The organism is Vreelandella venusta, assembly GCF_007989605.1.
Classification (GTDB): domain Bacteria; phylum Pseudomonadota; class Gammaproteobacteria; order Pseudomonadales; family Halomonadaceae; genus Vreelandella; species Vreelandella venusta.
The window spans coordinates 115,073-172,317 of record NZ_BJUL01000002.1 but is presented as its reverse complement, the minus strand read 5'-3'; the positions used below and the strand labels follow the sequence as shown (position 1 = coordinate 172,317).

General features: G+C 53.0%; 56 protein-coding genes (2 of these 56 running past the window's edge). 24 read left to right on the top strand and 32 right to left on the bottom strand.

Going from position 1 to position 57,245, the window contains the following annotated elements:
- From lysA to HVE01_RS02985, 4 genes are all read right to left on the bottom strand, one after another.
- On the bottom strand, positions 1-688 hold the 5' portion of the coding sequence (gene lysA, locus HVE01_RS03000) for a diaminopimelate decarboxylase (protein WP_146942289.1). It extends 584 nt beyond the left edge of the window; only the first 688 of its 1,272 coding nucleotides appear in the window; its start codon is at positions 686-688; its stop codon lies beyond the left edge, outside the window.
- Positions 688-819, bottom strand: coding sequence for an LPS translocon maturation chaperone LptM (gene lptM / locus HVE01_RS02995; protein WP_125753029.1), 132 nt, complete (start codon positions 817-819; stop codon positions 688-690). The genes lysA and lptM overlap by 1 nt, the downstream gene beginning before the upstream one ends.
- Positions 816-2,219, bottom strand: a complete 1,404-nt coding sequence (gene argH, locus HVE01_RS02990; RefSeq protein WP_125753032.1) for an argininosuccinate lyase — start codon at positions 2,217-2,219, stop codon at positions 816-818. Before argH ends, lptM begins: the two co-directional genes overlap by 4 nt.
- Positions 2,220-2,332: 113 nt before the next feature.
- Positions 2,333-4,783 (bottom strand): sensor domain-containing protein, encoded by a 2,451-nt coding sequence (locus tag HVE01_RS02985; protein ID WP_146942287.1) that lies wholly within the window; start codon positions 4,781-4,783, stop codon positions 2,333-2,335.
- A gap of 137 nt (positions 4,784-4,920) precedes the next feature.
- Here HVE01_RS02985 and hemC point away from each other — a divergent pair, with 137 nt between their 5' ends.
- The 4 genes from hemC to HVE01_RS02965 are packed head-to-tail and all read left to right on the top strand — an operon-like array spanning position 4,921 to position 9,422.
- Complete coding sequence (gene hemC / locus HVE01_RS02980; RefSeq protein ID WP_125753039.1) at positions 4,921-5,865, top strand: hydroxymethylbilane synthase; 945 nt, start codon at positions 4,921-4,923, stop codon at positions 5,863-5,865.
- Positions 5,862-6,641: a uroporphyrinogen-III synthase gene (locus HVE01_RS02975; RefSeq protein WP_146942285.1), complete on the top strand. Its 780-nt coding sequence runs from the start codon at positions 5,862-5,864 to the stop codon at positions 6,639-6,641. Before hemC ends, HVE01_RS02975 begins: the two co-directional genes overlap by 4 nt.
- Before the next feature lie 16 nt (positions 6,642-6,657).
- The gene (locus HVE01_RS02970; RefSeq protein WP_186808795.1) at positions 6,658-8,160 is read left to right on the top strand and encodes a uroporphyrinogen-III C-methyltransferase; all 1,503 of its coding nucleotides are present in this window, start codon (positions 6,658-6,660) and stop codon (positions 8,158-8,160) included.
- Positions 8,157-9,422, top strand: a complete 1,266-nt coding sequence (locus tag HVE01_RS02965; protein WP_120386041.1) for a heme biosynthesis HemY N-terminal domain-containing protein — start codon at positions 8,157-8,159, stop codon at positions 9,420-9,422. Before HVE01_RS02970 ends, HVE01_RS02965 begins: the two co-directional genes overlap by 4 nt.
- Positions 9,423-9,532: 110 nt before the next feature.
- On the opposite strand, the gene HVE01_RS02960 is transcribed toward HVE01_RS02965, so the two are convergent.
- The gene (locus HVE01_RS02960) at positions 9,533-10,765 is read right to left on the bottom strand and encodes a dienelactone hydrolase family protein (RefSeq protein WP_146942283.1); all 1,233 of its coding nucleotides are present in this window, start codon (positions 10,763-10,765) and stop codon (positions 9,533-9,535) included.
- A 218-nt stretch (positions 10,766-10,983) separates the two neighbouring features.
- On the opposite strand from HVE01_RS02960, the gene HVE01_RS02955 reads away from it, so the two are divergent.
- The gene (locus tag HVE01_RS02955) at positions 10,984-12,045 is read left to right on the top strand and encodes an AraC family transcriptional regulator (protein ID WP_125753051.1); all 1,062 of its coding nucleotides are present in this window, start codon (positions 10,984-10,986) and stop codon (positions 12,043-12,045) included.
- Positions 12,046-12,207: 162 nt separating this feature from the next.
- Positions 12,208-13,191: an AraC family transcriptional regulator gene (locus tag HVE01_RS02950; protein ID WP_164517127.1), complete on the top strand. Its 984-nt coding sequence runs from the start codon at positions 12,208-12,210 to the stop codon at positions 13,189-13,191.
- A 60-nt stretch (positions 13,192-13,251) separates the two neighbouring features.
- Here HVE01_RS02950 and HVE01_RS02945 read toward each other — a convergent pair whose 3' ends face one another.
- The 4 genes from HVE01_RS02945 to kynU form a co-directional block, all read right to left on the bottom strand.
- Positions 13,252-14,466, bottom strand: a complete 1,215-nt coding sequence (locus HVE01_RS02945; RefSeq protein ID WP_146942281.1) for an aromatic amino acid transporter — start codon at positions 14,464-14,466, stop codon at positions 13,252-13,254.
- Positions 14,467-14,634: 168 nt separating this feature from the next.
- Complete coding sequence (gene kynA / locus HVE01_RS02940) at positions 14,635-15,495, bottom strand: tryptophan 2,3-dioxygenase (protein WP_146942279.1); 861 nt, start codon at positions 15,493-15,495, stop codon at positions 14,635-14,637.
- A gap of 67 nt (positions 15,496-15,562) precedes the next feature.
- Positions 15,563-16,372 (bottom strand): alpha/beta hydrolase, encoded by an 810-nt coding sequence (locus HVE01_RS02935; protein WP_146942278.1) that lies wholly within the window; start codon positions 16,370-16,372, stop codon positions 15,563-15,565.
- A 1-nt stretch (position 16,373) separates the two neighbouring features.
- Positions 16,374-17,606, bottom strand: coding sequence for a kynureninase (kynU, locus tag HVE01_RS02930; RefSeq protein WP_146942276.1), 1,233 nt, complete (start codon positions 17,604-17,606; stop codon positions 16,374-16,376).
- Positions 17,607-17,737: 131 nt separating this feature from the next.
- Here kynU and HVE01_RS02925 point away from each other — a divergent pair, with 131 nt between their 5' ends.
- A complete protein-coding gene (locus HVE01_RS02925; protein WP_186808794.1) occupies positions 17,738-18,205 on the top strand; it encodes an Lrp/AsnC family transcriptional regulator in 468 nt (155 codons plus the stop codon).
- Positions 18,206-18,241: 36 nt separating this feature from the next.
- Here HVE01_RS02925 and HVE01_RS02920 read toward each other — a convergent pair whose 3' ends face one another.
- From HVE01_RS02920 to antA, 9 genes are all read right to left on the bottom strand, one after another.
- Positions 18,242-19,501, bottom strand: coding sequence for a TRAP transporter large permease (locus HVE01_RS02920; protein ID WP_125753060.1), 1,260 nt, complete (start codon positions 19,499-19,501; stop codon positions 18,242-18,244).
- Positions 19,498-20,064, bottom strand: a complete 567-nt coding sequence (locus HVE01_RS02915) for a TRAP transporter small permease (protein ID WP_125753888.1) — start codon at positions 20,062-20,064, stop codon at positions 19,498-19,500. Before HVE01_RS02915 ends, HVE01_RS02920 begins: the two co-directional genes overlap by 4 nt.
- 10 nt (positions 20,065-20,074) lie before the next feature.
- Entirely contained in the window at positions 20,075-21,058 is a 984-nt protein-coding gene (locus HVE01_RS02910) for a TRAP transporter substrate-binding protein (RefSeq protein WP_125753064.1), read from the bottom strand.
- A gap of 42 nt (positions 21,059-21,100) precedes the next feature.
- Positions 21,101-22,075 carry a catechol 1,2-dioxygenase gene (gene catA / locus HVE01_RS02905; protein WP_125753067.1) on the bottom strand — a complete coding sequence of 325 codons (975 nt, stop codon included), beginning with the start codon at positions 22,073-22,075 and terminating at the stop codon, positions 21,101-21,103.
- A 65-nt stretch (positions 22,076-22,140) separates the two neighbouring features.
- The gene (gene catC, locus HVE01_RS02900) at positions 22,141-22,431 is read right to left on the bottom strand and encodes a muconolactone Delta-isomerase (RefSeq protein WP_089040225.1); all 291 of its coding nucleotides are present in this window, start codon (positions 22,429-22,431) and stop codon (positions 22,141-22,143) included.
- A 28-nt stretch (positions 22,432-22,459) separates the two neighbouring features.
- On the bottom strand, positions 22,460-23,599 hold the full coding sequence (locus HVE01_RS02895; protein WP_146942272.1) for a muconate/chloromuconate family cycloisomerase: 1,140 nt from the start codon (positions 23,597-23,599) through the stop codon (positions 22,460-22,462).
- A 7-nt stretch (positions 23,600-23,606) separates the two neighbouring features.
- Positions 23,607-24,623 (bottom strand): anthranilate 1,2-dioxygenase electron transfer component AntC, encoded by a 1,017-nt coding sequence (gene antC / locus HVE01_RS02890; RefSeq protein ID WP_125753076.1) that lies wholly within the window; start codon positions 24,621-24,623, stop codon positions 23,607-23,609.
- A gap of 19 nt (positions 24,624-24,642) precedes the next feature.
- Complete coding sequence (gene antB, locus HVE01_RS02885) at positions 24,643-25,128, bottom strand: anthranilate 1,2-dioxygenase small subunit (protein WP_125753079.1); 486 nt, start codon at positions 25,126-25,128, stop codon at positions 24,643-24,645.
- Between the two features lie 3 nt (positions 25,129-25,131).
- Positions 25,132-26,520 (bottom strand): anthranilate 1,2-dioxygenase large subunit, encoded by a 1,389-nt coding sequence (gene antA / locus HVE01_RS02880; protein WP_146942270.1) that lies wholly within the window; start codon positions 26,518-26,520, stop codon positions 25,132-25,134.
- 321 nt (positions 26,521-26,841) lie between these two features.
- Between antA and HVE01_RS02875 the strand changes: the two genes are divergently transcribed.
- Complete coding sequence (locus HVE01_RS02875) at positions 26,842-27,696, top strand: DUF72 domain-containing protein (RefSeq protein ID WP_146942268.1); 855 nt, start codon at positions 26,842-26,844, stop codon at positions 27,694-27,696.
- A gap of 153 nt (positions 27,697-27,849) precedes the next feature.
- Positions 27,850-29,193: a sodium-dependent transporter gene (locus HVE01_RS02870; protein WP_125753088.1), complete on the top strand. Its 1,344-nt coding sequence runs from the start codon at positions 27,850-27,852 to the stop codon at positions 29,191-29,193.
- Between the two features lie 133 nt (positions 29,194-29,326).
- Here HVE01_RS02870 and HVE01_RS02865 read toward each other — a convergent pair whose 3' ends face one another.
- Positions 29,327-29,539 (bottom strand): PA3496 family putative envelope integrity protein, encoded by a 213-nt coding sequence (locus HVE01_RS02865; RefSeq protein ID WP_125753091.1) that lies wholly within the window; start codon positions 29,537-29,539, stop codon positions 29,327-29,329.
- A 280-nt stretch (positions 29,540-29,819) separates the two neighbouring features.
- On the opposite strand from HVE01_RS02865, the gene hexR reads away from it, so the two are divergent.
- The 3 genes from hexR to HVE01_RS02850 all read left to right on the top strand — a co-directional run bounded on the left by hexR (position 29,820) and on the right by HVE01_RS02850 (position 34,178).
- Positions 29,820-30,674: a transcriptional regulator HexR gene (gene hexR / locus HVE01_RS02860; RefSeq protein ID WP_125753094.1), complete on the top strand. Its 855-nt coding sequence runs from the start codon at positions 29,820-29,822 to the stop codon at positions 30,672-30,674.
- 81 nt (positions 30,675-30,755) lie between these two features.
- On the top strand, positions 30,756-32,954 hold the full coding sequence (uvrD, locus tag HVE01_RS02855; RefSeq protein WP_146942266.1) for a DNA helicase II: 2,199 nt from the start codon (positions 30,756-30,758) through the stop codon (positions 32,952-32,954).
- A gap of 135 nt (positions 32,955-33,089) precedes the next feature.
- A complete protein-coding gene (locus tag HVE01_RS02850) occupies positions 33,090-34,178 on the top strand; it encodes a TRAP transporter substrate-binding protein (protein ID WP_125753101.1) in 1,089 nt (362 codons plus the stop codon).
- Between the two features lie 79 nt (positions 34,179-34,257).
- Here HVE01_RS02850 and HVE01_RS02845 read toward each other — a convergent pair whose 3' ends face one another.
- Entirely contained in the window at positions 34,258-34,671 is a 414-nt protein-coding gene (locus HVE01_RS02845; RefSeq protein WP_125753104.1) for an acyl-CoA thioesterase, read from the bottom strand.
- Positions 34,672-34,755: 84 nt separating this feature from the next.
- Between HVE01_RS02845 and HVE01_RS02840 the strand changes: the two genes are divergently transcribed.
- From HVE01_RS02840 to HVE01_RS02810, 7 genes are all read left to right on the top strand, one after another.
- A complete protein-coding gene (locus HVE01_RS02840; RefSeq protein ID WP_146942264.1) occupies positions 34,756-35,709 on the top strand; it encodes a PstS family phosphate ABC transporter substrate-binding protein in 954 nt (317 codons plus the stop codon).
- Positions 35,710-35,805: 96 nt separating this feature from the next.
- Positions 35,806-36,924 carry an ABC transporter permease subunit gene (locus tag HVE01_RS02835; protein WP_125753110.1) on the top strand — a complete coding sequence of 373 codons (1,119 nt, stop codon included), beginning with the start codon at positions 35,806-35,808 and terminating at the stop codon, positions 36,922-36,924.
- Positions 36,924-38,345 (top strand): phosphate ABC transporter permease PstA, encoded by a 1,422-nt coding sequence (gene pstA, locus HVE01_RS02830; protein ID WP_146942262.1) that lies wholly within the window; start codon positions 36,924-36,926, stop codon positions 38,343-38,345. Before HVE01_RS02835 ends, pstA begins: the two co-directional genes overlap by 1 nt.
- A complete protein-coding gene (pstB, locus tag HVE01_RS02825) occupies positions 38,339-39,154 on the top strand; it encodes a phosphate ABC transporter ATP-binding protein PstB (RefSeq protein ID WP_125753116.1) in 816 nt (271 codons plus the stop codon). Before pstA ends, pstB begins: the two co-directional genes overlap by 7 nt.
- A 30-nt stretch (positions 39,155-39,184) precedes the next feature.
- Positions 39,185-39,910, top strand: a complete 726-nt coding sequence (gene phoU, locus HVE01_RS02820) for a phosphate signaling complex protein PhoU (RefSeq protein WP_125753119.1) — start codon at positions 39,185-39,187, stop codon at positions 39,908-39,910.
- A 69-nt stretch (positions 39,911-39,979) separates the two neighbouring features.
- The gene (cysZ, locus tag HVE01_RS02815) at positions 39,980-40,714 is read left to right on the top strand and encodes a sulfate transporter CysZ (RefSeq protein WP_125753122.1); all 735 of its coding nucleotides are present in this window, start codon (positions 39,980-39,982) and stop codon (positions 40,712-40,714) included.
- A gap of 125 nt (positions 40,715-40,839) precedes the next feature.
- Positions 40,840-41,319, top strand: coding sequence for a copper chaperone PCu(A)C (locus HVE01_RS02810; protein ID WP_125753125.1), 480 nt, complete (start codon positions 40,840-40,842; stop codon positions 41,317-41,319).
- A 69-nt stretch (positions 41,320-41,388) separates the two neighbouring features.
- On the opposite strand, the gene HVE01_RS02805 is transcribed toward HVE01_RS02810, so the two are convergent.
- The 6 genes from HVE01_RS02805 to HVE01_RS02780 form a co-directional block, all read right to left on the bottom strand.
- Positions 41,389-41,700: a hypothetical protein gene (locus HVE01_RS02805; RefSeq protein ID WP_125753128.1), complete on the bottom strand. Its 312-nt coding sequence runs from the start codon at positions 41,698-41,700 to the stop codon at positions 41,389-41,391.
- 469 nt (positions 41,701-42,169) lie between these two features.
- Positions 42,170-42,472 carry a hypothetical protein gene (locus HVE01_RS02800; protein ID WP_125753131.1) on the bottom strand — a complete coding sequence of 101 codons (303 nt, stop codon included), beginning with the start codon at positions 42,470-42,472 and terminating at the stop codon, positions 42,170-42,172.
- 300 nt (positions 42,473-42,772) lie between these two features.
- Positions 42,773-44,089, bottom strand: coding sequence for a phosphate regulon sensor histidine kinase PhoR (gene phoR / locus HVE01_RS02795; RefSeq protein WP_146942260.1), 1,317 nt, complete (start codon positions 44,087-44,089; stop codon positions 42,773-42,775).
- Positions 44,090-44,091: 2 nt separating this feature from the next.
- Positions 44,092-44,781 (bottom strand): phosphate regulon transcriptional regulator PhoB, encoded by a 690-nt coding sequence (gene phoB / locus HVE01_RS02790; protein WP_009723274.1) that lies wholly within the window; start codon positions 44,779-44,781, stop codon positions 44,092-44,094.
- A 119-nt stretch (positions 44,782-44,900) separates the two neighbouring features.
- A complete protein-coding gene (ubiA, locus tag HVE01_RS02785) occupies positions 44,901-45,791 on the bottom strand; it encodes a 4-hydroxybenzoate octaprenyltransferase (RefSeq protein WP_125753137.1) in 891 nt (296 codons plus the stop codon).
- 34 nt (positions 45,792-45,825) lie between these two features.
- Entirely contained in the window at positions 45,826-46,407 is a 582-nt protein-coding gene (locus HVE01_RS02780) for a chorismate--pyruvate lyase family protein (RefSeq protein ID WP_244973770.1), read from the bottom strand.
- A gap of 87 nt (positions 46,408-46,494) precedes the next feature.
- Between HVE01_RS02780 and HVE01_RS02775 the strand changes: the two genes are divergently transcribed.
- The 4 genes from HVE01_RS02775 (at position 46,495) to HVE01_RS02760 (ending at position 49,457) form a co-directional block, all read left to right on the top strand.
- Positions 46,495-47,685, top strand: a complete 1,191-nt coding sequence (locus HVE01_RS02775; protein ID WP_146942258.1) for an NAD(P)/FAD-dependent oxidoreductase — start codon at positions 46,495-46,497, stop codon at positions 47,683-47,685.
- A 104-nt stretch (positions 47,686-47,789) separates the two neighbouring features.
- On the top strand, positions 47,790-48,062 hold the full coding sequence (locus HVE01_RS02770) for an HU family DNA-binding protein (protein ID WP_009723279.1): 273 nt from the start codon (positions 47,790-47,792) through the stop codon (positions 48,060-48,062).
- Complete coding sequence (locus HVE01_RS02765; RefSeq protein ID WP_125753143.1) at positions 48,062-48,418, top strand: hypothetical protein; 357 nt, start codon at positions 48,062-48,064, stop codon at positions 48,416-48,418. Before HVE01_RS02770 ends, HVE01_RS02765 begins: the two co-directional genes overlap by 1 nt.
- 91 nt (positions 48,419-48,509) lie before the next feature.
- Positions 48,510-49,457 carry a LysR family transcriptional regulator gene (locus tag HVE01_RS02760; RefSeq protein WP_146942256.1) on the top strand — a complete coding sequence of 316 codons (948 nt, stop codon included), beginning with the start codon at positions 48,510-48,512 and terminating at the stop codon, positions 49,455-49,457.
- On the opposite strand, the gene HVE01_RS02755 is transcribed toward HVE01_RS02760, so the two are convergent.
- The 5 genes from HVE01_RS02755 to HVE01_RS02735 all read right to left on the bottom strand — a co-directional run bounded on the left by HVE01_RS02755 (position 49,436) and on the right by HVE01_RS02735 (position 54,492).
- Positions 49,436-50,986: an aldehyde dehydrogenase family protein gene (locus HVE01_RS02755; protein ID WP_146942254.1), complete on the bottom strand. Its 1,551-nt coding sequence runs from the start codon at positions 50,984-50,986 to the stop codon at positions 49,436-49,438. The two genes, HVE01_RS02760 and HVE01_RS02755, sit on opposite strands and share 22 nt — an antisense overlap.
- On the bottom strand, positions 50,983-51,903 hold the full coding sequence (locus HVE01_RS02750) for an NAD(P)-dependent oxidoreductase (protein ID WP_125753153.1): 921 nt from the start codon (positions 51,901-51,903) through the stop codon (positions 50,983-50,985). The genes HVE01_RS02755 and HVE01_RS02750 overlap by 4 nt, the downstream gene beginning before the upstream one ends.
- 121 nt (positions 51,904-52,024) lie before the next feature.
- Positions 52,025-53,182, bottom strand: a complete 1,158-nt coding sequence (locus HVE01_RS02745; RefSeq protein WP_146942252.1) for a M20 aminoacylase family protein — start codon at positions 53,180-53,182, stop codon at positions 52,025-52,027.
- A gap of 10 nt (positions 53,183-53,192) precedes the next feature.
- A complete protein-coding gene (locus HVE01_RS02740; RefSeq protein ID WP_089040199.1) occupies positions 53,193-53,687 on the bottom strand; it encodes a hypothetical protein in 495 nt (164 codons plus the stop codon).
- Positions 53,674-54,492 (bottom strand): DUF3100 domain-containing protein, encoded by an 819-nt coding sequence (locus tag HVE01_RS02735; RefSeq protein ID WP_125753160.1) that lies wholly within the window; start codon positions 54,490-54,492, stop codon positions 53,674-53,676. Before HVE01_RS02735 ends, HVE01_RS02740 begins: the two co-directional genes overlap by 14 nt.
- 231 nt (positions 54,493-54,723) lie before the next feature.
- On the opposite strand from HVE01_RS02735, the gene yccS reads away from it, so the two are divergent.
- Positions 54,724-56,955: a YccS family putative transporter gene (gene yccS / locus HVE01_RS02730; RefSeq protein ID WP_146942250.1), complete on the top strand. Its 2,232-nt coding sequence runs from the start codon at positions 54,724-54,726 to the stop codon at positions 56,953-56,955.
- A 15-nt stretch (positions 56,956-56,970) separates the two neighbouring features.
- Here the strand turns inward: yccS and recG are convergent, their stop codons facing one another.
- Positions 56,971-57,245, bottom strand: the final stretch of a protein-coding gene (gene recG, locus HVE01_RS02725; RefSeq protein ID WP_146942248.1) for an ATP-dependent DNA helicase RecG. The gene runs 1,804 nt beyond the window's last position; the window shows 275 of its 2,079 coding nt (coding positions 1,805-2,079); the start codon falls outside the window, past its right edge; the stop codon is at positions 56,971-56,973.

Genomic DNA, 57,245 nt, shown 5'->3' with positions numbered 1-57,245 from the left:
CGATGCCGCGCTCACGCAGCCGCTCCATCAACATTAGCAGCCGCTCAAGAGCATCTAAAAAGGGGGCTGTTTCCGTGAGCTGAGAGCCAATATGGCAGTCTAGCCCGGTGACGCGCAAATTGGGTAAGCTGGCGGCCAGCGTGTAAACATCCAGCGCTTCATCGACTGGAATACCGAACTTGTTGTCTTTCAGCCCAGTAGAAATATAGGGATGAGTGCCAGCATCCACGTCTGGATTTACTCGCAGCGATACCGGTGCCACCTTGCCCAGTTCCGCCGCAACAGCGTTTAATCGCTCAAGCTCGGGGCGGGATTCAACATTGAAGCACTTAATGCCCACTTCTAGCGCCCGGGCCATTTCATGGGGCTGCTTGGCAACGCCTGAAAACACGACTTTTTGCGGATCACCACCCGCTTTCAGCACGCGCTCGAGTTCACCAATCGAAACAATATCAAACCCAGCACCCAACCGAGCAAGCAAACCCAACACGGCCAAATTAGAGTTCGCCTTCACCGCATAACAAATTAAATGGGGGTGGCCACCCAAGGCTTCGGTATAAGCACGAAAATGGCGTTCTAACGTCGCTTTCGAATAAACATAACAGGGCGTGCCTAGTTCAGCGGCAACCTGGGTAAGCGGCACGTCTTCGGCATAAAGCACGCCATCGCGGTAGTTAAAGTGATCCATTACCCCTCCTGCTCGGCAGCCGAACCTTGGGTGTTTTCATCAGGTAAATAGAGCGGCCCTTTCTGGCCGCAACCCACTAATAGCAGTGCAATCATCAGCAACGCACTTAAGGTGGTAACACAGCGTTTCATGCATCACCTTTAAGCGCGGCTAACGCCTCGCGGGCACGGCTGGCAGCGGCGCGCACTTGGTCAGGCGCGGTGCCTCCGATATGGTTACGGGCGGCCACGGAGCCTTCTAACGTAAGCACCTCAAACACATCCTGCTCGATCGTAGCAGAGAACTGTTGCAGCTCTTCAAGGGTCATTTCAGACAGGTCTTTCTTAGTCTTCAAACCATAAGCCACTGATTGACCGACAATTTCATGGGCATCGCGGAAGGCGACTCCCTTGCGAACCAAGTAATCAGCAAGGTCCGTGGCGGTTGAGAATCCACGCCGTGCGGCTTCATACATGCTGTCTTTTTTCGGCTCGATCGCAGGCACCATGTCAGCAAAGGCTTTTAAGCAGTCGCGCACGGTATCAACGGCATCAAACAGCGGCTCTTTGTCTTCCTGGTTGTCTTTGTTGTAGGCCAGGGGCTGAGACTTCATCAGCGTTAACAGCGCCATTAAATGACCATACACGCGGCCCGTTTTACCGCGAACCAGTTCGGGAACATCGGGATTTTTCTTCTGCGGCATAATCGAAGAACCGGTGCAGAAGCGGTCAGGCAGGTCGATAAAGTTAAACTGGGCGCTGGTCCATAGCACCAGCTCTTCACTCATCCGCGATAGATGCATGAGTAGAATGCTGGCAAAGCTGGTGAATTCGATAGCGAAGTCACGATCAGAGACGGCGTCTAGCGAGTTCTCTGCCGGACGCTCAAAACCGAGTAATTCGGCAGTGACATGGCGATCAATGGGGTACGTGGTGCCCGCTAGCGCCGCAGCACCAAGAGGCATCACATTGACGCGTTTGCGGCAGTCCAATAAGCGCTCGTGGTCACGGGTTAACATCTCTTGCCATGCCAATAGATGGTGGCCAAAGGTCACCGGCTGCGCCGTTTGCAAATGAGTGAAGCCGGGCATAATGGTATCGGCCTCACGGTCAGCAAGCTCAATCATGCCTTCGCGCAGACGCACCAACTCCGCTTCGATCACATCGATCTCATCACGCATGAACAAACGGATATCGGTCGCTACTTGGTCGTTACGTGAGCGGCCGGTGTGCAATTTTTTGCCAGTGATACCAATTTTGTCGGTCAACCGTGCTTCGATATTCATGTGCACATCTTCAAGCGGGACCGACCAGTTAAACTCGCCTCGCTCGATTTCACCTTGAATCTCGGTGAGACCATTGATAATGGTGTCACGCTCCTCATCGGTCAGTACTCCGACCCGCGCTAGCATGGTGGCATGGGCAATCGAGCCCTGAATATCCTGGCGCGCTAGGCGTTGGTCGAAAGTCACGGACGCGGTGAAGCGTGCGACAAAAGCATCGGTGGGCTCGCTAAAGCGACCGCCCCAAGACTGGTTCGTAGCTTGGCTCATCGGAGGCATATCCTGCTGACAAAACTGAAGGAGTCGTTAAAAACTAAAGTCATCGTTATCAGAAAGTGTACCAGAGTCGCTGCACTCAGCGGCATGCCGTTTATCGTCGTTTTTCATGTCGGCGAGGGTTCAGCGTCACTAAACGGATAAGGAGATTCATCTAATAAGGTGCGTATCGCTGAAAATGGCATCGGGCGAGCAAAGTGAAAGCCCTGAAAATGCGTGCTATGACGTGCGTTGAGATATGCATACTGCTCTGCCGTCTCTACGCCTTCGATTAATACCTCAAGGCCAAGTTTGGCCGCCATGGTTACCACACCGTCTACAATCGCAGCATCCCGGGTGTCGTTGACCACGTCTCGCACAAATGATCGATCAATTTTAAGCTTGTTAATCGGCAAGTGTTTGAGATAACTAAGGCTTGAAAAGCCGGTTCCGAAATCATCTAGCGCAATATGCACCCCCAGCGAGCGCAAATCCTGCAATGTTTGTATGACGTGTTCCGTACTGTCCATCAGTACGCCTTCGGTAAGTTCTAATTCTAATAACTCAGGTGGCAAACCTGTCTGCTCAAGCACCCGTTCAATAGATAACAAAAACCCCGCGCGCTGAAACTGCATGGGCGAAATATTAACCGCCATGGCAATGGGCACAGTTGCGCTCGCATTCAATCTGACAGCATCACGACACGCTTTCTCCAACACCCACTCACTGATCGGCATAATCTGTCCGGTATCTTCTGCCAAACTAATAAACTGGCTAGGAGCAATATTGCCACGCTCAGGGTGATACCAGCGAATCAGCGCCTCTACGCCCGAAACTCGACCAGTGGCGCCATGTATTTGCGGTTGGTAATACAGCTCAAATTGCGACTGTTCTATGGCTTGTTGCAACGCATGACGCAAATTCACCCGTTCGGAAACTTTACGGTTTAGCTCATCGGTGTACCACTGATAGGTATTACGCCCTTGTCGTTTGGCTTTATACATTGCCAGATCCGCCTGTTGTATAAGCTGACGTGGCTCGCTAATCGTTCCATCATCAGTGGCAATCCCTATACTGGCAGTCATACGCAGCTCGCTGCCTCGATACCAGTAAGGTGCGGAGAGACGAGCAAGAAGTCGCTCAACGACCTGCATGACATCTTTTTCATGGGCTAAATCAGGCAATAGAACGATAAACTCGTCTCCCCCAAAACGCGCCACGGTATCCCAAGGGCGTAGCTCTTCTTCAAGGCGTTTGGCAACCTCAATTAAAATATAGTCGCCTACCTCGTGGCCAAGCGTGTCATTAATCGGTTTAAAATCATCCAAATCAACGAATAGCACAGCTATATAGCGATGATAGCGCTTGGCCAGCAGGCAGCCCTGAGCCAGTCGCTGGTCAAGCAACAAGCGATTGGGCAAGCCTGTTAATGCATCGTGGCAAGCATTATGTCGAAGCTGCGCTTGATATTCGCGTTGGGCGGTAATGTCATTCTGCACACCGATAAAGTGTGTCACAGCATCTGCAGTATCGCGCACGGGAGAAATATATAAATCATTCCAAAATGGCACCCCGTTACGACGGTAATTGCGTATCACAACATGCACTTCTTGCTGCGCATGAACCCCTCTATGCAACCTATCCAGTGTAGCGGGATCCGTCTCTTCGCCCTGCAGAAAGCGGCAGTTTTGTCCTAGCACTGCATCACGGGAGTAGCCGGTAATTCGCTCAAATGCCGCATTCACATAAACTATTGGCAAATCATGCTGCTGCGCATCAACGATGATGACGCCATTGATACTTGATTCAACGCTCCTCTCGAGCAGTGTGAGCTGTCGTTCCGTCGCTTTTCGCTCAGTGATATCTTGGGTAGATCCCTGAACTTGCACAACTTGCCCCTGCTCGTCTCGTACGGCTTTTCCAATCACTCTTACCCAACGCCTTACTGCTTGCCGGGTAATGATTTCTAGCTCTTCATCAAAACTGATTCCGTGTTCGCAACAGGCTTCAAAAACCTCACGGATACGTGGCCGGAAGCTCGGCGCGTAGAAGTCAATTGCTTCCTCAACAGTAGGTTGAAACCCAGGCGAAACGCCATGCAGACGGCACACCTCGTTCGACCAAATAGGTAGTTTTTCAGACATATCGACATACCAGCCGCCAATCAGGGCGGTCTCGCCAGCTATTTGGAAGAGCCTCTGATTACGGATGAGCTGTTTCTCAATGACTTTTCGTCGCGAAATATCGCGAGCAACCAGGTAAATGACACTTTCTCCCGCTGCCGCGGTAACTTCCAACCAGACCACCTGCCCTTCGGCCGTCAGGGCTCGAACATCAAACGGAGACACTCTCTTTTGAGTTTGGAGACACGCCAACGCTTGCTCGAAAAGCGGAATATCGCGACGGTCCATTACTTGGCGACATGACTTGCCTATCCATGCGCTAGCGGGATAGCCCAGCAAGGTTTCAAACATGGGATTGACGTTAAGTAAAATGCCAGCAAAATCAACAATGAAGAATAAATCTTGCGATAACAAAAAAAACTGGTCTAACTTGCCTTGAGAATTAGCAAGGGGCATGGCATTACCTAAATATGTGGATTGCCTGACAACGCTGGCCTTAAATTCAGCCGGTTATTTTTACTGTGTGGCTGGGTGCTTTATGATGAGACTTATCATAGTTCGTCGCGACCTGTCAGCGACAAAGGGAGAACCACGTGTCATCCATCACTAAACTGCGCATTGCCACGCGTAAAAGCCAGCTTGCTATGTGGCAAGCCGAGCACGTCCGCGACCGCTTGATGGCGGCACACAGCGGCCTGGAAGTCGAACTTATTGCGCTCTCCACTAAGGGCGATAAAATTCTCGACACACCGCTTTCCAAGATTGGCGGTAAAGGGCTCTTTGTAAAAGAGCTAGAAGATGCCATGCTGGATGGGCGTGCAGATATCGCCGTTCATTCAATGAAAGACGTTCCTATGCACTTTCCCGAAGGGCTCGGTCTTTCTGTCATTTTGGAAGGCGCCGATCCGACCGATGCGTTTGTTTCTAACCACTATACCAGCATCGACGAGCTACCAAAGAGCGCTCGTATCGGTACCGCTAGTCTGCGTCGCGGCTTGCAAATACGTGAAGCGCGCCCTGATCTGCAGATTCTTAATCTACGCGGAAACGTACAGACTCGCTTAGCCAAGTTAGATGCGGGCGAATTTGATGCCATTATTCTCGCCACCTCAGGCTTGAAACGCCTAGGCCTCGATGAGCGAATTGCCCAAGCACTGCCGCCTGAAATATGCCTTCCTGCCTGTGGCCAAGGGGCACTTGGTATCGAATGCCGTCTCCATGACCCCGAGCTAATTGGCTTATTAGCTCCGCTAGATGACCCCGACACCGCCACCCGTGTGCGTGCCGAACGCGCCATGAACACCCGTCTGGAAGGCGGTTGCCAAGTGCCTATCGCAGGCCATGCCGTGCTTGATAAGGCCGGTGATACGATTTGGCTGCGCGGCCTGGTTGGCAACCCAGAAGGCACGGAGGTTCTGCGTGCCGAGGGCAGTGGTTCCATTCATGAGCCCGAAGCCCTAGGTATCCGAATCGCCGAGGAGCTGCTGGATCAAGGGGCAGGCGATATATTAGCCGAGGTGTATGGCCGCAACGTATGAGTCAACCGGTACTGATCTGCCGCCCCGGTGAGCGGGGTGAAGCCCTAGCAGACTCGCTGCGTGCTGAGGGGATGCCTGTAGAGCACCTCAATGTTATGCGCTTAGAGCCGCTGCCCGAGGACCACGTTCAACGTAGCGTGTGGTTAGATATTGATCAGTACCATAAAATAGTGGTGGTCAGCCCCTTTGCCGCTTACTGTTTAAGCGAGGCGCTCGATCGCTATTGGCCACAGCTGCCTGTGGGCATTGATTACTATAGCGTAGGCCGTGCGACGGCAAGCATGCTCTATGAGCAACTGGGTGTGCGTGTCCATATTCCTTCGCCTGACTACGGAGAAGACACGAGCGAGGCGCTGTTGTCACTTGCCTCACTCAAAACGCTTACGCATCAGCGTATATTGCTAGTGGCTGGTGAAGGTGGTCGCTCATTATTAGCCGATACATTGAGCGCACGTGGGGCCAACGTGACCCGCATCGCCGTGTATCGACGTGTATATCAAGCGCCAACGCCTGCCCTGCAACAACGTCTATTAACCGGCGATTATCGAGCGTTAATCGCTACCAGCGGCGAACTGCTTCAACATCTGGCAAGATGGTGTGAACAAGCAGCGTTGAACCAACCGCTAATCGTTTCCAGTCACCGTTTAGCTAAACTGGCCGGTAAACTGGGTTTTCGTGACCTCAAGGTGGCGTCGGGAGCAACACCAGCTGCACTGGCAGCGGCGTTGGGTCGGTCCTGCAACCCGAAGGGTGCCGATGTCGATCAAGGAACTTAATAAGGGCTAGCGACAGATGAGCAAACAACCAAATGATCAGGAAGGCGTACACAACGCGTCTGCCGATACAACTCAAAACGACGCTAAACCGGGCGACACCTCCGCGTCAGCCGCGTCGGGCGGCGAAACGTCAACAGCAGGCAATGCGGCATCATCCTCTTATGCCGCTAAAAACAGCCGCTCGCGTCGCCGTAATAAAGCGGGCTCTAGCGCGCCCAGTGCCAGCACCACCTCAGCGAACGTCACTAACGACCAAGCCTCGGCCAAACCAAGCGACGCTCCCCAGCAGGCAGCTGATACGAAATCCTCTGTAGACACGAAATCTTCTACAGATACCAAATCTTCTGCAGATACTAAGCCGTCAGCAGGCTCCAAGCAGACGGCAAGCACCAAGCCAACGAGCGGTGGTACTAACGCGTCGGACAATGCTGCGCATGTGCCGCCTTCCGCTAAGCATAGCGCCACTAACAGTGGCAGTGGTGGTGGCAAAGGCAGTGGTATCGCCATTGCGCTGGTGATTATCCTGGCCCTTGCCGTCGCGTTTGCTGCTTGGCAAGGCTGGCAGCGCTTGGATAATCAGCAGCAGCGTATAGACGAACTCGCCCAACTGACACAAAGCAGTGCCTCGCAACAGGCAGTTAGCAACCTAGCATCGCGTATTGAGAGCGGCGAAGCCGAGCGCACCCAAGCGCTGGATAGCACGATGAGCGAACTGCGTAGCGAGCTGGACAGCTACCGTGGCGAGGTCAACAGCACATTAGACAACGTGCTAGCTCAGCTTTCTCAAGAGCAGGAGACCGACGAGCGAGACTGGCTTCACGCTGAAGCCGCCTACCTGCTACGGTTAGCCAACCAGCGCCTGCAATTGGAAGGTGATGTTGAAGGTGCGGCCGCCCTGCTGCGCACCGCCGATGCTCGCCTGGTCGACGCCGACAACCCTGCATTAACGCCAGTACGTCGTGAAATTGCTAACGAACTTGCCGCTCTGGACGCCGTACCCCAGGTTGATCGCACGGGTATTTATCTTGCATTGAACGCTCAGCAAGAACGTATTGCTGGCCTACGCTTGTCACAAGAGATCGAAGAGCGCGCCGTTACCTCTAGCATTGAGCAGCCACCCACGGGCACCTTCCAACGTCAATTGGCTCGCTTTGGGGAAGAGCTAAAAGATCTTGTGGTCATTCGTCAGCACGACGAAGCGTTAGAAACACTGATTACACCCGAGCAAGAGTCCTATCTGCGTCAAAGCCTACGCCTGATTCTTGAACAGTCTCAACTGGCACTGCTTAAAGAAGAGCAAGCGCTTTTTGAGGCAAGCATCGATAAGGCACTGACGCTGCTCAACGGCTACTACGATACCGAACGAGAAGAGACTCAAAGCGTTATTGCTCGCCTGCAAGAACTGAAGCAAACCCAGGTGCAGCCTGAGTTACCAGACATCAGTGCTTCGCAACAGGCACTAGCGGGCTTTATTGAAAACCGCTTTGAGTCGCGTCGCCAAGGTGGAGGTGATGCATGAGAAAGCTAATCCTCTTAATTGTTGCCGGCTTAGCGGTCGGCGCACTGTTCGGGCACCTAATGATGTCGGTGCCAGGCTACTGGTTAATACGCGTTGGTGATACCTCGGTACAAACGTCATTCTGGTTCGGCTTGGTGCTGCTACTGGGTGCTTTCATCGTTTTGCACTTTGCATTACGCCTGCTCAGCGGCATTATTCGCCCAGTCGGGCGTTTTCGCACCTGGAATAGCCGTGCACGCAATCGTCGTGCCATGAAGCGCACCGTGCGTGGTCTGGTCGCGTTAACCGAAGGTCGTTGGAAAAAAGCCGAGAAAACGCTGGTGCGAGCGGCTGACGATTCCAGTACACCTCTTGTGAACTATCTTTCTGCGGCACTGGCGGCGCATTACCAGGGTCACCATGAAATGTCTCAGGAGCATTTGAATCAGGCTCAGCTCACTACCGAGGGAGCCGATACGGCAATTGGCCTGATGCAAGCTCAACTGATGATTGATCGTCAGCAGCCTGAAGAAGCGCTGGCCATTCTGAATCGTCTGGATAAAAAGCTGCCCAACCACCCGCAAGTCCTCAAGCTGCTTAAGCAAGTGCACCTAAGCGTTAACGATTGGGAAGGCTTACGCCAGTTAATACCCCGTTTGGCAGCGCAAAAGCTGATCACTCAGCAAGAGCGCGAGCAGCTGGAATTCAAAGCATACCGTGAATTGATTATTTTTGAGGCCAAAAACCCCACGAATATCGAGCGTGTACGCGGGCTATGGGCCGATATGCCGGACTATCTACGCGGCAATACCGAGCTAATCGTGCTCTATACCGAGGCGCTTTTACAGGCCAACGAAGAGCCTATTGCTGAACGCTTGCTTAATCACTCACTGGACAACCACTGGGATGCGCGCTTAGTAAAACGCTACGGTCTGCTCAACGTAGACGCTGCGCGCCAGTTAGCAAAAGCGGAAAAATGGCTGCAAGAACGCCCCAACGATCCCGAACTATTGCTGGCCTGTGGCCGCCTATCGCTGCGTACTGGTAAGTGGGAAAAAGCGCTGGAGTACTTTGAAGCCAGCCAACGTCAACGCCCCAGCGGTGAAGTATGCGCCGAGCTTGCTCGCCTCTATGCAAGCCTTGGCGAACACAACAAGAGCCAGCTCTACTACCGACATAGTGTCGATATGCTCGCTAAATCACTGCCCTCGCTTCCACAACCAAGCGATGCCAATGACAGCAAACAAAGTGAGCCCAAAAAAGACGCTAAACAAAGCGCTTAACGTCGTTAGCAAGCTGCTAATGAAAAGGGTGCCCATCATGGGCACCCTTTTTCTTTACGTGTTAACGCGTTTTTTGCCAAATCTGATGGTGTTTCAAGCGCGCCATTAGATCAGCGATAGGCGCTGTTGCCCCAGGTATGCATCAGCTCGTTGGAAGGCCAGGTTTCGTCTAGCAATTTAACGGCTGTCTCATGACCTGCTACTGGTAACCCTGTCGGGTCGAGCACTCCGATCTGCACCAGTAGCGAAGCCTGATCCCAGTAAATATGTTCATGGTAGAGCTTGTCACCACGGAACTTGACGATGGCGACGAGAGGGATCTCCACATACTTACCAGTGGGCGCAATCCCTGGTAGCAACCAATCGATCTCGCGATCGTGGGTAAAGCAGAACAATGTTTCATCAACGATTTGAGTCGCACCGATAGTGCGTGATAGAGGAATCAGAGTAGTGTCGGCGGGATTACTGTCGACGAAGTGATGCTTGTAGAAGCGATAGAGCTGCCGATACCCCACCCCGCCCGTAAGCGTCGGGATATGGTTGACATAGGGCTGTTCCACCATTGTGGCCATGGTGTCGTCCACGTTGCGGGTGGAAAACTCATACTCGCAATGCTTATCCCACAGCGCCGAGAGGTCGTAATGAGGCCCCATCGCATTACGAAAAGCCGTCACCGAGCGCTGATGAGCCATTAGCGCTGAGGGCTTATGATAGTGCTCTGAATGAGGGCGGGCAAAGGCATGATCGACCCCCTGGTATAGATACAGCTCGATATTATCCTGCTCGCCCAGGGAGGCTTGAATCGCCTCGCGGGCAACAGTGGGACAATATTCATCCTGTTCGGCGAAGTGCAGCACTAGAGCCCCACGGATGTTTTTTGCCTCGTCCAGATGGTTCTCGATTCCCATGCCGTAGTAACCCACTGCGGCATCTACATCACAACGACAAGCCGTTAAATAGGCCAGACGGGCACCGAGACAGAAGCCCAGGGCACCTACGGTACCACTGCACTCAGGAAGCGACCGTAGGGTCTCGACAGCAGCGGCGATATCTTCAATACCGAGCTCCTGATCGAAGCCTTGAAATAAACCAAAGGCACGCTGCCAATCTTCCGGGGTATAGTCTAATTCAATGCTAGGCGCCTGACGCCAGAATAGATCCGGTGCCAGCACCACATAACCCTCTTCAGCGTAGTAGTCGGCGATTTCACGGATGGTGGCATTAACACCGAATATTTCTTGCAGCAGCACAATCCCGGGGCCACTGCCAGAGGCCGGAACGGCCAGATAACCAGTGAAGTTTCCGCTGCCATCCGCTGCTTTGATCTCGATAGAAGTGCCCATGTAGATACCTTTCGTTGTTGTTGGCGGGTCATTGCTAAAGTCCACGCCATTACCTTAGACAAGAAGGTAAGCACTTCACGATCCGCTAATTGCCATCTCTATCCGCTAAGTGCAGAAAATAATTTTCCAAGAAATGAATCAAGAAAATCGCTATTTATACTAAAAAGGCTTTCGGCACTCCCCATTAATGCGGGCACATAACAACAATTGAGATCCTTATGACAGCGCAACAATCACTACCCAGTTGGATGAAGCGAGCCCTGATGGAGGATCATCGGAACTTGGTATTCCGCTCGACTGCCGCAGAGGAAACACGCACAAACGTCGCCAATATCTTTAAGTCACATAGCCTGGAACCATTGAGTCGCGGTGGCAAACTATCTGCCCGCCTGCACTCAGTAGCCCTTGGCTGCGTTTCCTATAACCGCCTAGCTTATGGCGGAGCTGTGCGCATTGACCCTGAGCGACTCGAGCACTTCTACCTGATTCAGATGCCCCTACAAGGACAAGCCCGGATTGACAACGACGGCAAGCAGATCAACTCGGGACAGCTACTAGCTTCCGTGCTCAACCCTACGGCACGACTCCGGATGCACTATAGTGAAGATTGTGATCAGTTGATGTTACGTGTCGAGCGTGAAGCACTAGAGCATGCCTGTAGCTGCTTTTTAGGGCGCCCTCTACGCGCCCCTTTACGTTTTCACCCCGTCATGTACTGGCGCGATACGCCCAGTTGGTTCAACCTAATCGGCTATATTACTCGGTTGTTCAAGGAGTCACCGAAGGCATACCAAGATCCGCTGATTGCCCCCCAGCTTGAGCAATTGATCATCCATACACTATTGACGACTCAGCCCCACAATTACAGCGATGCACTACGCCAGGGGGATAAACGCCTCGCCCCACGCCATGTCAAGCGGGTGGAGGAGTATATTGAGGCCCATGCCCAAGAGCCGCTGACACCGGCGCAGTTAGCGTCGGTGGCTGGTGTTAGCCTGAGAACCCTCTATGCTGGCTTCCGGGATTTTCGCCATCAGAGCCCCATGGAAGCCTTACGTCAGGTGCGTTTAGAAAAAGTCCGGCAGGCGCTGCTAAATGACACTGACAAGGCAACAATCACCGAAATTGCCATGGGCTGGGGCTTTACTCATATGGGACGCTTCAGTCTCAGTTATCGTCAGGTATTTGGCGAATCACCCAGCGAAACACTACGAAGCCGATATCTCATCGGCCAGAAACAAGAAGGAAGCCTGCGGTCTTGTCTTTATTCAGGCGACTAAAAGCAATACTTTTAGACGAATGGCCATTACTTCACCAAAGTGGCAAAATAACAATACAAGTTCGTAATACGCACTTAAAAACGACATGCGAACAAAACCTCGACCGCCTAATGGCCTTAAGGCCCTAAAATAATGATTACCGCGGCGAGGCTAGGAGGAAACATGACCGTACCTATGACCCGACAACAGATCGCCGCCGAGTTTCGTCATCCCGACTCAGCCTGCCGCTGGATGAGCCAAGTCAATGGCCCCCACCGCCTGGAAGTACCTCAACCGCGTCAGCTCAGCTTTCGCCATCAAGGAACCTGCCTAGGCAGTGTTTCGATCGGTACCATCGAATACGCCACTCGGGTAACCGTCGACATTGCCGATCTGACCCACAGCTACAGTATTAGTTTGCCCCTTCAGGGCACCCAGAGCATGGAGTATCAAGATAAAGCCTTCGACTCTGATGCTGCGGTGGGCGCGATCATCTCGCCTAGCCAAACATTGCGCCTGAGCATGGACGAGCAATGCCAGAAGCGCCTTGTACGCCTCTCCCGCCAAGCCCTTGAACACAAACTATCGCAGCTATTGCACCGCCATTTATCACAGCCAGTCATCTTTGACCCACGCATGCTTCTGAGCGGAACGGTGAAAGAGTGGTGGCAGATGGTAGCTAATCTGCAGGAAATGCTGCATGCCGAAGGTTCGCTCTGCGATATTCCTGAGGTTTGGGGCAACTTCGAGAACTCGCTGATTACCAGCCTGCTGTATACCCAGCCTCACAACTACACAAGCGAGCTACTAGGTCGCCAACAGGGGCGCCCTGCCTACCTGAGTGACTTAGAAGCGTTACTCCATGAGTCCTTGGATCGCTCCCTCGGCCTAGCCGAATTAGAGCAAGCGGCTGGCGTCTCCCGAGAACGGCTCTATCGAGACTTCCATACCCACTACGGGGTCTCTCCCATCGCCTACTTCCGCCAGCTGCGTTTCGACTATGTGCGCCAGCGCCTGGAACGAGCCACCCCAAACGAAAGCGTATCGAGCATCGCCATGGATTGCGGTTTCCAGCAGTTGGGACGCTTCTCCCAGGAGTACAAGGTGCGTTTCAGCGAACTACCCTCGGAAACCCTAAAACGCTCGGCCACTATACTGTTGCAATAAAAGCCCCTGCCTTACCAGTGCCAAGTACTATTTACCGGCGTAAGCAATAGCCGGTTATTTTCATAGGCCAGGGTGAGGCAATAAATCTAGAACTCCCATAAAATGTAGTACTGCTACAGCAACACCATAAAAGACGACCAAGAGAATCATTTTATTCTCACCTGGTGCCACAAACCCCACCCCACCTTTGCTAAGAGTGCGTGATTTTTTCGCCAACAATGCGGGGACGATGCATGTCCAAACAGTAGCAGCAGCGCCAGCATAACCAATCGCGATTAAAAAACCAAAGGGGAAAAACAACGACAATATAAGAGGGGGAAGAAAAGTTAACCCCCATGTTTTCACACGTCCTTTACGATCATTTTCAAAGCCACATAGATCAGCGATAAAATCAAATACGCCCAGGCCAACGCCGACAAATGATGAAAAAATAGCAGCTGCAGAGAAAATACTAATAATATTAGAAACCCGTTCTGACTCTATTGCATCACCTAAGTTCGCTAATAGAGAATCAATGTTTCCGCCTTGAGCAATTACTGGACCAAAATCATAGCGAGGTAAATTACCATATACACTAAAAATCCACACCATATATAACAACAACGCGATCAGAGTCCCTCCTAGTATCGCCTTCTTCGCCAACTCTTCGCTTTTATAGTACGACCTTAACGAAGCCACGGAGTGATGATACCCAAAAGATGTCAGCGCAACAGGGAACATTGCAAGAATATAAGGAAAATAGTGAAGCTCTTGATAGAGGCCGCCAAAAAGATTAGATGCCCTAACATTGAAAGTTAGTCCAAAAACCCCCAAAACAAAACTCAGCACCATAAACAATATCAACACAACAGAGATCTTATCTACTGCCTTAGTAGAATGGAGAACAAACGATGAAAATATAATAACGAAGATTACTGCAGATAACTCACGACTAATATTAACAACGCCTGAAATCATCAAACCTGCGGATGTAATGTAAGCATACAGTAGAACCCCACCAACAAAATAAACCATTGAATTATTAAAATAATTAACTTTTCTCCCTAACAAGTCTTTCGTAACGGTACTGAATGATGCTCTATAATCGTAGTGTTTTAACGCCTCCAACAGCATCCAGCCAGATAGCGTCATAACAAGCATCGTAACAAGCAGTGCAAATGCAGACCATATCATCCAAGCGCCCGCTCCCGCAGTAGGTAAACCGAGCATTCCCGCACCAACGCAAACGCTGGCAACAATACAGGCACCGCCGAAAACAGATATTTTTTTTATCATAGTGGTCATCCTTAAAAAGGTAACGATCGCCAGGATCGTAATTTTTATTATCAATATTCAGCTAATAGGAGTGAAAAAACCACACCAAGAAATTAGGCATAAAGACGGCACACCTGACCGCCTTCACAAAGAAACGAAAGATTTTCTAGAGTTAATTAGACTCTTTTTCTACATAGAGGTACGAACAGACCAAAGCTCAGGAAAAAACTTCAAATCAAGCGCTTTTTTAAGGTAACTTACGCCTGCAGTCCCTCCAGTCCCCGTTTTAAACCCAATAATCCTCTCCACCGTTTTCATATGGCTAAAGCGCCATTTATGGAAATTGTATTCAGTATCAATAAGTTTCTCGGCTAGCTCATAAAGATCCCAATACTGGTTAGTATCGCGATAAATATCAGCCCAAACGGCCTCTACTTCAGGTGAAGCCACATACGGCTCAGACCAATTTCGGTTAATCACTTTTTCGGGAAGAGAAAAGCCGCGTCGACTCAATAATTTAAGACAAGAATCATAAAGGCTAGGTGCGTTTAAAACATTCGTCAGGTGTTGATAGTTTTTAGGATGCGAGCGATGTGCTTCAACCAGCCCAGGATGTTTATTTCCCAGCAGGAACTCCAGCTCGCGGTACTGATACGATTGAAATCCAGAACTTTGACCAAGACTATCACGGAAGGAAATATAATCGGCTGGCGTCATGGTAACCAGCACCTCCCAGGCCTGAATCATTTGCTCCTGTATTCGCGCGACCCTCGTCAGCATTTTGAGAGCTGGGCGCAACTCGTCAGCTATAATATTATTAGCAGCCGCATGGGCTTCATGAAGACACTGCTTAAGCCACAACTCAGAGACCTGATGAATAATAACGAACAGCATCTCATCATGAACTTCTGAACGGGGACGCTGACAAGACAACAATGGCTCTAGCTCCAAGTACTGTCCGTAACTAATATCTTGATCCCAGTGAACATTTTTTTCATCTTTCAAGTTTAACGCGTTCTGGCTAGCATTTTTATTATCAGGGCTGTTCATAGTCACTCCATTTAAGAAAGTTATAGCTTTTATTTACCCACTATGGTGTTATTTAAACAATCTGACGCTATTTATTATTAAAAAACATAAAACTGGTATTTATATACTCGATAACATCGAAGTGATCACACTCAGGTCGAGTACAAAGCTCCGCTTCCACACCAGCAACCTGTGCCATCGCCTTAAGCGTCTGCCCTTGAGCACGAAATGCGGGTGGGTCAAACTCACCATGCACCAGTTGCAGCGGTGGTAACCCTTGCAGTGCTTGACACAGTGGGCTGAGGCGCTCTGCTCGTTCTGTATCTAATCCCAATGGCGCATCTATATAGGTCCCCACCAAAGGGCGCAGGTCATAGATCCCACTGGCCAGCAAGAGCGATTCGATACCACTCAGACGTTCTGGCCCTAAACAACTCATCAGTGCCAACTGAGCTCCAGCACTGTGCCCACCTAAGTGAATACGCCCATTCAGCCCAAGTGAATTTGACTCACGACGTAAAGCCTTAACCCCCTGCCGACAAGATGCCACCATCGTTTCAATTGAGGCATTTGGTGCTAAAGGGTAATCCATGGAGGCAAAAGCCCAGCCCTGCTCGAGCCAATGGAAAGCCATAAAGTCGATCGCGAAAGCGCTTAATTCCTGCCAGTAGCCACCATGGAGAAAGACCATTAGCGGCCAAGGTCCCTCACCTTCCGGAACAAACAGATTTAGCCCTTCTTGCGGCCCTGTTCCATAAACCAGACGTTTAGGCGGGTGACTCTCCCTGAGCCGCTCACCTAACGCGGCTTGGCGATCCAGCGTTGCCTCAAAATCCCGGGCCCAGCGACTCGGCGAAAAAGCATGTTCACGAGCTGCTAAACCTTCACCGGGCAACATCTCAGGTCACCTCCGAGCGAATCTGGAAACGTGCTTCCAGGTACTCTCGATTTTGCACCACCTCACGGAAGTGCTGAGCCGCCTGCCAGACATCTGCATAGCTAAGATAAAGTGGTGTGAATCCGAAGCGCATTAGTCCTGGCTCCCGATAATCGCCTATCACTCCACGTGCAATCAGTGCCTGAACAATGGCATAGCCATGCTCGCGATGGATAAAAGCGACCTGGCTTCCCCGCTCTCTCTGAGGCAGAGTAATATCCTCAATGCCCTCCGCTTCAAGTAAATCGGCCAGACAATTGCGGAACAGCTCACTCAACGCCAAGCTCTTTTCCCTTAGAGCGGTCATATCCACTTCCTGCCAGAGCCTTAGGGAGGCTTCTAGAGGGGCATAGATCAACGCCGAGTGAGTTCCTGTACGAAAACGGGTAATGCCCGCAGCGGGGGTATAGTCGCCACCAAAAGCAAAAGGAGTCGCGTGACCATGCCAGCCTGATAGCGGCTGCCAGCCACCGTCTTGATGATCTTTGTGCACATAGAGAAATGCCGGAGCTCCAGGGCCTCCGTTGAGATATTTATAGGTGCAGCCGACTGCATAGCGAACACCACAGCCATGCAGATCCACGGGAAGAGCTCCTGCGGAGTGAGCTAAGTCCCACACTACCTCAGCACCGTGCGCATGTACCAAGGCAGTCGTCTCCGACATATCGCGCAGCCGCCCGGTCCGGTAATTAACCTGACTTAGCACTACGGCGGCCACGTCGTCGTCAAGATAATCTGCTAGCGCCGCACCTTCCGGAAGCACTCGATGCTCAAAGCCTGCGAAGCGACACAGCCCCTGGGCGATATATCCATCAGTGGGGAAGTTCCCTCCCTCGCTCAGGATAACGGGGCGCGAGCGCCCCTGCGCCTCGGTGATATAGCCAAGTAGTTTGAAAATATTGAGCGTGATGTTATCGGTGACGATCACCTCATTAGCGCCAGCACCAATCAATGGCGCTAACAGGTCACCCAAACGCTCCGGCGCATCAAACCAACCTTGATTCCAGCCTTTGATCAGTTGATCGCGCCACTGGTCGCGAGTAGCGGCAAGCGCTTCTCGAGCAGCCAGAGGCTGGGCCCCCAGTGAATTGCCGTCCAGGTAAAGCACGCCGTCAGGTAAAGCGAAGTGGGCCTTAAACGGCGCTAGGGGGTCGTGACTGTCCAGCTCACTAACACTTTTAAGGGTTGGGGTCATGGCAGCTTCCAGTTAACCGAATAATGAACTACTCATGATTCTAGAAGGGATAGAGAGGAAATAACTTGCGTTCTATGTCACAAAAAAGGCATTTTATGCAAATTCTTTGCATAAAATGGTCGTATTTAAGAATGGAACATCTTGACCGCTTTGATCGCTGGATCCTTCAAGCATTACAACGGGATGCTCGCTTAACCCTGGCCTCCCTAGCCGAGGCGGTAAATTTATCGCCAAGCCAGTGCTCTCGGCGCATTACCCGCCTGGAAGAGCATGGCATTATCCAAGGACATGCCCTACGGCTTGACCCAGAGGCGCTCGGTCTCAAAGTCACCGCGTTTATTTTTCTCTCGGTTGATAAAGGCTGTATGACGTCTCCCAAAGATGCAGTGGCAACGCTGTTATCCCGAGATGAAGTGATTGACTGTTACGCGGTGACCGGTAACCACGATTTTATCCTTAAGGTGGTGGTCACAGATCTCGCAGAGCTATCCCACTTCTTATCGACTACGGTCAGCCCAATGGAGGGCATCCGTGATATTGCTAGTCAGGTAGCCATGAATAGTTTGAAGGTGGGCGGCCCCCTTAAGGTCACACCTTGAGGGGGCTCTGCTACTTAAAGGTTGTACATCCGTTTTCTAGAGGAGTGCCAACGTCAGCCAGGGCTGCCAAGCTAACAACACCAACGTAATAAGACTAGCTAGCAGGAATGGCAACAATGCCAGGAAGATACGCATAGGCGGAACCCCCGTCATGGAAGAGGCAATAAACAGTCCTGCACCCACTGGCGGCGTCAGAAGCCCCAGCACCAGCGTCAGACAGACCACCACACCAAACTGGTAGGGAGTAATATCAAACTGCTGGGTGGCAATCGGCAGCAGGATGGGGACTACCAGGATGAGCGCAGCGATACCATCGATGATCATTCCCACCAGTAGCAGCACCCCCACCAGCAACAGCAGAAAAATAAAGGGGTCGGTGGTCAAAGCAGCGATCCAGGCGGCGGCCATTTGCGGCAGTTGCTCGTAGACGACCACCCAGCCAAAGACTCCAGCGGCAGCAATCAACATGATCACCAGGCCGGCATTGATAGCGGTGCGTTTGAGTATCTCGGGCAGCATGGTGACTTTCAAATCACGATAGAGATAGCGCCCTAATAGCAACGCCGCCAGCGAAGCCAGCGCCGCCGATTCGGTGGGAGTCGCCAAGCCCAGCAGAATACCGCCGATGATAATCAGCGGTATCGACATGGCCGGCAGGCCCATCTTCAGCGCTTTCATTGCTTCTTGTCGACTCAGCCACTCTCCCTTAGGGTATTGCTGTACCAACCCCATGATGGCGATAGTCAGAAAGAAGGTGCCCCCTAGCAGTAGGCCCGGCAAGATACCGGCGATAAACATATCCGCAATGGGCACCTGGGCCATCACGCCGAACAGCACGAACAGCATCGAGGGCGGGATGATGGGTGACAGCAAGCCGCCAGCAGCGGTAATGGCTGCACTATAGGGCTTGTCATAGCCTTCCCGTTCCATGGCTGGCACCATCGCCCGGGACATGATGGCGATCTGTGAGGCGGCAGAACCGATAATCGCCGCCATCATCATGTTGGCAACCAGATTGATGTAGGCCAAGCCACCGCGAAAACCACCCACCAGCAGCCGCGCCAGGTCGATCAACCGGCGAGTTACCCCACCTTCGTTCATCAACTCTCCGGCCAGCATAAAGAGTGGAATGGCTAGCAGCCCATAGCTCTCGATGGCCGCGAATAACTGCTGAGGATAGGACTCAAAGAGCACGGTATTACCCGATACCAGGATATAGAACATGGCGGTAAGTGCCAGCACCAGGGCAATGGGCACCGCCCCCAGCAGTAGCAAAGCAAAGACAGCGACAGTCATCGGGCCACCTCCTCTTGAGTGGTGTGGGATGCCGAACGACCAAGATTGCACAGCGATTGGCATAAATTGATCAGACTGTGGAACAGCAAGGAAGCGGCGAACCAAGGAAGAATCAGCCACACCCAGAACTTCTTGATACCCAGCGTTGAGGTATTCTCGGCATAGATGAAATTGAAGGTCTCGCCTTGAAAAGCCTGAATATCGAAGCCGGTCTGCCACAGCAGTAATGGCTGATACCAGCGCCAACAAAGCCACAGCAGCATCAGCGCGAAGAGCGCCACCATTAGGTCGACGAACAAACCTACCAGGCGCTGACAAGAGGTCGGCAAGAGATCAGTGAACAGCGTCACGGCAATCCCTTGGCGCCGTTTGAAAACCGCACTGGAGATCAGCAGAGTCATCCAGATCATGGCGTAGATAGCCAGCTCGCTGATCCAGTAGATCGGGTAGCCAGCGGCACGAAAGGCCACATTGATAAGGATCAGCAGGGTCACTGCCGCCGCTAGGACAGCGGCAGTGATCTCCTCTCCTTTGGCAAGTCGGTCAGAAAGTCGTGACAACATCACGTCGCCCTCATTCACGTAGACGGTCGGCTTCCTGGCGAAGCATCTCCAGTCTCGGAGCCTTCTCACCCCAGATTGCTTCCCACTCGGCAATGGCGTCGCCGAAGAACTCAGCATCGGCCTCGACAATGTTCAGACCAAGCTCACGGATCTCGGCTTCTTGGGCAGCATCCTTAGCCTGAAAGCCGGACAGGACATTCTCCAGGTGCTCAGCCATGGCGGTCTCGATCAACTCACGATCCTCCACTGAGAGTTCGCGCCAAACCCGACCGGAGACCACACCCACCATAGGGAACATCATATGGTTGGAGATCAGTAAGTTAGGCGCCTGCTCATAAAACTTGAGGATCAAGATAGAATCAAAGTCCATGTCGATGGCATCCACCTGGCCATTAGCCAGAGCGTCATAGACTTCGAGCAATGGCAACGGGGCTGGAGCCGCGCCAGTAGCAGTATAGAAGTCACGGATTGGCTCAAAGGGGGTGATACGCAAGCGCTTCCCGCTCATATCGGCCTGGTTCTCGATAGGTGCCCGAGAGAGCACCTGCCGCATGCCCACCATGCCATAGCCAACGCCGACCATGCCCACGCCCTGAGGCATCAGATCGAGCAGTTCACCGGCAGTGTCGGAACGCAGCAAGCGAGCGGCATGATCTACATCATCAACCAGATAGGGCGCATAAAGGGCACCGAAGTCAGGAATCCGATTGGAAATTTCAGCGATAGTCAGAAAGGCCATGTCCAGCGCGCCAGTCTGCAATTGCTGAACCATCTGCGCTTCGTTACCGAGCTGCTGGGCCGGGAAGACACTGACGCTATGCTCGCCATCAGAACGCTCATGCAGGGTGTCGGCAAAGGCCACAGCTTCGGTGGACCAGAGGTGCTGGGGAGGTGTAATCACTCCCAGGCGGAAATCGCGAGCCTGGGCAGAAACCGTACCAAAGAGTAGAGAAGCCGCCATGGCAGTGCTCAGAAAGGCTTTCGTAGGAGTCATAATGGGTCTCTTATATAGTTTTTATGTGGTTTTAAAACAGACTCAAACTTTCGCGGTTGCGGCCAGTTGACTGGCGAGATCCTGTTCGTCTTCTTTAGCCCGCGGCCGGGCATGACGCACCTGTAGCTCGGGCGCCTCAACGCTGGACAGCGCCACATTGAACACCACATGAGAAAACGGACCGTCTAGTTCACGCTTGGCAATCTCAGCGGGGTCTTCAATACGTTCAGCAGTGACGACCAGCTCTTCACGGGTGGCAAAGGCAAAGTCGTCATAGGTGTAGGGATCACCCGCCAGGTTAATCTGAGTGGTCAGGTGCTGGTGGCCCGGGGCGGAGACGAAGTAATGAATATGCGCTGGACGCTGCCCGTGACGTCCCAGGGATTTCAGCACTACATCCGTGGGCGCACCTTCGGGTACGCCGTAGCCGGAGGGGATAATACTACGCGCGGTGTAGCGGCCTTCGCTGTCGGTATAAATCGTACGGCGCAGGTTGTACTCAGATTGCGAAGGATCAAAGAAGGAGTAACCTCCATGGGAATTGGCGTGCCAAATCTCGACCTTCGCGCCAGCAATCGGCGTGCCGTTCACGTCACGCACCTGACCGGTCAGCCACATGGTCTCACCGTCGTTATCCTGACTATCGTCCATGCGGGCAAAGCCTTCGGCTTCCGGGGCGCCAGCGACATACAACGGGCCTTCAATAGTGCGCGGAGTGCCGCCAGTGCGTTTGGCTTCGGCGTCGATAGCGTCTTGGCGCATATCAAGGTAGTGATCAAAACCAAGTCCAGGGGACAGCAAACCAAACTGAGTTTGGCTACCCAGCGAATTGAGCAGATTGACCGCCGCCCAGTACTCTTCCTCGGTCACATCGAAGTCATCGATTAGCTTGAATAGATCAGATACCAAGCGATGCACTATTTGTTTGGCGCGATCATTGCCGCCGGTCTGGCCAAAGCCAGCAACGGTTTTGATGAAGTCTTGCACGTCGGGAGTGTCAAAAATCTTCACGGTCATGGTGAAACCCTCTGTTTTTTATAAGCTGTTGTTATTAATAAGAACTAACATTGCACATGGGTATATTAGCTATCGTCGTCACGCACTGAAGAGGGGTGACGACACAGCGGTTTGACGCTGATCTCCATATAGGGAAACAGCGGTAAGTTGCTAACCAATGCTTGCAGCTCGGCGTTATCTTCAACGTCAAAGATGCTGACGTTCGAGTAGCTGCCTGCCACCCGCCATAAGTGGCGCCATTTGCCCTGGCGCTGCAGGTCTTGGGAGTAGCTCTTTTCAGCAGCCTTGATGTCTGCCGCTTGCTCGGCGGGCATATCCGTCGGCAATTTAACGGTCATTTCTACCTGATACAGCATGGCGCTCTCCTCCTCGGCTCTTACGCGACTAGTCTTTACGTGAGCAGTCTTTACGTGAGTAGTACGTAACCTTGTCTTCATCTAGCGTGATACCCAGCCCTGGCCCTGTCGGTAAGTCGACGCCAAAGTCATGGTAGTTAAGCGGCTTAACGACAATGTCGTCTTTGAGCAGCAGCGGGCCGAACATCTCCGTACCCCAGGCCATTTCTGGTAGCGTTGCCCAGGCGTGGAGTGACGCGGCAGTGCCGATGGTGCCCTCCAGCAAGGTGCCACCGTATAAGCCAACCCCCGCAGCTTGGGCAACATGGGCCAGTTCCAGCACGCCGTACATGCCACCGGCTTTGGCAATCTTCAGCGCAAAAGCTCCGTTGAAACCGCCACAGACAAGGTCAAGCCCGTCGCGAGCGTCTTGTACTGCCTCGTCAGCGAGCATTGGCACATTGAAACGGTTAGCCAGTCGGATCAGTCCGGCGTGCTCACGGGCAGGAATGGGCTGCTCGATCAGCTCAATACCAGCCTCCTGCAGTGCCTGAATACCGCGAACCGCGGTGGACTCATCCCATGCTTGGTTAACGTCAACACGTACGCTGGCGCGATCCCCCAAGGCCTCTTTGATGGCCGCCACGTGACGTACATCGTGATCCACCGGATGTGCGCCGATCTTCAACTTAAAGTCACAATGTCGACGCTGCTCTAAGCGCAACTGCGCTTCGTCGATATCCTTGGCGGTATCGCCACTGGCCAGCGTCCAGAGCACCGGCAAATGTGCTTGGCGGGCACCGCCGAGCAGTTCGGCCACGCTTAGTCCCAAACGTTTTCCCTGAGCATCCAGTAACGCGGTTTCCAGCGCCGATTTGGCGATCATATTGCCGCGGATGTGGCGGTTAAGACGGGCGCGTAGCTGATGAATATTGCCTGATGGTTGACCGATCAGCAGTGGCGCCAGGTAGGTATCAATATTGCGTTTGATGCTCTCTGGGCTTTCTGGGCCGTAGGCAAGGCCACCAATGGTGGTGCCTTCGCCTAGCCCTTCAACCCCATCCGAGTGGCGCATGCGCACAATGACCATGGTTTGGCAGGCCATGGTGGTCATTGAGAGCTTGTGTGGACGGATGGTCGGTAAATCGACCAGCACTGTTTGAATGTCTTCAATAGAGACGCCGCGCATAGAAACCTCAACTAGAGATAAATTTCTCAAAAAACACTCGGTATTCGCCCACCGGATTTTCCTCAAACCAAGTTTTGCTAGCCTCAATCATCGGCGGCGGCCCACACAGGTAGGCATCGAAGGGCTGGGCGAGGAAGTCGAGATCGAAAAGGTCACAGACCACGCCCTTGTTGCCTTGCCACGCTTCGGAAGGCGTCATTACAACGGTGCCAAAGGCGAAGTCGGGCAGCGTCTCGGTGAAAGCTTCTAGACGCTCGAGCTCACTGAGATCCTGCTCCTGGGTCACTCCATAGACGAGACGGATCGGCTGTTGGCACTCGCCCTTTTCGGCCAGTTCCTCAAGCATACCGAGGAAGGCAGAAAGGCCTGTGCCGCCGGCCACCATCAGTAACGGGCGCTGTACCTCACGGAGATAGAAGGCTCCCAAGGGCGCCTCCAGGGAAATGGCATCGCCCACCTGGGCGCTGTCGCGCAGGTAATCGCTCATCACACCGCTCGGCAACAGGCGAATCAAAAAACGCAGCTTTCCCTCCTGTACCGCCGCGGTGGCAAAGGAGTAAGCCCGCCACTGATCGCTACCCGGCACCTCAATGCGAGCATACTGACCAGGCAGGTACGGTAGTGCCTGAGTGGGGTCGTCGAGGGTGATCTCGAGGATGGCAGCGCCATCGGAGACCTGCTCCACGGCGCTGACAGTGCCGTTATGCACCTCGGTAGCCACACTGCAGACGTTGGAATCGATATCAAAGTAGAAGGAAGCCTGACTGGAGCGCAGGCGAGTCTGGCAAGCCAATACATGCCCTGCGGCGACCTCCTCCTCGGTCAAGGCTTCCTCATCGATATACTCGACGTCGACATCACCGGACTCGCGCAGGCAGCGGCAGGTACCACAAACCCCTTCTCGACAATCCACCGGCAGATTGACTCCGTGACGCTGAGCGGCATCCATCAACAGCTCATTCTTATCGACCTTGACGAAGCGGGTGGTGCCGTCCCGAAAGACAATGGCGGCTGTGTTATGCATGACTCGCCCTCCAGCAACATCAGACGTGGTAGAAATCCAAGACGGAATCGATCTTGTCGTTAAGCAGTACCGTGTGCTTACGGGTAATCTTCCAGTCGTCGCCATCACCACGCAGCGTGTAGCTGGCCGTGCCGAAGAAGTAGCCGCTCTCACCGAAGCGGTGGAAGTGAGTAACCCAGTTCACCTTAGCCTGCACCTGACCATCATCACGTGGCGCCAAGCGCACGTTATTAATCAGATGCAGCGTGCGGGGCATCGGTGTCGAAGCAGCGGACTTACCAGTACGCAGGCGGAAGATGCGATCCTCAATGCCTGTACGGTCCGCGTAGTACATCAGCGACATCTCACGCTTCGGATCCTGGGTGATCTCGTGATCGCCCTTCCACTGAGGGATATGAAACTCACACTCTGGGGCGAACTGGTCTAAATAAGCATCCCAATCCTGACTGTCACAGAGTTCGGCGACCTGATAGAGAAACTGTTCTATGGATTGCTGCTGGCTCATGACTTATACCTCCTGGAGCTTGAGTGCTTTCTTCTCGAGACCCGCAAGCAGCATTTGCTGCCAGCTGCCGTGCTGGTTGACGTAGAGCCCCTCATGGGTGAACTCGGTTCCGGTGATCACCGGTTTAATCCCAAGCACCTGGCTGTTGTGGGTCTCGCCGTACTCCCAGCACTGGTAGCCCCGGGAAATGTCATTCCACTCAGTGGCCCGCGCTTCGAAGCCACGCTGTTGCTCACGGAATTCCACCAGATCATCGGGGGTCCCCATGCCGGAGACATTGAAAAAGTCCTCAAACTGGCGGATACGATTCTCGCGATCAGCATCGGACTCGCCTTTCACGCCCAAGCAGAGGCTAATCACTTCCGTCTTGTTCCAAGCCACCGGGCGCACGATGCGCAGTTGGGAACTTATCTGATCCATGAAGAACAAGCTGGGGTAGATATTCAGGTTACGCAGGCGATGCATAGTCCACTCAGCACGCTCCTTTGGAAGCTGCTCTAGTAGACGCGGCATCACCGCAGCGTAGCCAGGACGCACCTGGGGGTTAGGCATGTCACTGAACAACAGGCTGTGGCCGTTATTGAAGGAGAACCAACCATCGTCGGTATCTTTATCACCGGCACCTAGCTTGCTGTAATCGAGGGTGTCACCACTGCTACCCTTCTGCTGAGCTTCTAGCTCACGGCGGTGCTGCACGGTGGAAACGTAGTTATAGTGCACAGTGCTTACGTGATAGCCATCCAGACCGTTTTCGTTCTGCAGCTTCCAATTGGCGTTGAAGGTGTAACGCGACTCACCAGGCAGCACTTCCAGCTCACCATCCTTCGCCTGCTCGACCATCATGTCGAAGAACAGCGTAGTGTCACCGAGGAACTCCTTGAGACTGACGGTGGACTCTGTGTCCAGACTAATAAAGACGAAGCCACGGTAGCTTTCGATGCGCGCCTGGCTCAGGCCACGGCTGGCCTTGTCGAAGTCTTCGGGATATTCGCTCGGCGCCTTGACCTTGACAAGACGGCCATCAGACTTGTAGCACCAGGCGTGGAACGGGCAGGTGAAGGTGGACTGGTTGCCCTTGCTAACCCGGGTCAGGGTGGCCCCACGGTGCTGGCAGGTGTTGGCCAGCGCGCGCAGCTCTCCCTTGCCATCACGAGTGATGATCATCGGCTGACGGCCAGCCTGCATGGTAATAAAGTCGTTCTTATTGGGAATTTGGCTTTCGTGGCAGGCGAAGATCCACTGCTTTTCGAAGATGAGTTCCATTTCGAGATCGAACAGCGCCCGATCGGTGAACATGTCACGAGAAACCCTAAAAACGCCTTCATCGGGACGGAAGTCGATACAACTCTCGACGAAAGCCTGCCAGTCGGAGGGGGAGCGATATGCAGTCATGGGTCGTTACCTTTTTATTACTTATGAGGTACGTCTAACCCTAGAGGCTTCCCACTGCCTTCACTATGCAGTTCTTGGAGGAACACTATGCACTTTTTTGCTCATCCTCCGAGAGCAGTACTGAATTGACGCCAATGCTCATCCAAGTAGTTCTTGTCTATTTAATCGTCGCAACAATGTCCTAGAAACAATGTCCTGGAAACGACGCCCTAGAAACAATGATTTACAAACAATGCTTTACAAACAGTGTTATAGAAAAGCGCCTAAACGCTTCTATGAAACAGTTACACTAGTATAAAGATAACCACGAAAGGCCTTAACATGACGCTACCGCTTTACCTTGGTCTGCCCATGTGGGCCAATCAGGATTGGCTTGGCACTCTTTATCCAAAGCATGCCAAAACTGATCTGTTAAGCGATTATGCGGCGGTCTTTTCAAGCGTTGAGGGCAACACAACGTTTTATAGCGGCGCACCCAAGGCAGAAACGGTGGCCGCGTGGGCGCGGCAAATACCGCCTTATTTTCGTTTCTGTTTTAAACTTCCTGCTACAGTCACCCATGACCAGCGGTTAACCCAGCCAGAACATGCCTGGGCGTTTCTCGAAGCACTCACGCCACTGCATGATCGCCTTGGCCCTACCATGGTTCAGCTACCACGTGATTTTGGCCCTTCGGAGCTCCCCCAGCTAGAAGCACTTCTTGCTCAATGGCCGGCCGACTTACCGTGTGCAGTGGAGGTACGCCACCGCGCTTTTTTCCTTAAAGGAGACGCTGAAAAAGCCCTGAACCGCTTGTTAATAACTTATTCAGCTAACCGCGTGATGCTTGATGTTCGTCCGCTGTTTTCAACACCCGCTAATGACCATCCTGGCTTAGCGCATGCCCAGCAAGAAAAGCCGAAACTCCCACTACACGTGCTTTCCACAGCAAATTATCCAGTCATTCGCTTTATTGGCCATATTGACAAAACAATTAACAGGGACTACTTCACGCCGTGGATAGACAGACTCGCCCTGTGGATAAGTCAGGGGAAAACCCCTTTCTTATTTGTGCATACTGCTGACAATCGAGCATCACCAGAACTGGCACGCTGTTTGTACCATGAAGTTCAACAACGCATCGCTTTGCCAGCGCTTGCGCCATTCGCCGACGAGAAGCAGAGCCAACTGTTTTAACCAATCTTTTTAGGCTAACTGACTGGCAACCCCTAGCACGATCGGATAAATTGCGCGTACTTTCGGAAAATAACGCAGAAACTTCCCTATTTTCCGAAAATCGGCACATTAGGCTAATAACGCCTTATTACAATTAACTAAACAGGTGATTTCATGGCAAAACTTGCACATGCACAGTGGTCATCGCGCATGGGGTTTGTGCTGGCGGCCGCTGGTTCAGCCGTTGGCCTTGGTAACATTTGGCGCTTTTCTTACATGGTGGGCGACAGTGGTGGGGCAGCTTTCGTGCTTGTCTACCTTGCTTGCGTGGCGTTGGTGGGCCTGCCCATATTGGTGGCTGAATGGATGATTGGCCGCCGTGGCCAAAAAAATCCAATTAACACTATGGCTGATCTTGCAACCAGTCACGGTAAATCCAAGGCGTGGGCGTTAATCGGTGTGAGCGGCGTATTAGCGGCGTTCCTGATTCTGTCTTTTTACAGTGTCATTGGTGGCTGGTCACTGAACTACACTCTTAGTTCCGTCATTGGAACGTTTAACGGCCAAGATGCTGACACCATTAGTGGCCTGTTTGGCGGCATGTTGGCTAGCCCAACGACTCTACTGCTTTGGCATACGGCCTTTATCATCCTGGTCATTGGTATCGTCGCTCGTGGCGTGACCAAAGGCCTGGAAAGCGCGGCACGCATCATGATGCCCGCACTTGTGGTACTGATGCTAGTGTTAGTGGGCTATGGTATGACCAGCGGCCATTTTGGTGAAGCGCTAGGCTTTATGTTCAGCCCGGATTGGGGTGCCCTTGACGGCGGTGTTGTACTCGCCGCGATGGGACAAGCGTTCTTCACCCTATCGCTGGGTATGGGCATTATGATGGCCTACGGCTCCTACCTAGGCGAAGACGTTAACCTGATCAGTACCGCACGCACCGTTATTATTCTGGATACGGCGATCGCGCTGTTGGCGGGCTTAGCAATCTTCCCGATCGTATTTGCTAATGGGCTCAGCGCGGGAGAAGGCCCAGGCTTGATTTTCGTTACGCTGCCGCTGGCCTTCGGCAACATGGCAGGCGGTACGGTGCTAGGTCTGATGTTCTTCCTACTGCTTACCTTCGCGGCGTTAACATCGGCGATTTCGTTGTTAGAGCCCGTTGTAGAAACGTTGGAAGAGCGCACGTCGTTGTCGCGCCTAGCGGCAACTTTCGTTAGCGGCATCGCCGTGTGGGCGCTAGGGGTTGCCGCACTGCTATCGTTCAACGTGTGGTCTGAAGTGCTGTTCTTAGGACTGAACATCTTTGATCTACTGGATACCTTCACCAGTAAGATCTTGCTGCCATTAACCGGGCTAGGGGCAATTATATTTGTTGCGTGGTGTTTGAAGCGTGACAGTGTAGAGGCTGAACTAGGGCTTTCGTCCACAGGCGTTAGCGTATGGAACGTCATCGCGCGCTTTATAGCACCCGCAGGCGTGATTGCTGTGTTCGTTACCGGGCTCCTCTAAGCCATCACGGACAATCAGCACCATTGAGCAGTGCCGCCCTGCGCATAAGCGGGGCGGATCTGCTTCAGCACCCTTCAATCTTTAGGTATACTTTTTAAGCCTACCTTTTAAGTGCACTCTTTCGTGCACTTTTTTAATGCAATTCGCTCTCTTGCTCATCATCTGCCAAGGGGGCGATATCTCGCGATAACTTCTGAAACTCCCGATGCAGCTCGATGCCCCTACGCGCCCTTAAGCTGCGCTGCGCGGCACTGCGCCGCCGTTGAACATGCTCATCGACTTCCATACTCATAAAGATGTCGAGCAGTTCGCTTTTTACCGAGGTGATTCGTTCGACGTTTCTCATAATCGACGTTCCTCCAGGTGAATATGCCTACGTCCACCTGCATCCGTGACGACTGTTTATTTAAATGATGCAGTGCGGCACTTCACTTCTTACTATAACCTACTTGACAAAATGATGACGAATCCAGCTGAAATGCCCTAACGGCGTTTAAACGCATGAGTCAATCGCATTTATAATGTTTCTGCATCGTGCTTTCTGCAACAGACGCTGCAGAAGGCACTCAGGCATACTGTCGTGAGTATGTCAGCATAAGTAATAAAGAGAATTTAAGGAGCTTAATGTGAGCCGCGCCCTGTTCGATGAAATGAGACGCCGCATGGAGCACTTTCGTCGCTCCGAGCAAAAGGTTGCGCGGTTCGTGCTGCGCAACCCAGACGAGGTCATCCATATGCGGATTGTCGACCTCGCAACAGAGGCTAAAGTTAGCGAGCCCACCGTCGTGCGTTTCTGTCGTGCGCTCGGCTGTAACGGGTTTCAGGACTTTAAACTCCAACTTGCCCAAATGCTCGCCAGTGGTAGTCAGTTTGCCCAGTTCTCGATGAACGATAGCGACTCGGTTGCCGAGTTTTCCCACAGCATTTTCGACTCCACCGTGGGCACGCTCTTATCGGTGCGTGACCGGCTTGATAATGATGCTCTCGGGCGTGCGGTCAACGCTCTCGCCATGGCAAACCGCGTTGAGTTCTATGGCTTTGGCGCCTCTGGCGCCGTGGCTTTCGATGCCCAGCACAAGTTCTTCCGCCTGCAGATATCGACCTCCGCTTATGCAGACCCGCATATGCAAAATATGTCGGCAGTCACGCTAAAAGAGGGTGATGTGGTGGTCGCCATCTCACAAACAGGCCGAACCAAAGCACTGGTCGCTAGCGTTCGCTTAGCACGCGAAGCTGGTGCTACCGTTATTGGCCTTTGCCCAAGCGATTCACCGCTGGCCAACGAAGTGAGTCTGCCGCTGTATATCGATGTGCATGAAGATACCGAAATCTACACGCCGCTTAGCTCACGAATTGCCCACTTGGTGCTTATCGACGTCCTCGCCGTTGGGGTTGCCAAAACACGTGGCCCGAAGCTGGCTGAACAGCTGAAAGCGGTCAAGAAGAGTCTGAATACGCTGCGTTATCCTGAAGAGCCGTAGTTGCCTATTCAACTGTATGCACAGCCAGTTCGTTGGCTGTGCTAAACTGACCGCCCATTTTTCGAACCGGCAGCGGCTTATATGGACGACGTCACGGCGATACTTGATCAGCTCAACCCTGCCCAGCGCGAGGCAGTAAGCGCACCCCAAGGTAACTTACTGGTACTGGCGGGTGCCGGATCCGGTAAAACCCGCGTGCTGGTTCATCGTATAGCTTGGCTAATGCAGGCCGAAGGGCTTTCGCCTTACTCCCTGCTGGCGGTCACGTTTACCAACAAGGCCGCGCGTGAAATGCGCACTCGTCTGGAAGCTCTGCTGAGCCTCTCCATGCGGCATGTATGGGTCGGTACGTTTCACTCTATTGCCCATCGCCTACTGCGCACCCATTGGCAGGATGCCCGACTGCCACAACACTTCCAAATTATCGACTCCGATGACCAGCTACGGTTGGTAAAACGGATGCTCAAAGATTATTCCATTGATGATGAACGCTTTCCGCCCCGCCAGGTACAAGGCTTCATCTCTGGCTGCAAAGAGGAAGGTCTTCGCCCCCACCAAGTCAACGTGGACGGCGATGGTTATCTTGGCCAGATGGTAGAGCTTTATGAGCGCTATCAATTTATCTGCGAACGCGGCGGCTTAGTAGACTTCGGTGAACTATTACTGCGCAGCCTAGAGCTGTTACGTGACAACCCGCCGTTGCTAAACCATTACCGCGAGCGTTTTGGTCATGTATTAGTCGATGAGTTTCAGGACACCAATACGCTGCAATACGCGTGGTTAAAACTACTCACTGGGCTGCAAACACCAATGACTGCCGTCGGCGACGATGACCAGTCCATTTATGGTTGGCGCGGCGCTAAAGTGGAAAATATTCGCCGCTTTGAGGAGGAGTTTCCTAACACTCACACCGTACGCCTAGAGCAGAACTACCGCTCCACAAGCGCGATTCTGGAGGCCGCTAACACGCTGATCAGTCATAACAGTGAGCGGCTGGGTAAAAATCTGTGGACTGACGGTGTCGAAGGCGACCCTATTTCTGTCTACGCCGGGTTTAACGATTTAGAAGAAGCCCGCTATATCGTCGATACCATCAAAGAGAAAGTCGATGAAGGGTTTAATCGCCGCGACATTGCCATTCTTTACCGCTCTAATGCTCAATCGCGCTTACTGGAAGAGACGCTGATCCGCCAAGGTATGCCCTACCGTATTTACGGAGGACATCGCTTCTATGAGCGCTTAGAGATCAAGAATGCTTTAGCTTACCTGCGCCTACTGCTTAATCGTGATGATGATGCCTCTTTGGAGCGCGTGATTAACGTGCCCACCCGCGGGATTGGCACCCGCACGGTAGAAATTGTGCGCCATCGCGCCAGGGAGCAAAGCATTTCACTGTGGCAAGCGCTGCACGATGCCATCCAAGACGGCACGCTAAAAGGCCGTGCCGCCAACGCGTTGCAGACATTTGCCAACCTCATCGAACAATTAGACAACGATGCATCTGGCTTGCCGCTGCATGAAATTATCGATCACATCACTACGCATACCGGCCTGATCGAGCATCACAAGAGCGAGCGCGGCGAAAAAGGCCAAGCGCGGGTAGAAAACTTGGAAGAGTTGGTGACTGCTGCGCGCGCCTTTACCCATGGCGATGCCTTCGAGACCCCTGAGGCAGGCGAAGGCATGGCAGCGCTGGAAGCATTTCTTTCCGAAGCGGCACTTAATGCCGGCGACCATGAAGCCGATGAGTTTGAAGACAGCGTGCAGCTGATGACCCTGCACTCTGCTAAGGGCTTGGAGTTTCCCGTGGTGTTTATTGCCGGCGTTGAAGAGGGCCTGTTTCCTCATAAAATGTCGATCGAAGAGCCAGGGCGGCTCGAAGAGGAAAGACGACTTTGCTATGTCGGCGTTACCCGTGCGATGCAGAAACTCTACCTGACCCATGCCGAAACCCGCCGCTTGCACGGCAAAGAGGTATTTCCCAGGCCATCGCGCTTTCTACGTGAACTTCCGCCCCACCTACTGGAAGAAGTCCGCCTACGTGGCCATATTTCCCGCCCCGTTACTGCCTCACGTTCAAGCTTTGCGCAACAGCGGGTTGAAAGCGACGGCGACCTGCCTGCCCTGCATGTTGGCCAGCGGGTGATGCATCCGGTGTTTGGCGAAGGCATCATTCTAAATGCAGAAGGCGAAGGTGCTCGTGCCCGCGTACAGGTCAGCTTTGAAGGTGAGGGGGTGAAATGGCTCGTACTAGGGTTTGCCAAACTCGCCCCACTTTGAGCGGTGTTAACGTAAGCGTAAAGCTGTAGGCGAGTACTTGCCGATTAAAACCTGCTTAGCGCATACTGGCTGATGGACACTGCGCTCACTGCGCATTAATAAAAAACATCAGATAATTTCGGAGTTATGCCCGCCATGCAACGCCGCCAATTTCTAAAAACCGCCGGCTTCGGTGCCGCCGGTGTCGCTGCTGCGCCTTTTGTTTCCACTGCGAGCGCCAACGAAACCTACACCTGGGATATGGTGACCTCCTGGCCGAAAAACTTCCCAGCACTTGGCACAGGTGCCAATGACTTCGCGCGTCGGGTTGAGCAGCTTTCCAATGGCCGCATGCGCATACGTGTACACGGTGCTGGTGAACTTGTGCCTGCACTTGAAGTATTTGATGCAGTCGCTGCGGGTACCGCAGAAATGGGCCATTCCGCATCCTACTACTGGCGCGGCAAGGTCGCGGCCTCACAGTTTTTCACCGCTGTGCCGTTTGGCATGAACACCACCGAAATGAATGCGTGGCTGTATAACGGTGGCGGCCAGGAACTGTGGGATGAGATCTACGCCAACCACAACCTGAAGCCTTTTGCGGTCGGTAATACCGGCACGCAAATGGGCGGCTGGTTCAAAAAAGAAATTAACTCTCTAGACGATATGCAGGGCCTAAAACTTCGCCTCCCAGGCCTTGCTGGCGAAGCGATGAACGGCATTGGCGTCAGTACCGTCACTATGGCGGGCTCAGAAATCTTTACCTCACTGCAAACCGGCGCGCTTGATGCAGCGGACTGGGTCGGGCCTTACAATGATATGGCATTTGGCCTTCACCAAGTGGCGGATTACTACTACACCTCCGCATGGAACGAGCCGACAGCCGTGCTGGAAGGCACGGTCAATTTAGACGCTTGGAATTCTCTGCCAGAAGATCTGCAAGACGTGATCCGTGAGGCTGCGCGCGCCTCTAACCTCGCCATGATCAGCGAATTTGCCTTCCGTAACGCTCAGGCATTGGAAACGCTGGTCGATGAACATGGTGTCCAACTGCGCACCTTCCCAGACGACGTGATGGCAGCGCTGTATGAATCTTCAAAAGCCGCGATCCAGCGCCAAGTAGACAGTGACGAAGAGTCTCGCCGTGTTTATGACTCTTACTCAGCCTTCCAGAAATTACTGCGCCCATTCAGCGATGTCGGCGAATACGCCTACCTGAAAAACCGCGACAATGTCGGCGTCTAGGAATTTCGCTATCTTTTAGTGGCAAGACAAAGAAGGGCGCCAAGGCGCCCTTCTGCGATGTTAATGGTCAACCAATCTCTCAGCTATGCACCGCACGGATACGCCCATTATCATCCAACGCGACCATCACAAAACGCGCTTCGGTCACTTTCTGCCGCTCTTCCAAATGGCGGCCATGAGGGGGACGCACCCATACCTCAACATCAATCTTAATTGAGCTATGGCCTATTTCCTGCACGCAGGTATAGACACTCACCATAGAGCCCACGCGTACCGGGCTTAAAAAGTCCATCGCTTCGATAGCCACGGTCGCTGTACGACCGCCAGCCTCTCGGCCCGCGGCTAGTTCGGCGGCTTGATCCATCTGGTTGACTAACCAGCCACCCGGAATATCACCATAGAGATTGGTATCTTGCCGAGAAGCCAGTAACTTTAAGGTGAGCTGCCCCTGCGGAGCAGGTACATCGTCCAAATCGGTGTCCAGCGGTGTCATAAGGTGGTCGCTTCAAAAGGTTATTGTTGTGATGTTGCTGCATCGCAATAGGCTGGTAATAGTTAATCACAAGAGGGGTGCCGTTTGAAGCGTTACAATTTACGACGTGTCAGAAAACATCAACTGCGACTGCTTCTGACTGGCTGGCTGCTAATCGCGGGCAATCTTGCCTGGGGTCAGCCAACCTCGGTGAGTGGCACGCTAGGTGCCGTCGGTTCTGACACTATGGCAGGCCTAGTGCTGCGCTGGGGCGAATCCTTGAGCGCCCGCCACCCGGATATCAATCTGCAATTTCAGGCTGGTGGCTCAGCCAGTGCGCCAACGGCCTTAGTGGCTGGCACCACCCGCCTAGGGCCGATGTCACGTCCCATGACCCATGCAGAGCGCCAGCAGTTTATTGACCGCTACGGTTATCCACCGCTTGAGCTTCGTGTTGCTCGGGACGCGCTAGTCGTGGCGGTCCATCGCCATAACCCATTGGATACCCTGACACTCCAACAAGTCGATGCGATTTTTTCAACTAGTCTCGCTTGCGGAGCTCCCCGCCCCATCCGGCGCTGGAGTACGCTGATGCCGGCGGCGGATTGGCCCTATGGCCAAATAGCGCTGCATGGTCGTAACCTAGCGTCAGGTACTCATGGCCTCTTTCAGAAAAGAGCCCTATGCGATGGCGAGTTTCGCCTAGATATCAGTGAACACCCAGGGTCGTCGGCAGTCATCGCGGCGGTAGGAGAGTCCTTCAATGCCATCGGCTATGCAGGCTACAACCATTTAACCCCAATGGTGCGCGCACTAAGCCTCGTCGATGAATCTGGCGTTGCCGTTGCTCCCAACGAGCACTCTATTCAGCAAGGAGAGTACCCATTATCACGTGATCTCTATCTTTACGTTAACCTGCCACCCGGCGAGTCATTACCACCGGTGGAGCAAGCCTTTCTGGCACTTATCTTTTCCGAAGAGGGCCAGCAGATTGTCAAAGCAGCAGGCTTTGTGCCTCTGCCTAATCAGCTACGTGATGCTCAGCGCCAACGCCCGTGAACTGTCATTTAATTGTCACAATAAAACGATAGGGTAAGGAGAATTAACCATGCATGCTTATTTTCGTGATGGCTTTCGCTTTTCTATGATGTCCACATGACTCCTCCTCGGCTACCCTTTTCGCGTCAGCCGCTGCGCCATATACAAGACCGACTTGCCACCGGGCTTATCACCGCCGGTGGCATCGGTGTTTTGTTGGCTATATTAGCGATTGGCGTATTCCTTTTTTGGGAAACGCTACCATTACTCGCCTTTGGCGACACGTTCAGCCTCGCTAAACTCTCCCCCCTTGCCTGGGGCACGCTAAAAGCCGCGCTGGCCGCCATGCTATTCGCAACGCCCATTGCCCTAGGCGCGGCAATGTACTCTGCGCTATTTATGTCCGCGCGGCTCCGTAGCCGTTTGAAGCCAACGCTTGAGTTGATGGAAGCGGTGCCTGGCGTTGTCATCGGTTTCATTGCCGGTTTATTACTTGCTCCCTGGGTGGAACAAAACCTAGCCAGTGCCTTGATAATCATTATTTGGCTACCACTGAGCGCAGCCTTAGCGGGATACCTATGGTATCGGACGGCCGCCCGCGTTCGCCAACGACTACCGCTTTCTTGGGCAGGTTTATGGCTTATTCCCTGGTTAATTGGCATGGCTGCACTGGCAATATGGATAGCTCCCATCATTGAACAACACTGGCTTGGCGGCGACCTGCGACGCTTGCTTGATCAACGGTACGGACTTGATTACGCCACTCGAAATGCATTGATTGTGGGTATTGCGATGGGATTTGCGGTGATTCCCAGTATTTATTCACTTGCGGAAGATGCACTTGCCGATGTGCCCTCTACCTTAATGGAAGGCGCTCAAGCGCTAGGCGCTAGCCGCTGGCAAGCACTCTGGAAAGTTGCCCTACCCACGGCAGGCCCTGGCGTCTTTTCAGCGGTGATGATTGGCGCTGGCCGCGCCGTAGGCGAAACCATGATTGTGTTAATGGCCAGCGGTAACACCGCGCTCTTTAGTGCCAGTCCGTTTGAAGGACTACGTTCGCTATCAGCCTCTATCGCCATTGAGCTTCCCGAAGCTTCTCCAGGCGGGCTGACCTATCACTTACTGATACTAGCAGCGCTGGCCTTGTTTATTTTTACCTTTGTGGTGAACACGTTGGCTGAAATTGTCAGACAGCGATTGCGCCGACGCTATCAACGTTTAGGGAGCACACTCTAATGCGTTGGCAGCGAGCAACTTTTTCAAACGTCAATTTTAAAATGGGCAGTAGCGGGCTCTGGCCTTGGCTTTGTGCTGCCTGCGTGGCACTTTCGTTATTAATGTTGGCAGCATTATTAACGCTGTTGACGATTCGGGGGTTAGGCCATTTTTGGCCAGCATCGTTAGAGGAAGTTACCCTAAAGTCAGGCGATACCGTCATTGGACAGGCAGTTCGTGAAGTGGCGCTGCCCAAAGAAGCAGGGACAGAACGGCTCTATTTCACAGGTAATCAGGATGTTACAGGAAGCAACTGGCGGTGGATTGCCATTGATGAGATTAGCCAGCAGGCCGAGCCAGCCGACCTGATTCGCTTAACGCGCTCCCCTTGGGGTGATTTTATAGGCCGTTTAATGACGGTGGAGAGCGGCGATCAACGGTTAACAGAACAAGCCGCCTGGACCTTCATCCATGATGCACTTGCCTTACCCGCTCAGCAACGGCCCCCTGGCACATTAGTACTAGCCACTGCGGATGGTCAAATACTTCGCCAACCGCTGGCAAGTGTCACCTACTTTCAATCGCCAAATGCCATGTCTTGGGGGCAAAAAACCATCGCCTGGGGACAACGCATCTGGCAATTTTTAAGTGAAGGGCCACGCGCCGCCAATACTGGCGGAGGTGTCTGGCCAGCCATTTTTGGCACTGTCTTAATGGTCATTCTGATGTCAGTAATCGTTACTCCGTTTGGGGTTCTCGCTGCCATTTACTTAAACGAAATCGCTCATCAAAACCGCTTAACACGCTTAGTTCGCATTGGCGTACGCAATCTTGCAGGCGTGCCCTCAATCGTTTACGGCGTATTTGGCCTTGGCGTATTTGTCTACGGAGTAGGCGGTTCTATCGATAGCTGGTTTTTCAGCGATGCACTGCCCTCCCCCACATTTGGCACCGGCGGCCTTCTCTGGGCCTCGCTAACACTTGCCCTGCTCACGCTACCTGTAGTGATTGTCGCTACCGAAGAAGGGCTAGCACGCATACCCGATGCCCAGCGGGAAGGTGCCGTTGCACTGGGGGCGACACGTTTAGAAATGTTAACGCGGGTGGTGCTGCCCATGGCAACACCCGCCATGCTAACGGGAGTGATTTTAGCCGTCGCCAGAGCCGCGGGCGAAGTGGCACCGCTAATGCTAGTGGGCGTCGCCAAGCTAGCGCCGCAAATGCCTGTAGATAGTGAATTTCCCTACCTTCATCTAGAGCGTAAGTTTATGCACCTCGGCTATCATTTATTTGATACCGCTTTTCATGGTGAAGATGTACAGACCGCCATTCCGCTAGTTTTCGCCACCGCGCTACTGCTGGTATTAATCGTACTCGTGCTTAATCTAACTGCCATATTTCTGCGTCATTATCTGAGGCGCCAGCGAGGAAACGAATGTTAGCGTCTTTATCGTCCAACAAAGCGGCTCTCGCACCCGTGACGCATTTTCCTGCCGAACAGCGTTGCCTGAGCATTGCAAAGTTTCACCTCGCTTATGCGGGGAAAGTGGCGTTGCGCGATCTAACATTAGACCTACCACGCCACCGTGTAACGGCTTTTATTGGCCCTTCAGGCTGTGGAAAGTCGACCCTACTACGCGCGATTAATCGACTGCACGACCTTAATGAATCGGTAACACACAGCGGCCATATTCAGCTTGAAGGTCAGGATATTCATGCCCCAGACATGAATGTTACCGAGTTACGACGGCGCGTTGGAATGGTGTTTCAAACCCCCAATCCTTTTCCCATGTCGATTTATGAAAACGTGGCTTTTGGCCTGCGTCTACAGCAGCGCTTACCCAAGCGCAAGCGGGACGACATTATCGAATGGGCACTGACATCGGCAGCGCTGTGGGATGAAGTTAAAGATCGCCTGCACCGCTCGGCTTGGCAGCTATCTGGCGGCCAGCAGCAGCGCTTAGTTATTGCTCGTACGCTTGCCGTTCAGCCGGATGTACTGCTACTCGATGAACCAGCGTCAGCCTTAGACCCGATTTCAACGCTGAAAATTGAAGAGCTAATTCGTAACCTTAAATCACAGCTAACGCTTGTGCTGGTTACTCACAATATGCAGCAAGCCGCGCGGGTTTCTGACTACACGGCTTTTTTGCAGCACGGTGAACTCGTTGAGTACGGGCCAACGGATCAAGTGTTCACCAACCCGCGTTTACAACGCACCGAAAACTACATCACTGGCCGCATTACCTAGGCCCCAAAGACATCACGTCAGGAGTGCTCAATGGATATTACGAGCGATAGCCACAGCCAACATATCTCTCGCCAGTTCAACCAAGAGCTGGAAGAGCTAAAAACCCACCTGATGGCCATGGGCGGTCTGGTGGAAAAACAAGTGCAAGATGCTGTTTTTGCGCTACTGGAAGGTGACAGCCGTCTTGCTGAGAAAGTGCGCGACAATGACCGCCAAGTAAACGATCTGCAACTACAGATTGACGACGAATGTACGCGGGTATTAGCGCGTCGTCAGCCCGCAGCTTCCGACTTACGCTTAGTGCTAGCGGTTATTCGCGCAACGTCTGACCTTGAGCGTATCGGCGATGAAGCCAGCAAAATTGCTCGAAACGCACTGCTGTTGAGCGAAAGTAGCGGCAGTATTCGTGGTTTAGTCGAAGTACGCCATATCAGCGAGCACGTGCGTAAAATGCTTCGCGATTCACTGACTGCTTTTGCGCGTTTTGATACCGATCTTGCAATGCAAGTTGTACGCGAAGATGAGTTCGTTGACGATGAGTATGGTAGCGCCATGCGTTCGCTGATGACCTTTATGATGGAAGACTCACGTTCGATTAGCTCCGTACTTAGCATTATGTGGGTACTACGTGCCTTAGAGCGGGTCGGGGATCATGCCAATAACTTGGCGGAGTACGTCGTCTACTTAGTCAAAGGGTTAGATATTCGCCATAGCGACCCCGACACAATCGACCCGCAGGTAATTAAAAAATCTTGACCTAGCACGCGATTCCTCCTGCAATACGCCCAGATATTCCCTCTGGGCGTTTTTTTCTAAGGAGCAAATATGTTGGATGCGATGACGGCGCTGAGTCGAGGCACTCGCTTGGTCTACCAGAAAGGTCTGCGGCGCTATATTTTCCTACCCATCGTGGTCAATATAATCGTTTATGCCAGCATGCTCAGCTTCGTAGTCAGCCGCTTTTCTGGCTGGTTAGATAGTGCGATGACCATGGTGCCAAGCTGGCTTGAATGGCTCTCATGGCTAATCTGGCCACTGTTCTTTATCAGCCTACTACTGGTGATCTTTTTTACCTTCACCCTAGTCACCCACTTAATCGCCGCACCTTTCTATGGTTTTTTAGCAGCGAAGGTAGAACGTCAAGCGACAGGGCGTGAACCCCTAGATGACCGCGGACTCGCTAAAACCGCTGTCGATGCCTTGGGACGCGAGCTAGTCAAACTCGGTTATATTCTGCCACGCATGGTGATACTGTTTATCATTAGTTGGATACCTGGCCTCAACCTGATAGCCCCTATTTTGTGGCTCCTCTTTTCCGCGTGGATCATGGCAATCACGTATTTAGATTACCCCATGGATAACAATAAGATTACCTTTCGCGACATGCGTGCACGGCTATCGCAACGGTGGTGGCCAAGTCTTACCTACGGCGGTTTGATTATGCTAGTGACCTGGATTCCTCTCGCTAACCTGTTCTTAATTCCCGGCGCAGTAGCAGGCGCTGTATTAATGTGGGACGACCACTACCGCGGTACGCGCGACATTACGCCTCAGCGCTGATGGCTTAATCGCTATAACGCTGATACAACCTATTTGTTACCTTAAGGTTGTTTGGCTTTACGACGACTCTCAAGATTAAGCATAAGCCTTGTTAACAAGATAAGGCCCCTACAAGGAATACAATCATGCTGACCCGCGCACTCTGGTTGACGGCTCTTCTCACTGGCTCAATCTCTTTCGCGTCGGCTCACGACGTTCAAACCGACCAACTAAGGATCGCTCATCCTTTTGCCACACCAACTCCTCCCGGCGTGGTAAATGGTGCTGCCTACCTGGATATAACGGCTCATACAGAATCCGTCACGCTGGTCAGCGCTCAGACCCCTGTGAGCGAAAGTGTTGAGCTACATGATATGCAGATGGAAGGCGATATGATGAAAATGCGCCACGTCAATGCTATCGAAATCGCGAAAGATGAAACGCTGACAATGCGGCCAGGTGGCGGCTATCACTTAATGCTAATGGGATTACATCAGCCACTAGCAGAAGGTGACCGGTTTCCCATCACGCTCAAGTTTGCCAAGCAAGACGATATTGAAATAGAAGTTTGGGTTCAAAGCGCCCAAGAAGGAAGCACCGCCGCTGATCACCATCACCAGCATTAGCGCGATCAACTAATAAGCGTCTTAGTCAAAAAAACCCCGTCGAAGCGGGGTTTTTTGACTATAGCACCCTTACCAGCGTGTACTGCTGCCCTCGTCACGGTTGAGTTCTTCAGCGCTATAGCCTTCTCTCTCTTTAGAATCATCATCAGCGTTACTGGCACGGCTTGAAGGCGTGTATATCAGAGTATTCTCATTGTCATTGAGCAAATCCTTAGCTGAATAGGTCGCAGGGCCCGATGTGTTACGAGATTGCGGCTGAATAATTTCCTGGTTTTCAACACGCTCTTTATTCAGCTCAATGGAAGAGTGCGCAACCGCGATAGAGCTTGCCAACAATAAGCCCACAACTACCGTGTTTTTAACAAGCGATTTCAACAACATAAATAAAAGCTCCTGACTGTATGAGGCAACCGACAGTGCAATGATACAAGGCATCTTCTTTTGTCAGTCGCGAAACGCGTTATCTAAATAGCTGTACCTAACATCAAAAAAGACCATGAAACAATAAAATTCAATTATTTCAAATTGATATAAAAAATTGACTACAAAAACCTACACCAAGGAGTAAACAGCTTGTAGCGTAACAATGATTATACTATACACAAAAAATTAGACCCCACCGAAGTGGGGTCTTGAGCACTCTTAGTATCGCGATACGTAACACTAGCTTCCTATCCGTTTGAGGGACTCCAGCCTTGGAATTAACCCTAACTAGCGTGTTGACCGTCGAAAGATTCAATCCTTGAATCTAGGAGCATCCGTGCAATTTGACATCCTTGCCTCTGAATAGCTCATCCCTAAGCGTAAGAGTTTTATTACCTTTTGAAAAGATTAGTAACCAAAGTTAATGTTACATTCCGCCATTCTCTTCAGGCAACTCATCTGTGCTGTCGTAGCCAGGCTCTGAGTCGTCATGGCTCGTTGAACTAGGCTCCATGTCACTGACATTATCACCTTCGTCCTGGTTCAACTCTTGGCTATCATAATTGCTTGGACCTGTTGTATTTTCAGATTGAGCCTCAACAGGCTGCTCATCAGGGGTAATGTTGTTCGCTGGGTCTGCTGGCTCTTGAGCGAATGCTGCAGGACTAGCAACCAAACCGAACGCTACACTTAAAATACCAGCTTTCTTGAGTAGTTCCTTGGACATCATGTTCCGTCTCCTAGATCGCTGTTCAGGTACTGCTTAAGTAATAAGAAAGACGGCCTTTCGGCTTACCAATTCCTATGGTTTTCTCTCTTATCAAGTACCAAGACTTTTGCATTTGATGTGCCAAAAAATCGAAAACGATATAAAAGATCAAACAAAACAAACGCTTATAAAGAAAAGCATAACAGGAAGGGGGCTTAACGCGTTTTCAAATCAAGCAGGGAAAGTGGCTAGAAATGACACATGAGCATTATTTGACCATACTTGTATGACAAACAGGGCACATCTATACATCACTTATACTTAAACAGCATTGCGTGAAGCGGACTCGCTTTTGACAACACGTGAGGATGGGAAAACACAGCGAAAGAGGGCTCCTTCGCCAGGGTGGGATTCAATTTGTAGCAATGCGTCATGCCTTAGCAGCACATGTTTTGCAATCGCCAGACCAAGCCCGGTACCGCCCGTTGCGGTACTACGCCCTTTATCAACGCGATAGAAACGCTCGGTCAAGCGTGGAATATGTACAGGGTCAATACCCTCACCGTCGTCGTCAACTTCAATACAAGCACTGCCATTCGGCAGGGTTTTCCAGCGAAGTGTTATTTGGCTTCCCTCTGGGGTATACCGCACAGCGTTAAACACTAGGTTTGAGATAGCGCTATGCAGCTCCTGCTCGCTGCCGATCAGACGGGCATCGCTCTCAAGCACGACTTGAACACTATGCTGTTGATTAGAGAGCGCCAACGCATCGCGACGAATGGCGTCGAGCATTGGCCCTAACGCTAACGCATGATGATCTTCGCCACCTTGTTCAATTTCTAACCGAGAGAGCAGTAGCAGGTCATTGACTAAGTTTTGCATACGTTTCGTCTGCTCTTCCATCTGAGCAATACCTCGGCCCAAACGTGGTGGAAGCTGCTCTTTTAAGTCGCTGTAGGTTTCTAAATAACCCGTCAGCACCGTTAGCGGTGTGCGTAGTTCATGGGAAACATTGGCGACAAAGTCACGACGCATCTGCTCTAAACGATGCAAGCGAGTAATATCTCGCGCCATTACCAAGCGCTCATCATCACCATAGAGAGTAATTTGATATTGAAGGATATGCCGTTCATCAATGGGCGACGTTAAGGTCAGTGGTTCACCGTATTTACGCGCATTAAAGTAGCTGATAAATCGTGGATCACGAATTAGATTGGTAATGTGTTGGCCACGGTCGTGGGCTGTTTGTAGGCCCAGCATTTCTGTCGCGGCGCTGTTCCACCACTCCAGGTCGCCATGTCGATCTAGCATAACGACACTGTCACGCATCGCTTCGGATGATTCTTGAATACGTGCAAGGGTGGCACGCAAGCGGTTTTGGGTAATCCGCTGGCTCTTTTGGTAGCGATACAAGCGATCAAAAAGCTCGCCCCACATGCCGCTCGCAGCAGGGGGTTCATCATGAGGATGAAGCGTTAACCACTCAAAGAGCGCGCGCAGTTGACGCAGTTGATACACCAGACAAACAGCAAGCCCCGCAGCGACTCCAAAACCAGGCGTACCCAGCAACCACCCTAAGCAAGCGCCCAAAGCGGCAAGCCACACAATTCGCCATAGTTCTCGGCTCCACAGGCGCACCGTTACACCCGCGCAGAAAAACGGTACCCAGTGCCTCTCACCGTTTGAATGAGACTCTGGTGAGCTTCTCCTAAGGCCTTACGTAGACGTCGGATGTGAACATCTACCGTGCGTTCTTCAACGTATACGTTACCACCCCATACTTGATCGAGCAGTTGGCTACGCGTATAGGCACGCTCTTGGTGCGTCATGAAAAACTGCAGCAGACGATACTCCGTCGGCCCCATTTCTAACGCTTTACCGTACGCACTCACACGATGGCTCACTGGATCTAATAGCAAACCATTAATTTCGATAGGGTCTTCGACACCTCGGGGGGTAGTGCGTCGCAATACTGCTTTTAAACGGGCCACCAGTTCACGAGGAGAGAAAGGCTTGGTGATATAATCATCCGCACCAGCCTCAAGCCCTTGAATTTTATTATCTTCTTCGCCTTTAGCGGTCAGCATGATAATAGGCACCTCGGCGGTGGCTTCTTCACGCTTTAAGCGTCTTGCAAGCTCAATACCGCTGGTGCCCGGCATCATCCAATCCAACAGAAGCAGATCTGGCTGGTGGTCAACCATCATGGCGTGGGCATCCTGGGCGTTATCCGCTTCAAGAACGCGATAGTCAGCCATTTCCAGCGCCACTGCGATCATCTCGCGAATAGGCGCCTCATCATCGACAATCAAAACGGTCTTGGCGGTCATTCCAGGGCCTCACGGTGTTCAATGAAAACTAATTTAAAAAAATAGTTCAAAAAAATTCAAAGACATGTCAGTGACAATAACACCATGACTTAATGACAATTTTATGACATAGAGGATATTTAGCCAGTTATTGGCCACCAACTTAGTGCAATACCTGCAAAAATTAACAACCCAGACCAATGGTTATTAAGAAACGCCTGGAAGCAACGGTCGCGCTCACGGCCAGCGATTAATCGTTGTTGATGGGCAAACGTGGCGGCCATAGCGGCTAGCCCAAGCCAGAAAAAGCCACCTAAACCAACGAGCCATCCTGCCCAGGCAAGTAGTCCAAGTGTCGCCACTTGCAGCACACCAATGATCAGACGATCAGCGCTACCAAACAGCACCGCGGTAGATTTGATGCCTATTTTTAGATCATCGTCGCGGTCGACCATGGCGTATTGAGTATCGTAGGCAACGGTCCACAGCACATTAGCGCTAAACAATAGCCATGCTTCAAACGGTACATGACCCAATATCGCACCGAATGCCATGGGGATCGCCCAAGAGAACGCAGCCCCTAACACTACCTGAGGTAAATGGGTGTAGCGCTTCATAAACGGGTAAATGAACGCCAGTACAACACCCCCTATCGACAACAGCACCGTAAACCAATTGGTCAGTAGCACTAAAATGAAAGCAGTGGCTACCAGCGCGATAAACAGCAGCTGCGCCTCGGTTTCACTGATACGACCAGTGGCTAGCGGACGATGTTTAGTGCGCTTTACATGGCCATCGAAATGACGATCAGCGTAATCATTAACCACACAGCCCGCAGCGCGCATCACATAAACGCCAGCAATAAAGATCAGCAGAACATTCCGCCCAGGCACGCCCTCTGCCGCTATCCACAATGCCCATAAGGTGGGCCACATCAATAGCCAAGTACCAATCGGGCGATCCAATCGCATTAAATGTAAAAAATCAGCCACCCGAGCCCATCCCGTTGGCCTCAACAGAGAACGGTCCATGCTTACCTCTCAAAAAGAAAACGCTGGCGATAGCCTAGCGCGAAGACAGGGCAAGATCATCTGCCATGGTCGATAAAAAGTATTCCTGCACTAACAGCGACAGCCCACTGTGCTGAAACACTGAGCGCCGCCCCCATACGCTGTCTAAAAGCGACGCAGGGTGTTCCGCGACAAAGCGTGGCTGATGGCGAGTGGCGTAGAGTGGCCCACGCACCAAGTCAGGTTGCTGAAACAACCAGCTGCCTAATGAACGCTCGCCAAGCCCTTCTAACCCCTTACCTTGTAATTGACTGAGTGGCGCTACCGAGCGTGCGACTACCCAGGGCTTATCGCCGACACACAACGCAACTTCTCTCAGCCATGCATAGCGGCGCGGTTCAATTCCCAGCGCTAGCGCTTCATCCCGCAGAGGTAAACCAATCGTTTGGCGTAACAATTGCACCCGAAATGCGTTCGTGCCGCCTGCGACGGTTAACCGCATCGTTAAGGAGTCCGTCGAGGCCACCCACTGCCACCACGAAGCGCTCATTGCAGGACGAGCCGCAGCAACAGGAAGCCAGTGAGGAAATAGTCGATGAGGAAATAGGCAAGCTTGCCGAACAGTAGGGGCGATCACCAAAGTCTCCAAGGCGGTCAATACACAGAAAGCTAGTGTAACATGGTGACCTCACAGGCTTTTGTTCCGCCGACTTTTGGTGACTGCATGCCCTCACACGAGATATCGCGATATTCCCATTCGGCACTGATTATTATTGGCACCGGCATGGCGGGGATTGGCCTTGCGCGCGCCCTACGCCGACAAGGCGATACACGTGCCATTACCCTTATCAGTGCCGATAGTGGCGATGATTACAGTAAACCGCTGCTTTCTACTGGCTTTGCGAAACGCTTAACGCCAGACCAACTCGCCCAACGTGACGCCAGCGGCGTCGCAGAAGAACTGAATGCTGAGTTAATTACCCACACCCAGGTCGCACACCTACATGTGGATAACCAATGCATAGAACTTAGTAATGGCCAACAGCTCCACTATGACGATCTAGTGCTAGCCACTGGGGCAGCGCCCCATACGCCGTTCAGCGTTCCCGAGAGTGTCACCAAACGATGCTTTACCATCAACGACTTAGATGAGTATCGCCGCTTTTATGCCGCATTGGGCGCAGCGCCTACTCAACGTGTTGCGGTTGTTGGTGCCGGGCTGGTGGGCTGCGAGTTCGCCAATGACCTCCATGCTGGCGGCCACCAAGTCACCCTCATTGCGCCAGAAAGCACCCCGCTGCAACGTCTACTGCCCGAGCCACTCGGCCAAGCGCTGGCGGATGCTTTCCAAGACGCGGGCATCCAACTTGCTCTAGGGCATAACCTGAAAACGCTCGCCCTTAGCGTAGATAATGCCCTATCACTCCATCTTGATAATGGCGACGTCTATGCTGCCGACATCATATTACTCGCCACGGGCTTAGCTCCGCGCACTCAACTTGCTGAAGCAGCCGGGCTGGCGGTTAGCCATCGCGGTATTGTGGTTGATCGCCAGCTACGCACCTCTCAACCGAACATATTTGCGTTGGGCGATGCGGCTTGCGTTGAGGGAGTTAACGCTATGTATGTTCAACCCCTGCAGGCAAGTGTAAAAGCGCTAGCGACAACACTCGCCGGAAAACCAACCAGCGTCAGCTTTGGGGCGTGGCCCGTCATTGTGAAAACACCATTACTTCCCGTGGTTGCCTACCCTCCAGCAACCACGCCAGCACGGTGGAAAATTGAGGGAGAAGTCGGTGACATGACAGCCGTTGCTGAAAATAAAGACGGTCGTTTGATTGGATTTGCGTTGACAGGCAGCTGCGTGAGAAGGAAAGTGGAGCTTTCCAGAGTAGCACCTGCGCTGCTAGGCTGATTTTCGCCGCCTTAGCGACTAGGCTAAAAAAGTTAACCAGCTGGGCAGTGCTTCTAACAACACAGATGAACTTACGCTTGATTTCCACATAGGGAGATACCTTTATGCGCAAACCTGAACTCGCAGCTGCAATTGCTGAAAGTGCTGATCTATCCAAAGATAAAGCAGGCCAAGTCCTGAACGTTATCTTGGACGAAATCACTAACAGCGTTGCCAAAGGCGAAGATGTCGCTCTGATTGGTTTTGGAACGTTTACCGTACGCCAGCGTGCCGCACGTACTGGCAAAAACCCCCAAACTGGCGCGCCGTTACAGATTCCCGCCAGCAAAAACGTTGCGTTCAAGCCGGGCAAAGCGCTTAAGGACGCCGTTTCCTAATGAAACTCAAGCTGACGCTGTGGCTACTGAGCTTACTGCTTAAAAGAGCCCTGCGACGCAAGCCGCGCTTTCGCGAGCAACTTGAGCGAATGCGCGGTCTAGACTGGGGCGTTGCCACGGAAGACCTCAGCATTGCCCGGTATTATCGAATGGCGCCGAAAGGCATTGATACCGGCAAAGGGCTACCCGTTGATCTAGACCTTGAGCTTCGTTTTCGCGATCAGGATGCCGCGCTGAAAATCCTTAAAAAACCGACGCAACAGGCATTTCTAGATGGCATGGTAGCCGGTGAAGTCCGCCTAGTGGGCGACTCTGCCGATATGAATAAGCTGCAGGGACTACTTAAGTACCTATAGTATTGTTATCGGTTTAGAGAACACCACAAGGTTCGGGGACCCTTAGGGTAACGATTTATACAGAGCCAGTGCAGAGGCATAGCAGCTACCAGTGGATATTCCTCATCAGCGATTGGTTTACTTTCGCGTTACCCTTGAGTCTGGCTCAGTGCGCCGTGCAGCGGCGCGCTTGGACATTGCCCCCTCGGCAGTAAGCCGGCAGATTGCCCTGCTGGAAGAAGCCTTGGGGGCAACCCTGATGGAGCGTCATCGCGACGGCATTTCGCCTACCCCGGTAGGCGAAATGCTGCTTGAGTACTGCGAACGACGCGGCGCTCTTGATGAAGGCTTTATTGCCTCACTTGAATCCTACCAACGCATGGAAACTGGCAAGATATCGCTCACCGTCGGTGAAGGATTTGTCAGTGACCTAGTCGCGTCTCCTCTGCATGAATTTACCCAACGCTATGCGGGCATTCAGCTCGATATCCATACCGCAGGCACCTCGGGGATAATTGATGCCATTATCAGTGATCACAGCCATATCGGCTTGATGTTCCATGAGCGTACCCATCCCCAGCTGCGTTTCTGGTCATCTAGCCCTCAGCCACTGATGGCTATCTTGGCCCCCAACCACCCTTTAGCCAAGCACACCACACCGCTTACGCTCACTCAGTTAAGCACACAGCCAATGGCCATGTGGGATACTACTCATGGGGTGCGCCAAATGGTTGACCAAGCCTTTCAGCAGTCGCGCATAGCCCCGCGCATGGCGATGAACACCAACTCCATGGTGATTCTGGCGCAATACGTGCGTAGCGGTATGGGCATTACCTTGCTGCCCGCCTTTGCCGTCGCCCATGATTTAGAGCTCGGCACGTTAGTCGCGCGCCCGGTAGATAATCCGCTTTTTCAGCGCTCCCAGGCCCACATGGTCACGCGGGTAGGTCGACAGCAGCCCAAAGCTAGCGTTCTGCTGCTACGCCACCTACAGCGCTGGATGCAGGCCTTTCGCGCCCCAGGCTTGGCAGTGAGCGATCAACCAACACCACTACCGTAACCAAATGCCACGCTGGCTTCGGGGGCGGTTTCCACCCAAACGCTTTGCGGTACCGTGTATTCGCGCAAGCCATCCAAACCGCTGGAGCGCCCAAAGCCGCTATCGCCAAAGCCTCCGAACGGCGACATAACGCTGATCGCCTTGTAGCTATTGATCCACACCGTACCCGCTCGCAACTGGCCAGCTACGCGATGCGCCCGCGCAACGTCCTGGCTCCAAACGGCGCCAGCCAAGCCAAAGCGGGTCTCGTTGGCAAGTTGAATCGCCTCATTTTCGGTGTCGAAGGCCATCGCCACCAGCACCGGGCCGAACACCTCTTGCTGAGCGATCTCCATATCCGGTGTGACATCAACCAGCACCGTAGGGGCAATAAAGTAACCGTGAGCCTCGTCAGGCAGCCCTGACGGACGTTTCCCCCCCGTTAACAGCCGCGCGCCAGCGGCTACTGCAGCGTCAATCATACGCGTCACTTGCTCAAACTGACGGCGATTCTGTAGTGGCCCCATGCGAGTTGCTTCGTCACTAGGCAGGCCCACTTGAATCTGCTCCGCCGCCCGCGCTAAACGACTGGTAACTTGCTCAAACACCGAGCGTTCGATCAACAGCCGCGACCCGGCCACACAGCTCTGCCCTGCCGCAGCAAAAATGGCCGCCTGGGCGCCTGCAACGGCTTCATTCAGCTTAGCATCGGCAAACACGATATTAGCCGATTTGCCCCCTAGCTCTAACACGCTGGGTACCAGCCTCCGCGCACCTGCTTCGGCGATCATGCGACCACTCTGGGGGGAGCCTACAAATACCAGCTTGCTGATGGCGGGGTGATCGGTCAGCGCTGCGCCGGTCGATTTGCCTAGCCCATTGACGATATTGATCAATCCTTTAGGAAGCCCGCCGCTTTCAAGCAGCTTGGCAATCACCACCGAGGAGAACGGCGTCAGTTCGGAAGGCTTCAGCACCACGCCATTGCCCGCTGCCATGGCCGGGGCTAACTGCCAGGCACAGGTGAACATCGGTGCGTTCCAGGGGGTAATCTGCCCCACCACGCCATAGGGCACGTGGTGCACATAGTTAAGGTGCGAGGTAGGCACCGGAATCACTTCGCCATGCTGCTTGTCGCACCAGCCTGCGTAATACTCGAACATCTCACGCACTTTGCCTACTTCAGCGCGGCAGTCACGAATCGGCTTGCCGGCCACCACACTTTCCAGCTGAGCCAGTGCCTCTTCATGGCCCTCCAAGCTGCGTATGGCGGCATTCATACGCCGTCCACGCTCGCTGGCGGTTAACGCCATCCATGCGCGCTGGCCACGCTCAGCCGCTTGGGTAGCACGTTCAATCAGCGCGGCTCCTGCATCGCGATAGCTCACCAGCGTTTCGCCGGTGGCCGGATTGCTCAAGGTGATCACTTCACCCTCTCCCACCACTAAATCACCATCAATCCAGTTACTCAGCGGTGTGGCAGCGGCTAATCCAAACCCTTCAAGCAGTTCAGCAAGATGGTCGCAGGCATGTTGGCTCAGTGTGTTCATTCGTTACCCTCCGCTTGAGTAGCGCGAGCTAATATCGGTGTAGTGATATGGTTAAAGTCATCGCTATCGGCGGGGTGATCGGCGTTGGCGTGCCAGGCATCGACCACGGCTTGTAACAGCGGCGAGGGTATATTCAGTTGCTCAGCGGCATCTCGCGCTAAACGCAGGTCTTTACGCATCAAGCCGGTGGTAAACCCTGAGTCAAAGCGTTCGCTAAGCACCCATTCGGGGAAATTCACCTCGCTAACCGCACTACGCCCAGAACCACTATTGAGCCCCGCCAAGCAGGCAGCGGGGTCAACGCCCGCTTTGGCTGCCATAGCAACGGCTTCGGCGGTGGTTAACAAGTGCGCGGCACACAGGTAATTATTGGCAAGCTTGACCACATGGCCGCTGCCCGGGCCACCCACATGGGTGCGCTTGGCTGACATCGCTTCCAGCATCGGCAATACCCGTTCGATAGTGCGTTCATCGCCTCCCAATAGCATCCCCAGCTTGCCGCTAGCAGCGCCTTTGGGGCCTCCGCTGACCGGTGCATCCAACCATAGAAGACCCGCTGCGCTAACTTTTTCTGCCAGTTCACGCGTCACGGCGGGGTCACTGGTGGAAGTATCAACAATCACGCTACCTTTTGGCGCCAGGTTAATCAGGCCTGGCGATTGCTCGAGCACCTCACGCACATGGGCGGAGGTGGGCAATGACAGCAGGTAAACGTCGCTTGCGGGTAGCTCTTCGGGAGCCACAGCGGGTACCCCTTGAGCAGCGAGGCGCGACCGTGCTTGCTCAAATACATCGCTTCCCGTTACCGCAAATCCGGCGGCTTTAAGCGTCAGCGCCATATTACCGCCCATCTGCCCCAAGCCGATGACGGTAATAGTTAAAGACCCAGTTGCCGAGGGCTCAGTTTGTAATGACATCGTAAAACTCCCAAAACGCTTTTTAGATAACAAGACGCTATGTTCGGTGGTGATATTTGGGGTAGACGCTCCCCTACCCAGTGGGCATCAGAGAGCGAATAACGTGTATTAAGTCAGGAATTTAGACGAGTAACGCTCTTACCAGCTCCACCCAGTAGCGCGCCCCCAGCGGCAGCAATGCATCGTTGAAGTCATAGTGCGGGTTATGCAACGAAGCGGACTCCTCGCCATTGCCCATCCAGATATAGGCACCTGGGCGCTCGGCAAGCAGGAATGAGAAATCCTCAGACGCCATGCTGGGTGGCGGGTTGCGGATCACGTTGCCACTACCGAGTAAGTTTTCTAGCACCGAGGCGCAGTGCTGAGCATGTTCAGGGGTATTGATAGTGGCGGGATAGCAGCGCTGGTAGTCCAGTTCAACGGTTAAGCCATGAAACTCAGCTAAGTTGGTAATCGCTTGCTTAAAGCGCGCTTCCAAATGCTCTTTGTGTGCCATATCAAAACAACGCAGTGTGCCGCGCAGCGCCACCTGCTCGGGAATCACGTTGAAGGTATCACCGGCGTTAATACTGGTAATACTTAGCACGGCTGCTTTATCAGGCGGCGTTTCGCGACTCACCAACCCTTGCAGTTGGCTAATCAGTTGGCAGCTCGCCAACACCGTATCGGTACCTAAATGCGGCATCGCCGCGTGGCAGCCCTTGCCAGTCAGCGTCAGGCTAAAGATATCAAAGGCGGCCATAACGTCTGTATCGTGCACCGCGGCAACACCTACCGGCAACCCCGGCCAGTTATGCAGGCCGTACACGGCATCCATGGGAAAGCGCTCAAACAGCCCCTCTTCAACCATCACCCGCCCGCCACCTGCATTCTCTTCGGCGGGCTGAAAGATAAACACCACCCGGCCTTTGAAATCAGGCTGCTGCTTTAACGCCCAGGCAGCGCCCAACAGCATCGTGGTATGCCCATCGTGGCCGCAGGCATGCATCTTGCCGGGTGTTTGCGAGGCGTAGGCAAGCGCCGTCTCTTCGCTAATATCCAGGGCGTCGATATCGGCCCGCAGGCCGATGGTTTTGCCTTCCCCTTGTTGACCATCCAGAGTGGCTACAACACCTGTTCCGGCAATCCCGGTGGTTACTTCAAAGCCCCACTCAGTTAGCAGCTCGGCAATACGCGCACTGGTGCGATGCTCCTCAAACGCGGTTTCCGGGTGTTGATGGAAATCATGGCGCCACGCTTTTAGTTCTGCGCTATCCGGTAAGTCTACTGAAGCAGTCATCGTCTTATCCTTAAAGCATCACATGAGCGACAACGGCAGAGCCAATAAAGGTACCGGTAAATACTAACAGCGCTACCACTACCAGCTTCCAGCCAGTTTGCTTGAACATGGCGAACTCACGTCCGGTAAGTGCCAGTCCTGCGTAGGCCAATACCGGTGTGACCACTGCCAAGAAATCCACTTCAGCCAGCCGTGCGATGATCCAACCATTACCGGGGAAGAACGGCAGCGTCGCAATAATGCTAATCAGCGACACCCAGGCCACGCTGGGCAGGTAAAAAGGACAAAACCGTCCAACCACCAAGCCGATAATCACCATGACATAGAGAATCAACATGCCGGGCAGGGCGTCTAATAAAGGCGAACCGTTGACGATATTGCTAAACCACGCCGCCACGCACACCGCTGCCAGTACTAACGCGGTTTTACCCAGCTGATTTTCCGGGCGCAGCTCTTTTAACGCCTCAGCATCGAACTGATCGATTGGGCTCTCATGAGTTTTCATGGCTAACCTCCTGGCGCGAGCCATTTAAGCGCTTGTACATCCACTCGGTGACCGGTAGCGCGATAAATAGTGAGATATACAAACCGGTAGCGTAAGTAAGCAGGTTGCTTGCCCCAGCAAAGGCGAGTAGTTCGTCTTTAGATGCCGGTACTGCTTCGGCTAAAGCTGCCGAACACGCCGCCACCATACTGCCACTGCCCACCCCGCAGGCCATGGCCAAGGCACGAATATCAAGAATATCCAGCGACGCGATATAGCCCGCCATTAAGGCGAAGTAGAGCGTACCGAACATGGTGCCTACAACGTACACCCCCATAATCCCGATACCCTCGGGGCTTCTTAGCCCGTAGCGGTCTGAAATAATGGCAATATTGGGTTCACGGGCAATAGAGTAGGTAGCGCCAATCGCTTCGCGACCCATTTTGAGAACTAACACGGCAAAGGGCAGCGCTATCAGCATGGTGCCCAGATTCCCTAGCTCTTGGAGTATCAGTGCGGGACCAGCGGCAATAATTTGTTCGACCGCAGGGCCAATGGTGGAACCAAATTTGGCGATAAACGGCAGGATGGCAATAAGAATAATCGGGCCAGCCGCGTTGCTGACTGGTTTAGGAATCACCTTGCCCATTGCCGAGAAAAGATGAGGGTTAAATAGTACGCCGATCACAAAAGCGTAGAGCAGCGGTAGTAACAGTAGTGTTCCCGGCCCGAGAGGAATGCGCACGATGCCGACCCACTCGGCAAACATCGACGTCACTATCACCGTTAGGTGAAGGCGCCAATCCAGTAATAACTTGAGATCCATAGGAGTGTCCCTGTTTTTTTTAGAGTCGCTCCGAGTATCGAAAGGTTGCCGTTCCAATCATAGGACCTTAGTGCGCTATTTTTTAGAACACTCCAATAGGTTGGGCTAGAGGACAACAATAAATTAAAGCGACAATGGCCTAATGTTGAAGGGGCGAGAGAGGAATATGGCACCATACACCGATCAACCCTATGTTATACTAAAGTATAAAGCTAGTTCACCAGAGATTTTATGCCTATTTCATTGCCTTTGCGGCGTCTATGGACCCTAGATAAGTTTGCCTACAGCCTGCGTGTGTTTATCGCGTTTAGCGGGGCGCTGCTGTTTAGCGGTTTTGCAGGTGACATCGCGCTGGTGATTCCGCTGTTTTTGGGCATTATTGCAAGCGCGCTTTCTGAAACCGATGACAGTTGGCAGGGGCGCTTGCAGGCGCTGGTGGTGACACTTGCTTGCTTTGCATCGGCCTCGTTTGTTGTTCAGTGGCTTTTCCCCTGGCCGTGGCTGTTTGCAGTTGGGCTGGCAGTTTCTACCTTCACGTTAATTATGCTGGGTGCCATTGGTCAGCGGTACGCGACCATTGCGTCGGGCACGTTAATCCTGTCGATCTACTCAATGATCAACATTGAACAGCACGGTGGCGTAGATGAAGATGTGGCTTCCCGGCAGTTGCTGCTGCTTGCGGGAGCCGCGTGGTACGGGGTTATCTCAATCCTATGGTGCGCCCTTTTTTCGCGCCAGCCAGTTAAACAAAGCATGGCGCGGGTATATAAAGCGCTAGGTGAGTTTTTAATCTTGAAGTCTGCGCTGTTTGAGCCTGTCCGCGGTGTCGATCTAGAGGCGCGTCGCGTGGCGCTCGCCAGACAAAACGGCAAAGTCGTCGATGCCCTCAACCAGGCGAAAGAGATGATTTTTCGCCGCTTAGAGGGGCAGCGTGGCAGCCGCAAGCTAAACCGCTACTTACAGATTTACTTTATCGCCCAGGATATACACGAGCGGGCAAGCTCGACCCACTACCCCTATAGCGCACTCACCGAAGCATTTTTTCACCACGACGTGCTCTTTCGTTGTCAGCGTCTCTTAGACCAGCAAGGTCGCGCCTGCCGCCAACTAGCCAAATCGTTGTTGCTTAACCGCCCGTTTGGCCATGAGCAGAGTGAGCAGGCACTGGCCGATCTACGCGCTTCTATCGACAACCTTAGCGAGCACGGTAAGCCCGAATGGCGTCCGCTCATGCATCCGCTCAATGCACTTGCCGATAACCTGTCCATTCTGGAAGCTCAGATTGCCAGTGCTCACAACCCAGACACCGACGATGATCGTCGTGATAGCTCGCTTTACGACCGCTCGCCCTCTAGCGTGTTAGAAGCGTGGAAACGCGTCCAGCTAAATTTGACGCTGGGTTCTCCCACGTTTCGCCATGCGGTGCGCTTATCCACCGCACTGCTAGTGGGCTATGGGTTGCTTCAGTGGCTTGACCCTGAGCAGGGGTTTTGGATTTTACTCACCACGCTGTTCGTCTGTCGTCCTAACTTTGCCACCACGCGTCGTTTTCTGTCACAGCGCATCCTCGGCACGGTGCTTGGCCTCATTGCCGGTTGGGCATCCATTAGCTTGTTCCCTCAAGCCAGCATACAAAGCATGATTGCGGTGGCCGCGGGCGTTTGTTTTTTTGCTAACCGCGAGCGTCACTACGTTATCGCCACCGCCTCTATCACACTGCTAGTGCTGTGCAGTTTTAACCAAGTTGGCGACGGTTTTAATCTGATCTTACCTAGGTTATTGGATACCTTGGTGGGTTCGTTGATTGCCGGGCTAGCGGTATTTTTTATTCTGCCTGACTGGCAAGGGCGTCGGCTGTATCGGGAGGCCGCAAAAGTCCTCACCAGCCACCGCCGTTATTTAGATGAGATTGTTCACCAGTATGAAGAGGGCAAGCAGGACGATTTGGCTTACCGATTAGCCCGCCGCAATGCTCACAATGCCGATGCAGCGCTGTCAACGCTGCTCACCAATATACTCCACGAGCCGGGGCACTATCGCAAACAGGACGCCGACAGCGGCCTACGCTTTCTCGTGCTGTCTAACACCCTGCTAAGCCACTTATCGGCTCTTGGCGCTCACCGCCACCAGTTGGCTGAAGATGAGGACGACGCCGCGTTGGTGCCCCTTGCCAAGCGCATCAGCGAGCTGCTGGAACAACTGGCAGAACAGCTCAACAAGCGCCAACCCATCACGCCCTTAGCTGATCAAGTCAACGACCTACTTGCGCAGCTAGAGCAGACTACTTCCGACGCCTTCGATAAGCAGGATTCAGAGAGAGACGAACAAGCCATTGCTCTTTACCGCCCCATCCAAAGCCAACTACGCTTGATTGCCGCGCAGCTAGGGCCCCTTGGTGAAGCCGCCAATCGCTTAACAGAGACGCAGGGAGAAAGCCACCAAGCAGCGAGCAACGCTGCTTAAGCGCTGTATCACTCTCTACACCTGCCCGTAGCGTCCGGCGGCTTCACCTAGCCAACGCCGCACTAATACGGCGGTAACTTCGGCATTGCCTTGCAGCGCCTGAGCTAGGGCGGTGACGCGCTCTAGCTGGTCGGCATCACGCTCAAGATCAGCAATTTTCATTTGGGCAAGGCCGGTTTGGCGAGTGCCAAGCACTTCGCCGGGGCCACGAATTTCCAAGTCTTTTTCGGCAATACGGAAACCGTCTGTCGTTTCACGCATTACGCCCAGGCGCTCCCGAGAACTTTTCG

Bases quoted from the DNA above. Each gene is read 5' to 3' on its own strand.
- HVE01_RS02775 (WP_146942258.1), top strand. From the start codon at position 46,495: ATGCCCTCACACGAGATATCGCGATATTCCCATTCGGCACTGATTATT.
- ubiA (WP_125753137.1), bottom strand. From the start codon at position 45,791: ATGGACCGTTCTCTGTTGAGGCCAACGGGATGGGCTCGGGTGGCTGAT.
- HVE01_RS02950 (WP_164517127.1), top strand. From the start codon at position 12,208: ATGACCGTACCTATGACCCGACAACAGATCGCCGCCGAGTTTCGTCAT.
- HVE01_RS02915 (WP_125753888.1), bottom strand. From the start codon at position 20,064: ATGTTGTCACGACTTTCTGACCGACTTGCCAAAGGAGAGGAGATCACT.
- HVE01_RS02935 (WP_146942278.1), bottom strand. From the start codon at position 16,372: ATGTTGCCCGGTGAAGGTTTAGCAGCTCGTGAACATGCTTTTTCGCCG.
- HVE01_RS02750 (WP_125753153.1), bottom strand. From the start codon at position 51,903: ATGTCATTACAAACTGAGCCCTCGGCAACTGGGTCTTTAACTATTACC.
- HVE01_RS02805 (WP_125753128.1), bottom strand. From the start codon at position 41,700: ATGTTGTTGAAATCGCTTGTTAAAAACACGGTAGTTGTGGGCTTATTG.
- catA (WP_125753067.1), bottom strand. From the start codon at position 22,075: ATGACCGTGAAGATTTTTGACACTCCCGACGTGCAAGACTTCATCAAA.
- cysZ (WP_125753122.1), top strand. From the start codon at position 39,980: ATGTTGGATGCGATGACGGCGCTGAGTCGAGGCACTCGCTTGGTCTAC.
- argH (WP_125753032.1), bottom strand. From the start codon at position 2,219: ATGAGCCAAGCTACGAACCAGTCTTGGGGCGGTCGCTTTAGCGAGCCC.
- pstB (WP_125753116.1), top strand. From the start codon at position 38,339: ATGTTAGCGTCTTTATCGTCCAACAAAGCGGCTCTCGCACCCGTGACG.
- HVE01_RS02945 (WP_146942281.1), bottom strand. From the start codon at position 14,466: ATGATAAAAAAAATATCTGTTTTCGGCGGTGCCTGTATTGTTGCCAGC.
- catC (WP_089040225.1), bottom strand. From the start codon at position 22,431: ATGCTGTATCAGGTAGAAATGACCGTTAAATTGCCGACGGATATGCCC.
- HVE01_RS02970 (WP_186808795.1), top strand. From the start codon at position 6,658: ATGAGCAAACAACCAAATGATCAGGAAGGCGTACACAACGCGTCTGCC.
- HVE01_RS02985 (WP_146942287.1), bottom strand. From the start codon at position 4,783: ATGCCCCTTGCTAATTCTCAAGGCAAGTTAGACCAGTTTTTTTTGTTA.
- HVE01_RS02735 (WP_125753160.1), bottom strand. From the start codon at position 54,492: ATGGATCTCAAGTTATTACTGGATTGGCGCCTTCACCTAACGGTGATA.
- lptM (WP_125753029.1), bottom strand. From the start codon at position 819: ATGAAACGCTGTGTTACCACCTTAAGTGCGTTGCTGATGATTGCACTG.
- HVE01_RS02845 (WP_125753104.1), bottom strand. From the start codon at position 34,671: ATGACACCGCTGGACACCGATTTGGACGATGTACCTGCTCCGCAGGGG.
- antA (WP_146942270.1), bottom strand. From the start codon at position 26,520: ATGACTGCATATCGCTCCCCCTCCGACTGGCAGGCTTTCGTCGAGAGT.
- HVE01_RS02920 (WP_125753060.1), bottom strand. From the start codon at position 19,501: ATGACTGTCGCTGTCTTTGCTTTGCTACTGCTGGGGGCGGTGCCCATT.
- HVE01_RS02740 (WP_089040199.1), bottom strand. From the start codon at position 53,687: ATGAAAACTCATGAGAGCCCAATCGATCAGTTCGATGCTGAGGCGTTA.
- HVE01_RS02960 (WP_146942283.1), bottom strand. From the start codon at position 10,765: ATGGGCACTTCTATCGAGATCAAAGCAGCGGATGGCAGCGGAAACTTC.
- pstA (WP_146942262.1), top strand. From the start codon at position 36,924: ATGCGTTGGCAGCGAGCAACTTTTTCAAACGTCAATTTTAAAATGGGC.
- antB (WP_125753079.1), bottom strand. From the start codon at position 25,128: ATGAGCCAGCAGCAATCCATAGAACAGTTTCTCTATCAGGTCGCCGAA.
- HVE01_RS02875 (WP_146942268.1), top strand. From the start codon at position 26,842: ATGACGCTACCGCTTTACCTTGGTCTGCCCATGTGGGCCAATCAGGAT.
- HVE01_RS02865 (WP_125753091.1), bottom strand. From the start codon at position 29,539: ATGAGAAACGTCGAACGAATCACCTCGGTAAAAAGCGAACTGCTCGAC.
- HVE01_RS02850 (WP_125753101.1), top strand. From the start codon at position 33,090: ATGCAACGCCGCCAATTTCTAAAAACCGCCGGCTTCGGTGCCGCCGGT.
- HVE01_RS02870 (WP_125753088.1), top strand. From the start codon at position 27,850: ATGGCAAAACTTGCACATGCACAGTGGTCATCGCGCATGGGGTTTGTG.
- HVE01_RS02765 (WP_125753143.1), top strand. From the start codon at position 48,062: ATGAAACTCAAGCTGACGCTGTGGCTACTGAGCTTACTGCTTAAAAGA.
- HVE01_RS02800 (WP_125753131.1), bottom strand. From the start codon at position 42,472: ATGATGTCCAAGGAACTACTCAAGAAAGCTGGTATTTTAAGTGTAGCG.
- HVE01_RS02955 (WP_125753051.1), top strand. From the start codon at position 10,984: ATGACAGCGCAACAATCACTACCCAGTTGGATGAAGCGAGCCCTGATG.
- HVE01_RS02745 (WP_146942252.1), bottom strand. From the start codon at position 53,182: ATGACTGCTTCAGTAGACTTACCGGATAGCGCAGAACTAAAAGCGTGG.
- HVE01_RS02810 (WP_125753125.1), top strand. From the start codon at position 40,840: ATGCTGACCCGCGCACTCTGGTTGACGGCTCTTCTCACTGGCTCAATC.
- HVE01_RS02965 (WP_120386041.1), top strand. From the start codon at position 8,157: ATGAGAAAGCTAATCCTCTTAATTGTTGCCGGCTTAGCGGTCGGCGCA.
- HVE01_RS02895 (WP_146942272.1), bottom strand. From the start codon at position 23,599: ATGCGCGGCGTCTCTATTGAAGACATTCAAACAGTGCTGGTCGATTTA.
- HVE01_RS02925 (WP_186808794.1), top strand. From the start codon at position 17,738: ATGGAACATCTTGACCGCTTTGATCGCTGGATCCTTCAAGCATTACAA.
- phoU (WP_125753119.1), top strand. From the start codon at position 39,185: ATGGATATTACGAGCGATAGCCACAGCCAACATATCTCTCGCCAGTTC.
- kynA (WP_146942279.1), bottom strand. From the start codon at position 15,495: ATGAACAGCCCTGATAATAAAAATGCTAGCCAGAACGCGTTAAACTTG.
- HVE01_RS02755 (WP_146942254.1), bottom strand. From the start codon at position 50,986: ATGAACACACTGAGCCAACATGCCTGCGACCATCTTGCTGAACTGCTT.
- antC (WP_125753076.1), bottom strand. From the start codon at position 24,623: ATGCATAACACAGCCGCCATTGTCTTTCGGGACGGCACCACCCGCTTC.
- kynU (WP_146942276.1), bottom strand. From the start codon at position 17,606: ATGACCCCAACCCTTAAAAGTGTTAGTGAGCTGGACAGTCACGACCCC.
- uvrD (WP_146942266.1), top strand. From the start codon at position 30,756: ATGGACGACGTCACGGCGATACTTGATCAGCTCAACCCTGCCCAGCGC.
- HVE01_RS02910 (WP_125753064.1), bottom strand. From the start codon at position 21,058: ATGACTCCTACGAAAGCCTTTCTGAGCACTGCCATGGCGGCTTCTCTA.
- HVE01_RS02975 (WP_146942285.1), top strand. From the start codon at position 5,862: ATGAGTCAACCGGTACTGATCTGCCGCCCCGGTGAGCGGGGTGAAGCC.
- phoB (WP_009723274.1), bottom strand. From the start codon at position 44,781: ATGACCGCCAAGACCGTTTTGATTGTCGATGATGAGGCGCCTATTCGC.
- yccS (WP_146942250.1), top strand. From the start codon at position 54,724: ATGCCTATTTCATTGCCTTTGCGGCGTCTATGGACCCTAGATAAGTTT.
- HVE01_RS02835 (WP_125753110.1), top strand. From the start codon at position 35,806: ATGACTCCTCCTCGGCTACCCTTTTCGCGTCAGCCGCTGCGCCATATA.
- HVE01_RS02770 (WP_009723279.1), top strand. From the start codon at position 47,790: ATGCGCAAACCTGAACTCGCAGCTGCAATTGCTGAAAGTGCTGATCTA.